Annotated in this window: 49 protein-coding genes (2 of these 49 cut by a window edge); 29 read left to right on the top strand and 20 right to left on the bottom strand. The window is 43.2% G+C overall.

Annotated features, from left to right (window positions below):
* From ABEB05_RS12660 to ABEB05_RS12630, 7 genes are all read left to right on the top strand, one after another.
* Positions 1-412 carry the end of a Gfo/Idh/MocA family protein gene (locus ABEB05_RS12660; protein ID WP_265790654.1) on the top strand. 749 nt of this gene lie to the left of the window's left edge, so only the last 412 of its 1,161 coding nucleotides appear in the window; the start codon falls outside the window, past its left edge; it ends in the stop codon at positions 410-412.
* 50 nt (positions 413-462) lie between these two features.
* Positions 463-1,854 carry a glycoside hydrolase family 88 protein gene (locus ABEB05_RS12655; protein ID WP_265790652.1) on the top strand — a complete coding sequence of 464 codons (1,392 nt, stop codon included), beginning with the start codon at positions 463-465 and terminating at the stop codon, positions 1,852-1,854.
* A 2-nt stretch (positions 1,855-1,856) separates the two neighbouring features.
* A complete protein-coding gene (locus ABEB05_RS12650; RefSeq protein ID WP_265790650.1) occupies positions 1,857-2,627 on the top strand; it encodes a 3-ketoacyl-ACP reductase in 771 nt (256 codons plus the stop codon).
* Between the two features lie 75 nt (positions 2,628-2,702).
* Positions 2,703-4,271, top strand: a complete 1,569-nt coding sequence (locus ABEB05_RS12645) for an SLC13 family permease (RefSeq protein WP_265790648.1) — start codon at positions 2,703-2,705, stop codon at positions 4,269-4,271.
* A 10-nt stretch (positions 4,272-4,281) separates the two neighbouring features.
* Positions 4,282-5,517 carry a DUF6807 domain-containing protein gene (locus ABEB05_RS12640; RefSeq protein WP_265790647.1) on the top strand — a complete coding sequence of 412 codons (1,236 nt, stop codon included), beginning with the start codon at positions 4,282-4,284 and terminating at the stop codon, positions 5,515-5,517.
* A gap of 221 nt (positions 5,518-5,738) precedes the next feature.
* Positions 5,739-8,483, top strand: coding sequence for a DUF6797 domain-containing protein (locus ABEB05_RS12635; protein WP_345694290.1), 2,745 nt, complete (start codon positions 5,739-5,741; stop codon positions 8,481-8,483).
* Between the two features lie 177 nt (positions 8,484-8,660).
* The gene (locus ABEB05_RS12630; protein ID WP_265790643.1) at positions 8,661-9,038 is read left to right on the top strand and encodes a hypothetical protein; all 378 of its coding nucleotides are present in this window, start codon (positions 8,661-8,663) and stop codon (positions 9,036-9,038) included.
* A 34-nt stretch (positions 9,039-9,072) separates the two neighbouring features.
* On the opposite strand, the gene queA is transcribed toward ABEB05_RS12630, so the two are convergent.
* Both queA and dinB read right to left on the bottom strand, forming a co-directional pair.
* Complete coding sequence (queA, locus tag ABEB05_RS12625; protein WP_265790641.1) at positions 9,073-10,086, bottom strand: tRNA preQ1(34) S-adenosylmethionine ribosyltransferase-isomerase QueA; 1,014 nt, start codon at positions 10,084-10,086, stop codon at positions 9,073-9,075.
* Positions 10,087-10,171: 85 nt separating this feature from the next.
* Entirely contained in the window at positions 10,172-11,281 is a 1,110-nt protein-coding gene (gene dinB / locus ABEB05_RS12620) for a DNA polymerase IV (protein WP_265790639.1), read from the bottom strand.
* Positions 11,282-11,374: 93 nt separating this feature from the next.
* Between dinB and ABEB05_RS12615 the strand changes: the two genes are divergently transcribed.
* From ABEB05_RS12615 to ABEB05_RS12565, 11 genes are all read left to right on the top strand, one after another.
* Positions 11,375-11,635, top strand: coding sequence for a hypothetical protein (locus ABEB05_RS12615; protein ID WP_265790637.1), 261 nt, complete (start codon positions 11,375-11,377; stop codon positions 11,633-11,635).
* Positions 11,636-11,957: 322 nt separating this feature from the next.
* On the top strand, positions 11,958-12,476 hold the full coding sequence (locus tag ABEB05_RS12610) for a 2'-5' RNA ligase family protein (protein WP_265790635.1): 519 nt from the start codon (positions 11,958-11,960) through the stop codon (positions 12,474-12,476).
* A gap of 92 nt (positions 12,477-12,568) precedes the next feature.
* The gene (locus ABEB05_RS12605; protein WP_265790633.1) at positions 12,569-13,972 is read left to right on the top strand and encodes a Glu/Leu/Phe/Val family dehydrogenase; all 1,404 of its coding nucleotides are present in this window, start codon (positions 12,569-12,571) and stop codon (positions 13,970-13,972) included.
* 219 nt (positions 13,973-14,191) lie between these two features.
* On the top strand, positions 14,192-16,054 hold the full coding sequence (glgB, locus tag ABEB05_RS12600) for a 1,4-alpha-glucan branching protein GlgB (RefSeq protein WP_265790631.1): 1,863 nt from the start codon (positions 14,192-14,194) through the stop codon (positions 16,052-16,054).
* Positions 16,055-16,148: 94 nt separating this feature from the next.
* A complete protein-coding gene (locus ABEB05_RS12595; protein ID WP_265790629.1) occupies positions 16,149-16,967 on the top strand; it encodes a phosphosulfolactate synthase in 819 nt (272 codons plus the stop codon).
* A 40-nt stretch (positions 16,968-17,007) separates the two neighbouring features.
* Entirely contained in the window at positions 17,008-17,826 is an 819-nt protein-coding gene (locus ABEB05_RS12590) for a glycogen/starch synthase (protein ID WP_265790627.1), read from the top strand.
* 20 nt (positions 17,827-17,846) lie between these two features.
* Entirely contained in the window at positions 17,847-19,055 is a 1,209-nt protein-coding gene (locus tag ABEB05_RS12585; protein WP_265790624.1) for a hypothetical protein, read from the top strand.
* A 2-nt stretch (positions 19,056-19,057) separates the two neighbouring features.
* The gene (locus ABEB05_RS12580) at positions 19,058-20,359 is read left to right on the top strand and encodes a hypothetical protein (RefSeq protein WP_265790622.1); all 1,302 of its coding nucleotides are present in this window, start codon (positions 19,058-19,060) and stop codon (positions 20,357-20,359) included.
* A 58-nt stretch (positions 20,360-20,417) separates the two neighbouring features.
* A complete protein-coding gene (locus ABEB05_RS12575; RefSeq protein WP_265790620.1) occupies positions 20,418-21,737 on the top strand; it encodes a tetratricopeptide repeat protein in 1,320 nt (439 codons plus the stop codon).
* Between the two features lie 183 nt (positions 21,738-21,920).
* Positions 21,921-23,117, top strand: a complete 1,197-nt coding sequence (rho, locus tag ABEB05_RS12570) for a transcription termination factor Rho (RefSeq protein WP_265790618.1) — start codon at positions 21,921-21,923, stop codon at positions 23,115-23,117.
* A gap of 4 nt (positions 23,118-23,121) precedes the next feature.
* Positions 23,122-23,922 carry a copper homeostasis protein CutC gene (locus ABEB05_RS12565; RefSeq protein ID WP_265790617.1) on the top strand — a complete coding sequence of 267 codons (801 nt, stop codon included), beginning with the start codon at positions 23,122-23,124 and terminating at the stop codon, positions 23,920-23,922.
* Between the two features lie 7 nt (positions 23,923-23,929).
* Here ABEB05_RS12565 and ABEB05_RS12560 read toward each other — a convergent pair whose 3' ends face one another.
* The 6 genes from ABEB05_RS12560 to miaA are packed head-to-tail and all read right to left on the bottom strand — an operon-like array spanning position 23,930 to position 27,374.
* Positions 23,930-24,262: a rhodanese-like domain-containing protein gene (locus ABEB05_RS12560; protein ID WP_265790615.1), complete on the bottom strand. Its 333-nt coding sequence runs from the start codon at positions 24,260-24,262 to the stop codon at positions 23,930-23,932.
* Positions 24,263-24,320: 58 nt separating this feature from the next.
* Positions 24,321-25,079: an LPS export ABC transporter ATP-binding protein gene (gene lptB / locus ABEB05_RS12555; RefSeq protein WP_265790613.1), complete on the bottom strand. Its 759-nt coding sequence runs from the start codon at positions 25,077-25,079 to the stop codon at positions 24,321-24,323.
* Between the two features lie 26 nt (positions 25,080-25,105).
* A complete protein-coding gene (gene purQ / locus ABEB05_RS12550) occupies positions 25,106-25,807 on the bottom strand; it encodes a phosphoribosylformylglycinamidine synthase subunit PurQ (RefSeq protein WP_265790611.1) in 702 nt (233 codons plus the stop codon).
* A gap of 4 nt (positions 25,808-25,811) precedes the next feature.
* Positions 25,812-26,183 (bottom strand): ATP-dependent Clp protease adaptor ClpS, encoded by a 372-nt coding sequence (locus ABEB05_RS12545; RefSeq protein WP_265790609.1) that lies wholly within the window; start codon positions 26,181-26,183, stop codon positions 25,812-25,814.
* Positions 26,158-26,406 carry a phosphoribosylformylglycinamidine synthase subunit PurS gene (gene purS, locus ABEB05_RS12540; protein WP_265790607.1) on the bottom strand — a complete coding sequence of 83 codons (249 nt, stop codon included), beginning with the start codon at positions 26,404-26,406 and terminating at the stop codon, positions 26,158-26,160. Before purS ends, ABEB05_RS12545 begins: the two co-directional genes overlap by 26 nt.
* Positions 26,407-26,444: 38 nt before the next feature.
* Entirely contained in the window at positions 26,445-27,374 is a 930-nt protein-coding gene (gene miaA, locus ABEB05_RS12535) for a tRNA (adenosine(37)-N6)-dimethylallyltransferase MiaA (RefSeq protein ID WP_265790605.1), read from the bottom strand.
* Between the two features lie 303 nt (positions 27,375-27,677).
* Between miaA and dnaN the strand changes: the two genes are divergently transcribed.
* The 3 genes from dnaN (at position 27,678) to ABEB05_RS12520 (ending at position 30,487) form a co-directional block, all read left to right on the top strand.
* Complete coding sequence (gene dnaN / locus ABEB05_RS12530; RefSeq protein ID WP_265790603.1) at positions 27,678-28,793, top strand: DNA polymerase III subunit beta; 1,116 nt, start codon at positions 27,678-27,680, stop codon at positions 28,791-28,793.
* Positions 28,786-29,574, top strand: coding sequence for an SAM hydrolase/SAM-dependent halogenase family protein (locus ABEB05_RS12525; RefSeq protein WP_265790601.1), 789 nt, complete (start codon positions 28,786-28,788; stop codon positions 29,572-29,574). The genes dnaN and ABEB05_RS12525 overlap by 8 nt, the downstream gene beginning before the upstream one ends.
* A 106-nt stretch (positions 29,575-29,680) precedes the next feature.
* The gene (locus ABEB05_RS12520) at positions 29,681-30,487 is read left to right on the top strand and encodes a class I SAM-dependent methyltransferase (protein ID WP_265790599.1); all 807 of its coding nucleotides are present in this window, start codon (positions 29,681-29,683) and stop codon (positions 30,485-30,487) included.
* 39 nt (positions 30,488-30,526) lie between these two features.
* On the opposite strand, the gene argS is transcribed toward ABEB05_RS12520, so the two are convergent.
* The 3 genes from argS to radC all read right to left on the bottom strand — a co-directional run bounded on the left by argS (position 30,527) and on the right by radC (position 33,343).
* A complete protein-coding gene (argS, locus tag ABEB05_RS12515; protein ID WP_265790597.1) occupies positions 30,527-32,161 on the bottom strand; it encodes an arginine--tRNA ligase in 1,635 nt (544 codons plus the stop codon).
* A gap of 65 nt (positions 32,162-32,226) precedes the next feature.
* A complete protein-coding gene (locus ABEB05_RS12510; protein WP_265790595.1) occupies positions 32,227-32,583 on the bottom strand; it encodes a four helix bundle protein in 357 nt (118 codons plus the stop codon).
* Positions 32,584-32,623: 40 nt separating this feature from the next.
* Positions 32,624-33,343 (bottom strand): RadC family protein, encoded by a 720-nt coding sequence (gene radC / locus ABEB05_RS12505; RefSeq protein WP_265790593.1) that lies wholly within the window; start codon positions 33,341-33,343, stop codon positions 32,624-32,626.
* A gap of 310 nt (positions 33,344-33,653) precedes the next feature.
* Here radC and ABEB05_RS12500 point away from each other — a divergent pair, with 310 nt between their 5' ends.
* Entirely contained in the window at positions 33,654-35,831 is a 2,178-nt protein-coding gene (locus ABEB05_RS12500) for a carbohydrate binding family 9 domain-containing protein (protein ID WP_265790591.1), read from the top strand.
* Positions 35,832-35,900: 69 nt separating this feature from the next.
* Here ABEB05_RS12500 and ABEB05_RS12495 read toward each other — a convergent pair whose 3' ends face one another.
* Entirely contained in the window at positions 35,901-37,088 is a 1,188-nt protein-coding gene (locus tag ABEB05_RS12495; RefSeq protein WP_265790589.1) for a phosphorylase family protein, read from the bottom strand.
* Between the two features lie 17 nt (positions 37,089-37,105).
* Here ABEB05_RS12495 and ABEB05_RS12490 point away from each other — a divergent pair, with 17 nt between their 5' ends.
* From ABEB05_RS12490 to ABEB05_RS12470, 5 genes are all read left to right on the top strand, one after another.
* Complete coding sequence (locus ABEB05_RS12490; RefSeq protein ID WP_265790588.1) at positions 37,106-37,684, top strand: NUDIX hydrolase; 579 nt, start codon at positions 37,106-37,108, stop codon at positions 37,682-37,684.
* Positions 37,685-37,896: 212 nt separating this feature from the next.
* Positions 37,897-38,370, top strand: coding sequence for a peroxiredoxin (locus tag ABEB05_RS12485; protein ID WP_265790586.1), 474 nt, complete (start codon positions 37,897-37,899; stop codon positions 38,368-38,370).
* A 9-nt stretch (positions 38,371-38,379) separates the two neighbouring features.
* The gene (gene topA, locus ABEB05_RS12480) at positions 38,380-40,926 is read left to right on the top strand and encodes a type I DNA topoisomerase (protein WP_265790584.1); all 2,547 of its coding nucleotides are present in this window, start codon (positions 38,380-38,382) and stop codon (positions 40,924-40,926) included.
* Between the two features lie 119 nt (positions 40,927-41,045).
* A complete protein-coding gene (locus ABEB05_RS12475; protein WP_265790582.1) occupies positions 41,046-41,615 on the top strand; it encodes a hypothetical protein in 570 nt (189 codons plus the stop codon).
* A 328-nt stretch (positions 41,616-41,943) separates the two neighbouring features.
* A complete protein-coding gene (locus tag ABEB05_RS12470; RefSeq protein ID WP_345694289.1) occupies positions 41,944-42,165 on the top strand; it encodes a GIY-YIG nuclease family protein in 222 nt (73 codons plus the stop codon).
* A 483-nt stretch (positions 42,166-42,648) separates the two neighbouring features.
* Here the strand turns inward: ABEB05_RS12470 and ABEB05_RS12465 are convergent, their stop codons facing one another.
* The 5 genes from ABEB05_RS12465 to ABEB05_RS12445 all read right to left on the bottom strand — a co-directional run bounded on the left by ABEB05_RS12465 (position 42,649) and on the right by ABEB05_RS12445 (position 48,727).
* Positions 42,649-44,529: a M1 family metallopeptidase gene (locus ABEB05_RS12465; RefSeq protein WP_265790580.1), complete on the bottom strand. Its 1,881-nt coding sequence runs from the start codon at positions 44,527-44,529 to the stop codon at positions 42,649-42,651.
* Positions 44,530-44,556: 27 nt separating this feature from the next.
* Positions 44,557-45,165 (bottom strand): recombination mediator RecR, encoded by a 609-nt coding sequence (recR, locus tag ABEB05_RS12460; RefSeq protein WP_265790578.1) that lies wholly within the window; start codon positions 45,163-45,165, stop codon positions 44,557-44,559.
* 76 nt (positions 45,166-45,241) lie between these two features.
* The gene (locus ABEB05_RS12455) at positions 45,242-45,586 is read right to left on the bottom strand and encodes a YbaB/EbfC family nucleoid-associated protein (RefSeq protein ID WP_265790576.1); all 345 of its coding nucleotides are present in this window, start codon (positions 45,584-45,586) and stop codon (positions 45,242-45,244) included.
* A 65-nt stretch (positions 45,587-45,651) separates the two neighbouring features.
* Positions 45,652-47,559 carry a DNA polymerase III subunit gamma/tau gene (gene dnaX / locus ABEB05_RS12450; protein ID WP_265790574.1) on the bottom strand — a complete coding sequence of 636 codons (1,908 nt, stop codon included), beginning with the start codon at positions 47,557-47,559 and terminating at the stop codon, positions 45,652-45,654.
* Positions 47,560-47,650: 91 nt separating this feature from the next.
* A complete protein-coding gene (locus ABEB05_RS12445) occupies positions 47,651-48,727 on the bottom strand; it encodes an MBL fold metallo-hydrolase (protein ID WP_265790572.1) in 1,077 nt (358 codons plus the stop codon).
* Between the two features lie 398 nt (positions 48,728-49,125).
* On the opposite strand from ABEB05_RS12445, the gene ABEB05_RS12440 reads away from it, so the two are divergent.
* Both ABEB05_RS12440 and ABEB05_RS12435 read left to right on the top strand, forming a co-directional pair.
* Positions 49,126-51,870 (top strand): TonB-dependent receptor, encoded by a 2,745-nt coding sequence (locus ABEB05_RS12440; RefSeq protein ID WP_265790570.1) that lies wholly within the window; start codon positions 49,126-49,128, stop codon positions 51,868-51,870.
* A 153-nt stretch (positions 51,871-52,023) separates the two neighbouring features.
* Complete coding sequence (locus ABEB05_RS12435) at positions 52,024-53,361, top strand: APC family permease (protein WP_265790569.1); 1,338 nt, start codon at positions 52,024-52,026, stop codon at positions 53,359-53,361.
* A 770-nt stretch (positions 53,362-54,131) separates the two neighbouring features.
* Here the strand turns inward: ABEB05_RS12435 and ABEB05_RS12430 are convergent.
* The 3 genes from ABEB05_RS12430 to ppgK all read right to left on the bottom strand — a co-directional run.
* Entirely contained in the window at positions 54,132-56,207 is a 2,076-nt protein-coding gene (locus tag ABEB05_RS12430) for a S9 family peptidase (protein WP_345694288.1), read from the bottom strand.
* A 95-nt stretch (positions 56,208-56,302) separates the two neighbouring features.
* Positions 56,303-57,010 carry a monofunctional biosynthetic peptidoglycan transglycosylase gene (mtgA, locus tag ABEB05_RS12425; RefSeq protein WP_265790566.1) on the bottom strand — a complete coding sequence of 236 codons (708 nt, stop codon included), beginning with the start codon at positions 57,008-57,010 and terminating at the stop codon, positions 56,303-56,305.
* A 45-nt stretch (positions 57,011-57,055) separates the two neighbouring features.
* Positions 57,056-57,671, bottom strand: the 3' portion of a protein-coding gene (gene ppgK / locus ABEB05_RS12420) for a polyphosphate--glucose phosphotransferase (protein ID WP_265790565.1). It continues 143 nt past the right edge of the window; the window shows 616 of its 759 coding nt (coding positions 144-759); the start codon falls outside the window, past its right edge — the gene reads right to left on this strand; the stop codon is at positions 57,056-57,058.

Here is a 57,671-nt window from a genome sequence, read left to right as displayed (position 1 = left end):
TTATGCGATTTTTGAATTGGAAAATAATGTGGTGGCTCAGTTTAATTCCTCATGGACCACCCGGGTCCGCCGCGATGATTTAGTTACATTCCAGGTAGACGGAACGGATGGATCGGCTGTTGCTGGGCTGCGGGAAGCGTGGATTCAACCGCATTCCGCTACACCCAAGCCAGTGTGGAATCCGGATGTGGATTCAGATCACAATTTTAATGAGGACTGGATTAAAATGCCGGATCAACAGGAATTTGATAATGCATTTAAAGTGCAGTGGGAGCTTTTCTTGCGCCACGTCGTCAAGGATGAGCCTTTCAGATGGGATCTGCTGGAAGCAGCCAAAGGAGTTCAGCTTGCTGAGATTGGATATAAAGCATCTCAACAGCGTGAGTGGATGGATATACCATCTTTAACGTAATTATAATCACCGCAAATATTTAGAACAAAGAAATAGAAGCAGGCACTATAATGAAAATAAAAGATGATCTTGTAGCTGAAGATCTTCAGGAATTACTCAATAGGTTTTGGAAACTTTCGGGTCAAAAAATACGATTGATTCGAGATGAATACGATACCGCTAAAGGGTCACCGGTTTTTACCAAAAGAGGAAAATACACTTCACGTGGATGGACCGAGTGGACGCAGGGATTTCAATTCGGATCAGAGATCTTACAGTACGATGTAACCGATGATACGGAGTTTCTGGATATGGCCCGGGAGGCTACCATTAATGAAATGGCTCCTCATATTACGCATATAGGAGTTCATGACCATGGATTCAATAACGTAAGTACATACGGCGCTCTCCGCCGACTTAGCCATGAAGGACGAATAGAAGCGGATAAATGGGAAAATGAGTTTTATGATTTAGCCCTGAAAAGCACCGGGGCGGTACAGGCTGCCCGTTGGACTACCACTGAAGATGGAGAAGGGTTTATTCACTCGTTTAATGGTCCGCACTCCCTGTTCGTTGATACCGTTCGAACCCTTAGGGCTCTGGCAATTAGCCATCAGCTTGGGCATACTTTGTATGGAGAGCACGATGAACCCATTTCCCTGCTGGAGCGTTTGATACAGCATGCTCGTAAGACGGCCCGCTATAATATCTATTATGGATCAACGGATGCCCCCTACGATATTCGGGGACGAACTGCTCATGAATCGGTGTTTAATGTTACAGACGGCCAGTATCGCTGCCCGAATTCCCAGCAGGGCTACTCCCCCTTTTCCACATGGACACGGGGATTGGCCTGGGCGATGTGTGGGTTTGCCGAACAGCTGGAATGGCTGGAAACAATTGATGATGAGGAACTTGAGCCTTTTGGAGGACGATCTGCTATTGAAAAGATGATGCTCGAGGCAGCTAAGGCTACATGTGATTTTTATATTGACCATACCTCTCTGGATGGCATTCCTTACTGGGATACCGGAGCTCCCCAACTGCATAAGCTCGGAGACTACACCCAGGTGCCGGCGGATCCGTATAACGATTTTGAGCCGGTAGACAGCTCAGCCGCAGCTATTGGCGCCCAGGGCTTGTTACGCCTTGGACATTATCTAAACACAAATAATGAACAGGAAGATGGAAGTCGTTATTGGCAGGCGGGCTTAACCGTTGGCCGTACTTTGCTGGATGAACCCTATCTGAGTACCGACGAATCCCATCAGGGACTATTACTTCATTCGGTGTATCACCGGCCGAACGGTTGGGATTATATACCGGAAGGACAAAGCATACCCTGCGGAGAGTCGAGTATGTGGGGGGATTATCACATGCGCGAACTGGCTCTCTATCTGACACGCATCTACAATGAGGCTCCTTATTACACTTTTTTTAATGGAATAAAGTCTGAGGTATAACTATGAAACCTGTTGCATTGGTAACCGGTGGATCACGGGGAATTGGATTGGGAATTGCCAAAAAACTTAGCCAAAACGGATATAATATTGCTTTTAACGGTGTCCGCGGGGAGGAAAAGGTACAGGATGTTATAGAGGAGCTGAGTTCGGAGGGAGCTGAGGTAATCTATTGCCAGGGAGATATAGGATTAGCTAAAGATCGCGAAGCTATTGTTAATAAGATCCGTTCGCATTTTGGGCGACTCAATGTTCTCGTTAACAATGCAGGTGTAGCTCCCAAAGAGCGTCAGGATCCGCTAAAAGCTAGCGAAGAAAGTTTTGAACGCCTAATGCGTATCAATCTTCAGGGTCCTTATTTTCTCACGCAGGCCGTGGCACGATGGTTGGCAGAGCAAAAAAAAGCTGATGATTCATTTAAGGGAAGCATTATAAATATCGGATCTATTTCGGCAACCATTGTATCGCCCAAACGAGGAGAGTATTGTATATCAAAGGCCGGGATAGCCATGCATAATAAGATTTGGGCTGCACGTATGGCCGAATACGATATCCCGGTTTATGAAGTCCGCCCGGGTATTATTAAAACTGATATGACCTCTGGTGTAGAAGAAAAATATGATAAATTGATTGCAGAAGGACTAACAATTCAGCCACGGTGGGGATATCCGGAAGATGTTGGCAAAGCAGTTCTCTCGCTTGTGAGCGGAGATTTTCCCTATTCAACAGGTGAGGTAATGATGGTTGACGGGGGACTCAGTTTACAACGACTATAGGACTAAAGACAATAGAAATAGAAGGGGATTAAATAATTTATTTTAAATTAATAATAATTTTGTGGGTAAAATATAATGGAAGAAACAGATTCACAGAAAAAGGCAGAACAATCAGGTGAGGAAGCACAATTTGGGATGGGAGAGGCCGAGGGAAAACCCATTCCGTTAACTAAATGGATTGGATTCTTTGGAGGACTATTAGTCTTTGTCCTCATGCTTTTTTCAAGTCCGCCGGAAAATTTAAGTCTTGCAGGCTGGCGAACAGCGGCGGTTGCACTGTTAATGGCTACTTGGTGGGTAACAGAAGTGATTCCGATTTTTGCTACCGCTCTTTTGCCGCTTGTTCTGTTTCCAATCTTTGGAATTACTGATATAGATACCGCGGCGGCTCCCTATGCCGATCCGATGATCTATCTGTTTCTGGGAGGATTTATTATTGCAATTGCAATGAAACGATGGGATCTGCATCGACGCATTGCTTTGGGAATTATCAGTTTTATTGGCGCAAAGCCCCGAAATATTATTGCTGGGTTTATTATTTCATCCGCTTTTATGAGTATGTGGGTTAGCAATACCGCCGCTACCATGATGATGTTACCTATTGGCCTTTCGGTTATTCAGCTGACTAAAACCGGAACCCAGGACCCAGAAAAGCTGCGGCAAAACAGGAACTTTGCTTTGGCCTTAATGCTAGGAATTGCCTATGCGGCCAATGTCGGTGGATTGGGGACCGTAATTGGTACGCCCACAAATGCCCTAATGATTGCCTTTGTGAGCGATGCTTACAATATGGAAATTACGTTTGCCCAATGGATGGGGTTGGGTGTTCCCGTGGTTATTTTAGGACTCCCCATTATTTTCTATTCTCTAACAAGTATCGTATTTCCTGTGCGACTAAAAACAATTCCAGGAGGACGGAAATATATTGATGAGGAGATGGAGCGGTTAGGTAATATTACTCGCCCAGAAATGATTGTGGGGTCAGTTTTTACTCTTGTCGCTACACTCTGGATGACCCGTCCGCTTTTGGAATCATACATACCTGGCCTTTCCGATGCTAGTATCGCTATATTCGGAGCACTTCTTTTATTCCTTATTCCTGTTAATATGGGCAAATCGGTATTTATTATGCGCTGGAAGGATGCAGAAGAAGTGCCTTGGGGAGTCTTGATCTTATTCGGTGGTGGCCTTTCACTAGCAGGAGCCATTCAGCGTACTGGTTTGGCCGAATGGGTCGGAGGGTATTTCTCAATTTTAGGGACCTGGCCTGTAATTTTAGCCATATTTGTTATTGCAATTATTATTATCATGTTTACTGAGCTGGCCAGTAATTCTGCCACTGCCGCCGCTTTCTTACCGGTTATCGCTTCGGTAGCTATTGGTATTGGTCAGGATCCATTGCTCTTTGCCATTCCGATAACGATGGTAGCGAGTTGTGCATTTATGCTTCCGGTGGCTACCCCGCCCAATGCTATTGTATATGGTAGTGGCGTTATGAACATACCACAAATGGTACGGGCCGGACTGGTTCTGAATTTATTCTTTGCAATGTTGATTACACTCCTCACTTATTTCCTCTTTACGCTGTTTCTGGGGATCGATATAGGAGTAGTGCCGGAAGGAATTAGTACACTTTTAAGTTAACCTCTTGACTATGTTTAGAAAATACAGCATTTCTTTTTTAGTTGGCTTTTTTGTGGCGTTCTTTGTTGGATGTGTTATTCCTTCGGAAGCAAAGGCTCAATATAATATTACAGTTTCGGCCGGTGGATTTGATCGTCTGAATACGGTAGTATCCGTTGCGCTTACAGATTCTGTAGGATCAGGCGTCTATAAATTGGAAAGTGAGTCGGAAGGGAGCACTCTTATTCAGGTTGATGCCCATAATACCGGGTGGTTTATAATAGAAAGCCTGGAGGCTAAGGCAACAAGAAAATACCGAATGGAGGAATCTCCGGTTCCGGCTTCATCTGTTGGAAAAGAGGTTACCTATACTTTTAATGAGAGAACGCTCTCCTTTGAAAAGGGAAATCAGTCGATCTTGTCTTTTTATTATAAAGAGAATATCCTGCCAGAAGGGTTAGATGAGCGATATAAACGCGGGGGCTATATCCATCCGGTCTATTCGCCCAATGGCGTACGCGTAACCGGCCATCTGGATACCGAACAACATCCGCACCATTACGGTATCTGGTCGGCGTGGACCAATACGGAATTTCAGGGACGAACTCCCGACTTTTGGAATGCACACAATAATACGGCACGAGTGGATCATGCCGATTCGGTAGAGACGGCCTGGCAGGGGCCTGTACACAGTGGTTTAAAGGCTAAAAATTATTATGTAGATCTGTCTTCGTCGGCTCCTGTCATTGCTCTCAACGAAGAGTGGAAATTGCGAACATATAATAATCCGGATGAAAGCCCATATCACATCTTTGATATCACAATGACCCATACGGCCAATACCGCCCAACCCTTGGTACTTCCGGAATACCATTATGGCGGAGCGGCATTCCGGGGACATGAGAACTGGAGCAACCCGGAGAATGTTAGCTTTTTGACTTCTAAAGGGCTTGATCGGGAAGATGCTAATGCCACCCGTGCTAAATGGAGCTATATGGGGGGAAGGGTCGAAGGTGAGAAAGCAGGAATTGCTATTTTAAGTCATCCCGACAATTATCGGTCCCCACAACCGGTGCGTATCCATCCGGATATTCCCTATTTTGTATATGCACCCATGCAGCTTGGTGATATGGTTATAGAACCAGGGTCTCCCTATGTAATGCGTTATCGATATATTACATTGGATGGCGAACCTGATCCCGAAGAACTTGATAGACTGTGGAATGATTATGCCTATCCACCAGGCGTTACGGTATCTTCAGAATAAATTAGAGTTTTTGGATACGGTAAAAATACTATACAAGTGGTTATTAAAAGAAGAAAGAGTCGTTCTTTTATTTTTTAATAAATATATAAAGCTAAAATTTGTGGATAGTACACTTTTAATTTGAAAGTCTAAATATTGTGTTTATGAGGGCTCGTTTTATATCAGAATCTAAACCATATTCCATCTTCATTATTTGTGCGTTCTTTTCTGCTGTAATACTATTGACTGGTTGCAGTAATGAGGAAGAGCAAGGAGATGTTATTACTTCTCAGGAACTTAACGCGGAAGACCTTGCTCCTTTTGTAGAGCCTGAATTCCCTTTTATTACTACCTCTCTGGATGCTCGTGAATTAGGCAATAGTTTTCCTGAAGAAAATGTTGCCCCGCGTTGCTTGGCAATTCAACTGGGATCGGAAGCCTATAGCTGCTTCGATACGGATATGTTGCGATGGTCGGCAGCCTGGACCGGAGATTTTATTGCCATGGTTAATATGGCCCAGATTTCATATCACGATTTTCATAATAAGGATAATGAAATCCCCACAATAGAGGGTGATCCAAAAATTGCAACGGGGTTATATCCCGGCTGGATGGCTGGGACCCATCAGTTTAGTGATCCTCGTTCCTCTTCTACTGATTCGGAAAATTCTGCCTGGGGTCCATTACCCAGTGAAATCGGAAGCTGGAATGGGGTTCATGTGGAAGGCGAGGATGTAGTTCTGGATTATACGATCGGTGGAACTGATATTCTTGAACTACCGGGCAGTGTTCAATCCAATGATGAAACGGCTTTTCTTAGAACCTTTGAAGTTGGCGCTTCCAATGAATCGCTTTCGCTGGCTGCCGCAGAGGTCACGAATGCTCAAAATAGTGAGGTAACCGATAGCACTGCCTGGATACATCAGGAAGAAAACATGGTAACAGCAGTTGGGATGGTTTCAGAAGCTCCGGGCATTTCCATTGAAGTGATTGATGATCGCTATGTAACTGTTCAGGTTTCTGCGGAGGCTGCATCTGAAAATACGACATTTAGCCTGATCCTTTGGAAGGGAGAACAAGCAGAAAGAGATATTTTTACGCAGCTGATGAACGAAGCACAATCTCAGTCGTTAGAAGTTCCAGAGATAAGCGATGGAGGATCGTCCTATTGGACGCAGACGGTACGTACAAAAGCCCAGCTCGCACCGGACACTGCAGCCTATGCTGTCGACCAGTTAACGCTGCCTCTGCCTAATCCCTGGGACCGAAATGTGCGCGTTGTAGATGTGGCTTTCTTTAGTGACGGGCGTGCAGCCGTTGTAACCTTTGAAGGGGACGTTTGGATCGTCGAGGGCATCGGTCAGGAAGAGGAAATTCTCGAGTGGAACCGATACGCCTCCGGCTTGTATGAGCCTCAAAGCATCGAGATTGTACAGGATACTATTTATACTTTTGGGAAGGAAGGAATTGTGCGATTTAACGATAAAAATAATGACGGGAACGCAGATTATTACGAAAATTTCTCCAGCCTGATGGAACAGTCCATGGAAACCAGGGAATGGGCAAGCGATATGGTTGTGTCTCCCGATGGATCCTTTTATGTGTCCAAATTTGGGGCGCTGGACATGGGACCTGAAACAGCAACTACCGTTCGACAGGAACTGGCAGGCTTTCGGGTGGGTTCGCAGTATGCAGGATCTATATCAAAAATATCTTCAGATGGGCAGGAGATTGATCATTATGCTACGGGTTTCCGGGGGCCGTACCTGGGTATGCATCCTGAGAAGGGTATTTTGTCTGCTTCCGACCAACAGGGACATTCGATGCCTTCAACCCCAATTATGCTGGTAGATGAAGGAGACTATTACGGAGTGCCAGCTACCGCCCATCGCGATCCTGTGCCGCAGGAGACAACGCCACCCCTTACCTGGATTCCCCATAGCGTAGATCGTTCGGGAGCCGGCCAGGTATGGATTGACAGTGATAAAATGGGATCATTAAATGAGCAGATGATCCATCTATCCTATGGTCGGCCTGGATTATTTAAAGTGCTTATTGATAGTATTGACGGGGAGGCTGCACAGGGAGCTGTTTCGGTTATACCGGGATATTATCCTGCTCCAACCCAGAAAGGAGATATAAATCCTGTAGATGGACAATTATATGTAGGGGGCTTTTCGCTTTGGGGATCTAACTCTGAAGAAATTAGTGCGCTTATCCGGCTTCGGGATACTGGTGAGAATAGCTTGCTGCCAGAAAGATTCGGAGTATATGAGAGTGGTATTCTTATTCGTTTTGGGGAAGAACTGGATGAGGAAACAGTTGCGAATATAGCAAATTACCAGGTTAAGCGGTGGAACTATCAGCGCACAGAAAAGTATGGGTCAGGACATTATAAACTGGATGGTTCTCCGGGCGAAGAGATGCTTCCTGTATTCTCAGCTCATCTATCTGGAGATCAACAAGGTGTATTTTTAGCAGTTCCTGATATGCAGGAAGTTATGCAGATGGAAGTTTCGTACAATTTTAAGACAGAAAATGATTCTACTATTGAGGACAAGCTTTGGTTTACGGTGAATCAGGTCCGTCCTGCAGATTTTTCTGCGGAAGGCTTTCCAGAGGTGAATACAGAAGAGTTACTCAGTGAAAAATATCGCCAGGTTGATGGACAACAGGAAGAAATACCGGTAACAGTTGAGCGCGGAAAAGAATTGTTCCAGGAGACGGGCTGTATTGCATGTCACTCTGTTGACGGCACAGCAGAGGGCAAAGTTGGCCCTACTGTACAAGGATTGTTTAATTCTGAGCGCATGCTAAAAGACAGCACAACCGTCGTAGCAGATGCAGACTATATCAAGGAATCTATTCTGGAGCCTAACGAAAAAGTTGCTGAGGGATACGAAGCCGAAATGCCTTCATTTTTGGGTGTTTTGTCTGATCAGGAGATCGAGGCAATTATTTTATATATCGAGTCATTATCTGATTAAACATTTATTAAAAGGCGATTTCAAGGTGAAAGAATGACTATGTCTTATAATCATAAAACATGATCAAAAAACCTTATACAGTGAATCTTTGGATAATTTGCCGTTTCCCAATATAAACGATATCCTATTGTACATTGTTAAACAATTGAAGAAAATGCTAAAAAACTAAATACTGACATGAAATTAGTTGACCCACAGGGCAATGAAGTAACCAGTAAAGAAAACCAAGATGCTAAAGAGCTGGAAAAGCAGATGTCGAAAAAGATTGAGGCATTGCTGGAGCCAGTCATGAATAAAGTGAAGCTTTCCGGCGCACAGGTTCCTCAGGAGCAGTTGATGCAGCTTAGCTCTGCAGCACAACAAATGCTCTTCAATCGCATGGTTTATAATCTGCTGCAAAAGGTTGGTATCGAAGATTTGAATGAAGTGCTGTCAGAAGATGATGTAGAAGAGCTTGCAACATCACTTAAAAACCAGGTGAAAATGGTTGACAGTAACGACATGCAGGAACAGATGAATCAAATGGAGCAGGAACAAAATCCAGATAAGCAATAAGTAGGATTCTGTTTCATTTTAATTATCGAATAGTTTACAGTATCAGCATGGCATCGCCAAAGGAGTAAAAACGATATTCTTCGTCGATGGCATGCTGATATATTTTTTTCATTTCATCATATCCGGTGAAGGCGGCAACCAGCATTAGTAAAGTGCTTTTAGGCAGATGGAAATTAGTGATCAACGCATCTGTAGCCTTGAAATGATAGCCGGGCCGGATAAATATGTCGGTATCCATTGTGGTAGAGGAAAATTGGCTGCTATCTTGCAGGCAGCTTTCCAATACCCTGACGCTGGTAGTACCTACGGCTGTAATATGATTTGAACGGTTGAGCTGCTGAGCTGTTTGTGCGGTAAGCTTAAACCACTCGGAATGCATCGTATGTTCCTCAATAGTTTCAGTTTTGACCGGAGCAAAGGTTCCCAGTCCAACGTGCAACGTTACCTCGGCTTGTTCTATACCGGATTCCTGGAGTTTTTCAAGCAGTCCATCGGTAAAATGGAGTCCGGCAGTAGGGGCCGCTTTACTCCCCCCTGATTTATGGCTGCGGGCATATACAGTTTGATATTCTTTAGAAAGAGATTCGTCTTGCTCTATATATGGAGGGAAGGGAGTATGCCGATGGGATTTATATACATTACTGTTAAGCGAAGGTTCTAACTGCAGAGTTCGGATGCCCTCTTCGTCAATATTTAATACCGTCGCTTTAATTTCGTCAGTTAGCTGAACGGTCTTCCCTTTTTTAAATTTTTTACCGGGACGCACCAGTGCCCGGACAGTAGTATCATTGACCGTATCCAGAATAAAAATTTCTTTTTTCCCCTCATCGAAAAGCAGACGGCATTTATCCACCTTGCTGTTATTAAGAACCAGGGTGGTGTACTCAGGTAGATATTCCTGGATGTTATAAAAAACATCGTCGGTTATTTTTTTTGTCTTCCGATCATAGATTAACAGGCGGGCATGGTCGCGTGGATTGGAGGGTTCCTGGGCTATTAATTTCTCAGGTAGGTCATATTCAAAATCAGAGAGTGTATAGGAAGACATTTCAGATATATATAAACCGCTTTTAGGATTCTCGGATAATTACTGATTACAAATTGGCCTCAAAAGATAAAAAAATATCCAGTGTTTATTTGTGTGGATCTGTCGTTGTATTATTAAAGGGAATTTCCAGCTGTTTATAGCGACCGGCCTGACCCAGATTTAGATTGGAAAGGGTAATGCCCAGCAGGCGTACTTTGCGATCTCCTACTTCGGTTTCCTCAAGTAGCTGAATAGCAGTTTTGCTAATATCTTCCGCTTCATTGATGTAATGACTGAAAGAGGTACTTCGGGAAATGGTTTCGAAATCAGCGTATCGGACTTTGAGCGTTACTGTTTTGCCGGCCACTTCTTTGTTTTTCATACTCTCGGATATTTCCTGTGCAAGTTCACTTAAAAAGTTGTTAACCCAGCCTAAATCGTTTATATCCTCAGTGAATGTTCGCTCTTTTCCAATAGACTTTCGAATGCGATGTGGTTTTACCTCCCGGTGATCAATACCGCGCACAATACGATAGTAATGTCGTCCTACTTTTCCGAACTCTTGAACCAGATCTACCTCAGACCACTGTAGCAGATCTTCTCCGGTATAAATATCGAGGGCGTTCATTTTGGCTTCTGTAGCTTCTCCCACACCGTGGAATTTTCCGATATTCAATTTTTTTAAAAAATCGTTAGCATCTGCAGGAAGGATGACACTCAGCCCGTCTGGCTTGTCAAGATCGGAAGCAATTTTAGCTAAGAACTTATTATGAGCTACGCCGGCAGAGGCAGTAAGATTAGTCTTTTCTTTTATTAGTTTCCGTATCTTTTGAGCAATGAGGGTAGCAGAAGGAAGATCGATATGATTTTCGGTTACATCCAGATAGGCCTCGTCGAGGGAAAGCGGTTCGACCAGGTCAGTGAATTGAAAGAATATTTCCCGAATTTGTTTTGAAACTTTTCGGTAAACTTTAAATCTTGGCTTTACAAAAATGGCATGGGGACAGAGCCGGATTGCTTTTGCCGCTGGCATGGCAGAATGAACTCCAAACTTGCGCACCTCATAACTGGCAGCAGCTACTACTCCCCGTCCATCGGGCGAACCGCCAACAATAACCGGCTTGTCCCGATATTTGGGAAAATCACGCTGCTCGACGGATGCATAAAATGCATCCATATCGATATGAATTATTTTTCGAACAGGTTGATCGGACATAGTTTAAATGAAAGAAAGATCATGATTCCAAAAATGATGAAAAAAAGTTATTTTATTAATCTGTAATTGTAACTATAAAACAACGAAAAACGAATGGAAGTTTTAGACGGGACAACAATTTTTTGGCTATTAGCTCTTGGGATGGTAGTAGGAGCTGTTGCTAAGCTGGCAATGTATAATACAACGATAGGATTAGTCCCCAATGTATTGTCGGGTATAATAGGATCAATCGTTGTGGGTAGCATTATGGTAGCGATGGATTTGCCTTTTGGATTAGTGTTTGCTTTTCTGGGAAGCCTGGGGGTTGTCTTTATTGTTAATGTTTTTCATGTAGAAGGTCAAAAGGCGCACTAATTTTAGCTCCTATAATTAATTATTACTTTTCTTGAAGACTTTCTGGCATCTTTTAACAATTTTTATAATGTTAGGGTCAGGGATTGTGATGAGCTGTACAAAAAGGGTTCCGGCTTTTGTCGGGGCCCTTTTATTTTTTTGCTAGGGTTCGGGCATAAAATTTCTATATGCTCTGTCATTTATAGTTGAAATCCGGTCCCAATATGTACTAGTTCCTAAAATTGTTTTAATTATTTATGTTTGATTAAAGGATATTAATATCCCTTTATTATAACTTTCATGGGTAATTCATAAACTAGTATTGGTATGGAGGCCTTGCCTTATGTCAGCATCACCGGTTTATACAATATGGTTGCAACCCAGCGGCGACATCGCTTATCAATTACAAGAACGTATCAATAAGTTAAGTAAAAAGTATGATACTCCTTCGTTTGAACCACATGTAACGCTCATTAGCGGATTGAAAAGATCGGAAACGGAGATGAAGGCTCTGCTCAATACACTGGCAGCATCGGTATCTCCGTTTGAGCTAACTTTGAGCAAGGCTGGTTATCGAGATACGTTTTATCAGTCTCTGTTTATTTATGTTCAGAAGAATAAAGTGTTGGATGAACTGCGGAAACGAAGTTGTCACCTCTTCGATTGTCCTGATACAAACAGTTACAGCCCTCACTTGAGTCTCTTGTATGGTGATCTTTCTCAAAACGAAAAGGAGCGCATCTTAAATACAATCGGGAGGGAGTTTTATATTTCGTTTTCCGTCAAGAGTTTGGTTCTAATGCGTACTGATGGAGAACCCCGGCACTGGAAAAAAAAGGAAGCTGCCGTTTTTAAAGGATAAGGCAGTATTAATTGCAGTTGATACTCTTCTATAATATTCCGATTCTCATTTATCAGCTAAGTGAGAGTTCAATATTTAATAACTATTAATTTATGTCTGACTATAAATTTTTTAAGCAGGTTAACCGGGCTTTTGATGCGGCAGCAAAGTATTCCCGGTATGACAGAGGGCTATTAGATCAAATAAAAATTTGTAACAACGTTTATCATATTACTTTTCCGTTGGAACGGGATGATGGAACCATAGAGGTTATTCAGGGCTGGCGAGTTGAGCATAGTCATCATAAATTACCTACTAAAGGGGGTATACGATTTAGTATGACCGTCAACGAAGACGAGACTATGGCTTTGGCAGCACTTATGACCTATAAATGCGCGGTCGTAGATGTCCCCTTCGGTGGCGCAAAAGGTGGAATTAAGATAGATCGCACTAATTTTTCGAAGGCTGAAATTGAGCGTATTACACGCCGATATACTTATGAGCTGATTAAAAAAGACTTCTTAGGTCCGGGTTCGGATGTGCCAGCGCCGGATTATGGAACAGGTGCTGAGGAGATGGCATGGATTTTAGATACCTATCGCCAGTTAAAGTCTGATATTAATGCTGAGGCTTGTGTTACGGGTAAGCCGATTCCCCAGGGAGGAGTGCGGGGACGAACAGAAGCTACGGGACGTGGTGTGTTTTTTGGTATTCGGGAAGCTTGCAATGATAAGCATAGTATGGAAGAGGTAGGTCTGGAGACCGGGCTTGCAGGTAAAACTTTTGTTATACAGGGCTTGGGGAATGTCGGATATCATACCGCAAAATACATGATAGAAGGAGGTGCTAAAATGGTGGGGGTTGCAGAGATAGAAGGTTCGATTTACGACCCCGATGGTATTGATCTGGAAGAACTGATGACCTTTCGTAAAGAAACGGGATCTATTCTGGATTTTAAAAATACTAAAAAAATGAAGGATAATACCGCTGTTTTAGAAGCGGAGTGTGATATCCTTATACCAGCAGCGCTTGAAAATCAAATTAATGAAAAGAATGCCGCAAATATAAAAGCGAAAATTATTGGTGAAGCAGCGAATGGCCCAACCACTGCAACAGCCCATAATATGCTAAAAGAAAAAGGAAAACTGATTCTTCCCGACAGTTATCTTAATGCAGGAGGCGTTACGGTGTCCTATTTCGAGTGGTTGAAGAATTTATCGCATGTCCGTTTTGGGCGAATGGAAAAACGGTTTGAAGAAGGGAGCTATCGTAAAATTCTGAATGTCATTGAAAATAGCTCTGACCGAACTTTTACCGAAGAAGAAATGAAGGAGCTAGCTAAGGGGGCCGATGAGTATGATTTGGTTGATTCCGGGCTTGAAGAAACCATGATTAATGCTTTTGAAGAACTGAATGAGCTCCGTAAAAAACATGATATTGATTTACGTACGGCCGCTTTTTTAAGTGCTATAGAAAAAGTTGGAGTAATGTATGAGCAAATGGGTATTTTCCCATAATTGAATTGATTAATATAAAAGCTTAGGGGATCGGTTGTTTTATAAAGGTTTATAATTTTCCGATACGAGTTTTTCAAATATTTTAAGAAAGAAGTTGCAGCTTAGATGTAAAACATATTGCTTACAGTAACCTCTGCTGAGCATTTTAAGATATCTTTCTATCTTGTCAGAGGAAAAGAAAATCCTTATATCTTGCATTCTAATTGAATAGGGCCGCCAATGGAAAAACCATTAAAGACAGAGCAGATACATCAGTGGAAAGAAGGAACGTTTCATCGTGCACACAAAACGCTGGGAGCACATCCCACAGATGAAGGCACGCATTTTGCAGTTTGGGCTCCCCATGCTCATTCGGTAAGCGTTGTTGGAGAATTTAATGATTGGGATGGACGCAAACATCCCATGGAAAGAGACGATGATACGGGAATATGGAGTATCTTTGTACCGGATGTTGGCCAGTGGGCGCTCTATAAGTTTGAGCTCAAAACAGCAGAAGATGCTCCTCCGTTTTTAAAATCTGATCCCTATGCTACGGTGAGAGAAGTGCGGCCCAAAACCGCTTCTCTGGTATATGATTTAAGTGAGTTTGAATGGGATGATGAAAGCTGGCTTAACAGCCGGGAAGATCATCAGTCATTTCGCGAACCCATATCTATTTATGAGGTTCACTTGGCTTCGTGGCGGCGAAAAGGTCCGGATAATAATGAATATTTGACCTACCGGGAACTGGCCCAGGAACTGGTACCCTATGTAAAAGAATCGGGATATACGCATGTAGAACTTATGCCTGTAGCAGAGCATCCTTATGATCCCTCCTGGGGTTACCAGATAACCGGCTACTTTGCTCCTACCAGTCGGTTTGGAGAACCCAAAGACTTCATGTACCTCGTTAACGAATTTCATAAGGCTGGGATTGGGGTAATTATGGATTGGGTGCCCGGTCATTTTCCCAAAGATGAGCAGGGATTGCAGATGTTTGACGGAGAACCGCTTTATGAGTACAACGATCCACGAAAGCGGGAGCAGAAAGAGTGGGGAACGTATATTTTTGATTACGGAAAGCCGGGGGTACGTAACTTCCTAATTTCTAATGCTTATTATTGGTGTCAAAAATTCCATATAGACGGACTCCGTGTTGACGCGGTGGCTTCTATGTTATATCTGGATTATGCCAAAGGTTCCGGCGACTGGGCTCCTAATAAATATGGAGGGAATGAACATCTGGAGGCCATTGATTTCCTAAAAAGTTTTAATACCATCATTCATCGCGAATTTCCGGGAATATTAACATTCGCCGAAGAATCCACTTCCTGGGAAGGGGTTACAACCCCTGTACATCACGGAGGGTTGGGATTTGATTATAAGTGGAATATGGGCTGGATGAATGATACTCTTAGTTATATAAAGAAAAGTCCGAATCAGCGCCGGGAGGATCCGGATAAAATTACTTTCCCGATGATGTATAATTATTCAGAGAATTTTTTACTGCCTTTCTCTCATGACGAGGTTGTCCACCTAAAAAATCCAATGGTTTGGAAAAGCTCTGGGGATGAAGCCCAGCAATTTGCGAATCTGCGTGTTCTTTATACCTACTTATATACACATCCTGGCAAAAAGCTGATGTTTATGGGCAATGAATTCGCGGAAACTAGTGAATGGGCTGAGGATCATGCCTTGCATTGGCACTTGCTAGACCACTCGCGCCATGAAGGAGTGCGAAGGCTGGTAGGCGATTTAAATCGCTTATATCGTGAGGAGCAATCCTTACACCAGATTGACAGAGAGAGTGAAGGATTTGAATGGATAGAACTGGGACGGGAAACAGGAGGATTATTTGCTTATCTGCGAAAAGCGAAAGATCCTGCCAACCATACACTCGCTGTATTAAATTTTAATGAGCATGAGATTGTAAATTATCACTTAGGACCCTTCGACGGCGTGCAGTACCAAGTTGTGTTTAACAGCGATTCGGAGTATTATGGAGGTGGAAACAGAGGGGGGCATTATGGTAAGATGGGCAAACAGTATATGTCTGTTCCCCCCTTTACAGGACTTATCTTAAAGCCGGCTTATCTGGATTAGGAATACGATCTAAAAGAAAGACCGGGTTTAATTTTATTAACAAGCTGCATTTTAGTATATTTGTTCGTTTAATTTGTCAAAATTATAATGCTCAATGGCTTTTAAGCTTAATCATCTCCCTAAACGAACTGAAAAACCCCGCGAAAAAGGAATGACGCTAATCCTTGATAAGGGATTAAGTGTTCGTCAGGTCGAAGATTTTTGTGAGTCCTGCTCTAACTATATTGATATTGTGAAGCTAGGATGGGGAACCAGTTATGTCACGCAAAATTTGGAGGATAAATTAGCAGTATATTCCAATGCTGATATCCCGGTTTATTTTGGCGGAACATTATTTGAAGCCTATGTACTCCGTGATCAGCTGGATGCTTATATGGAACTGCTGGATCGTTTTAATATTGGTCACGCTGAGGTCTCTAATGGAACTATTTGGCTGTCTGATCAGCGAAAAATTGAAATCATTCAGCTCATGAGTAAGCATTTTACTATTCTGTCAGAAATAGGCAGTAAAAATCCTAATGATATTATTCCTCCCTATAAATGGGTGAAAATGATAGAGAACGAGCTTGAGGCCGGTGCCTGGAAAGTTATTTGTGAGGCCCGTGAAAGCGGAACCGTGGGTGTATTTCGACCCAACGGTGAGGTTCGATCGGGACTTATTGACGAGATCGCTGACCAGGTTCCTGTTGAAAATCTGATTTTCGAGGCACCTAAAAAAGAACAGCAAGTGTGGTTTATCCGTAAATTCGGCAGTAATGTTAATTTGGGGAATGTAAAACCCTCAGAAGTTATTCCGGTTGAAACACTACGCTTAGGGCTTCGGGGAGATACGCTTTTTGATTTTTATTCTTTAGACGATGAGGATATGAATCAGTTATATGCGGACAAAGAAAATGGCAAATCTGAGGATTAATAATACAGTAAAACATCAACGAAGGTTTTAAACAAAATTTATGAAAGTTTTATACGCTGCAGCTGAGATTTCTCCCTTTGCTCGAATGACACACACCGCAGATATGCTACGCTTTTTGCCGGCATCTTTGCAGGATAAAGGATATGAAATACGTCTTCTTTTGCCTAAATATGGGACCATTAATGATCGAAGGAATCGATTACATGAAGTTATTCGTCTTTCGGGAATTGAAGTAGAGATTGGCGACAAAATAGAGAGTATGCGCATTAAGGTAGCTAGCATTCCCAATGCCAAGCTACAGGTCTATTTTCTGGATAATGATACTTATTTCAATCGTAAGGCGATGTTTATGAATCCGGATAGCGGAGAGCATTATGATGATAATGATGAGCGTATTGTGTTTTACAGCAAAGGCGTGCTCGAAACCGTTGCAAAGCTAGGCTGGGAGCCAGATATTATTCACTGTCACGACTGGCCTTCAGGGTTGATCCCGCTTTTGGTCAAAGAAAAATATAATAATGAAGGCTTGTTTAAGGATACTCAGATAATTTATAATATCCACCATCCCGAGAATAACGGGGTATTTGATAAAAAACTGCTTGATTTGGTTGGGCTTCCTGATTCTTTCGACAGGGGCAATCTTATAGAGGGTGGCAACGTTGACTTGCGTACCCTTGGTCTAAAATACAGCGATCATGTTGTAACCGGTAATCATCTGACCGATCAGTTGGATGACCTTTTTGAAGATCTTGGCATTTCGCCAAAGAAAATTCAGGGATCTCCGGAGACTGTTTCTGATAAGTTCGCTTCTTATTATGATGAGATTGCGGGAACGGAGGAAGAAGAGGAAGAATCGTAACCAAAAAAGTAAGTGGTATCTTGTTTCAAAGTAAAATTGGAAATTTTCTTGATTATACTGGTAGTTTAACCATTTTATTGGTATTAATCGCATTTGGAATTATTACCGGTTGTGAAAATCCTGGCTCCGTGGGAAGCAACCTTTCTGAGTCGGGAGCGGAGGTCGAAGTCGTGGATATACCAGTGGAGGGGGTTGAAACCATCTCTTTTAACTCATATTCAGGAAATTTCACCTACTTTTCTGCCGGAGCTTATAACGATCCCATTTTTGGCGAGATAGCGGCCACCGGATTGTTAAAGCCTTCTCTTCCGGTATCAAATGATGACAGCCTGCAAGAAAATGCGATAATGAAGATGCGGTTGTTGTTTGATTGGGAACATGTTTATGGAGATACTCTGGCCGAACAAACGTTTGATGTTTATCCTATACAGGAATTTTGGAGAGGAAATGCCTTTAAGTTAAAGGAGGAAATCCAGATTGATGAAAATACTAAAGTGGCTTCATTTACAGTTGAAGAAGAGGATTCGTTAGATGTTATTCTAAACAGTGATTGGGTTGATAATAACTATCGTCCATATATTGATGCAGAAAATGCTGACTCACTTTATGAGAATGAAGTCTTTGGCTTAGCTTTGGTACCCACTGGAGGTGGTAAAATTTTGCCATTAAATTCTTCTTCAACTCGTTTTGTAATTGAAAACCCGGAGTCAGATACTTTTGAAGTATCAAATAACCGATGGGCCTATCATTTAGATCGAAATAACGAGGGAGAAACTCCTGATGGTGTAGTTAAAGCATATAATATGCTCGAAAATACCCTAACCTTTGATTTGGATCTTTCAGGAATTGAGATTAGCGGACCCAATATTTCAAAGGCCGAGCTGGTATTTTATAGGGATGTGTCTATGCCCGATCCTGGTCCTCAGGTAAAAAGGCAGGATGTACAAAGAGCAAACCTGCACTTTGTTGATCCGAAAGATGCCCCCGATAATCTTGTACCAGGTAATCCGGTAGTAAATGGGACCTATTCAGAAAAAGATCAGGCCTATCATTTCGATGTGACCTCACTCCTTCAAAGTGGATTGATAGACGGACTACCTGAGGAACAACAATTTTATATTACATTGCCAATGAATGGTTCTGTAAAGACAGATCTAATATATAGTTCCACTTCGGATATAAATCCGCCCAAACTTGAAATTACATATTTAAAAAACAGCAGTAACTAACATTGAAAAAAGTCGTATTTATAGCACTTCTTTTCTGCGTCGGAAGCACCGTTGCAATGGCTCAATCGGAGGACAGGAAAGCTAAAAGCGGATCTGTCTATTCCAAGCTGGGCATTGGTTTTCCGGTAGATATAGCAAGCACCTCAGCCCGGTCCTTGGGACTTTCGGGTGTTTCCTATAATGAAATAAATGTTGCCAACCTGGCAAATCCGGCACATTGGGGGAATTTGGTATATGGCTTGGGAGCCGGAGGTGTAGGCCTTGAGTCCTTCGATGCAAGTCAGGGCGATAATACCGCGCAAAATACTCATTTTTCTATTGATCAATTTCAGCTGCAGTTTCCTGTTATTCGTGGAAAACTTGGGTTATCAGCATCCTTCAGTCCTGTCACACAATCAACTTTTCGCAATTACCAGGAAAATGTTCGTTATGTTGGAGAGGGAGCTGCACAGGATACTTTAGTATACGGAATTGAAAATCGTGGAAGTGGCGGTGCAAATCGTGCTGAAATAGGAGTTGGCTGGCAGATCTCTCCGCAGTTTTCAGTTGGATATGCCGCTTCAGCTGTATTTATTTCTCTGGATGATCAATTTACTGGTGCATTTGCCAATACGGGGTATCAATCGGTTACTTATAAGTTAGAAACCAGCGGTTATAGCTTTGGAAACCGTTTTGGAGCTTTTTTCCGTCAGTCTGAATTATTTAATGAAGATGACGAATTAGGAATAGGTGCCAGCGTAAGTTTACCTGTAACTATTGGTGCACAACGCGAACAGACATCAACACAGGGAGGTAGAACGATAGCTATATCTGATGGACCGCAATTAGGTAACGGTGATATAAGATTACCTTTAAATATTACAGCAGGAGTTAGCTATCAACCCGGTCAGTTAACGATGTTGGCAGCTGAGGGATCCTATGAAGGTTGGTCAGATTTTAAAAATGATTTTAAACCATCTGAAGAAGATCTTTTCACTGATCGCTATAAGATGGGTTTGGGATTTCAATATTTTCCTTACATTACAGGGTCGAACAAATTTTTGTCGCAGTTTAAGTACCGGTTAGGCGCCTCTTACGATACCGGTCATTTAGAAATGCAGGGGCAAAAAATAAATACGCTGAAATTTTCGTTTGGTTTGGGGATATTATCACCGGGCCCAAACTCAAATTCTTCCATGGATTTGAGTCTTGAATATGGATTGCGCGGAACAAATAGTGCCAATTTAGTTAAAGAACAAATATGGGGCGTACGATTATCGCTCAATTTGGCAGAAATTATGTTTTTCCGGCCAAAATTGCAGTAGGCAAAATAAAACGGCGCCGAAACAGTTTATAATTTGAACCATAGTTAAAAACAGAATTATGAAAAAGCTACTTCTTTTATCTGCTTTGCTGTTGGCTGGCAGTAGTTGGACCATGGCCCAATCGTCGCAAGAGCCACCAAGTGGCATGAGTGAGATACAGGCCTATTCTATATATTACGAAAACTACAAGAGTGAATCCTATGGAAGCGCCATTGATTTCGGTCGTTGGATTTGGAAAGGGATGCCTGAAACCATTGAAGGCTATTCCAAATTCGATTTGGAGAGAAATCTACAGCGTTTGATTACCGCTTACGGAGGTCTTGCCGGGCAAGCGGAAGATCCGGCGGTCGCAGAAGCGTATACCGATACGGCTCTAACGATTTTTGATAAAGTCTATAAACACTTTGGCGAAGATCTGGACCAATTTGAATGGGCGGTAAGAAAGGGACGCTTCTATCAACGTCATTCCGATTATATTGACGGTTCTACTGAAAAGGCTGCTGCCGAATATCAAAAAGCGTTTGAGATGAAGCCCGAAGAGTTTACGAAGATGAATGACGGTTATTACGTGCAGGTTTTACTCCGGCACCTCGTCTCGGAAGGCGAAAAAGATGAAGCGTTAGCAATGATTGAGAAGGTAGAGCCCTATGCACCGGATCAGCTTTCTGAATATATATCCAGTGCCCGCAATGAACTGTTTGATTCACCGGAAGAACGTATCACTTTTCTTGAGGGTGAATTAGAAGATGATCCTGAGAATGAAGAGTTACTTACTCAATTACAGGACCTGTATGAGCAGGCAGGGATGAATGATAAACTTAGTGAGATTAGTCAGAAGCTGTACGAGATTAATCCTAACTACGAAAATAGTCTTGCACTCGCTGAGGCAGCTATCGGTGATGCCAGGTATAATGAAGCAATTAAATACTTTAAAGAAGCGCTGAACAAAGCGGATGATTCGGATAAGAAGGCATCAATCGCTTTGAATATTGCAAATGCATACCTTAACAGTGACCGCTTGCAAAGTGCTCGTCAATTTGCACGGACAGCTTTAGAACATGATAGTGAATGGGGTAAACCCTATATCGTTATAGCCGATGCTTACGCTCAGGCCGTTAACCAGTGCTCAGAGGGAGAATTAGAGGTCGAGGATCGCGTTGTTTACTGGCTGGTGCTTGATTATTTGAACAGGGCTAAGAGCGTGGATAGCTCGGCAAGTAATGAAGCTAATAACAAGATTCAGTCTTATGCATCGTATACGCCTACTACGGAACAACAGTTTTTCAAAAACTGGGAAGATGGTCAGTCGCTTCAGGTTGATGGATCACTAAAATCCTGTTACAGCTGGATTGGCGAATCAACAACCGTTCGTCGATAGGTTTTAATTAATCGACAAACATTCTTATCTTTCTATCCAATTGATGAGCAGTGCAGCAGTGATAGCTGCACTGTTTATCTTTCCTTTCAATTGTAAATCAAAGTTCTAACATAACACGGTTCCTGTAGCTGTTATTAATTATCGCACAGGAATGTAAGTTTTCAAGAAACCGGGAATAACTAAATGGGACGTTCAAAAAACAACAGAAATCGCGGAGGTAATAAAAGCAATAATGTGTTTGTACCGCGATTTAATGCAAATTCAAATGTAGAGGTAGCAGGCGACTATAGTGGCGTTGTTGAAATTAATGCCAAAAAATATGGTTTCGCCCGTAAAAAAGACCACGAGTTCAGTTATGAACCCAGTGACCCTTTTCTTAAGCCAAATGAGGTTAAACATCACAATCTTAGACCAGGCTTAGAAATAGAAGGTGAGTATGAAGAGGATAATCAGGGGCATCGACATATTCATTCCATAGAAAAAATAAATGGTAAAGATCCGGTAGAATGGCAACGGGCTACTCGTTTTGAGCTGCAGACTCCGATTATGCCAATTGAGCAGATTGAACTGGGCCAGGATCCCAATAATATTGAGATGCGGGTAATGGACCTTGTAGCTCCCATTGGTAAGGGCCAGCGGGCACTCATTGTTGCACCGCCCCGTACCGGTAAAACGGTGTTGCTTAAGAAAATTGCTGAGTCGGTTACTGAAAATTATCCGGATATAACGACCGGTGTACTGCTGGTTGATGAACGTCCAGAGGAGGTGACTGACTTTCTGCGGACAACAGATGCCGAAGTTTTTGCCTCTTCCAACGATAAATCAACGGAAAGTCATATCCGTATTACGGAATTGGCTCTTGGCTATGTGAAACGAAAAGCCGAGATGGGAGAAGATGCCGTACTGTTGATTGATTCGATCACAAGACTGGGACGGGCCTATAATAATGCCCAGGAAAGCAGTGGGCGAACGCTCTCCGGTGGATTGGATATCCGGGCTCTTGAAATTCCCAAAAAGATTTTTGGCTCAGCGCGAAAAATTGAAGGGGGCGGTTCATTAACTATTATTGCTACCTGCCTGATTGAGACAAATTCCCGCATGGATGATCTTATTTTTGAGGAGTTTAAAGGCACGGGTAATATGGAGTTAGTGCTTGATCGTGAATTAGCGAATGACCGTATATATCCCGCTATTAATATTAGTGCTTCCGGTACGCGAAATGAGGATAAATTTATTACAGATTCTCTGGAAGAGCGTAATATGGTCCGTCGTTATCTGCTCAAGAAGTCTCCCAAAGAGTCTATGCAGAGCCTATTGAAGGTATTGACAAATACTGACAGCAATGATGAGCTGCTGAACCAGATTGCAGCGATGGCATAATTGGATGAATGGAGAGCCTGCATTGACAACGGAAGTTGTTGTATATAATATTGAATCGGCGCTAAATGCCCAAAAAGGCGGTGCTGACCGCATAGAGCTTTGTGATAATCCCGGAGGCGGGGGTACGACCCCTTCTTTGGGAACAATTGAGGTATTGCGCGAAGCACTGGATATTTCGCTATTTGTAATGATTCGTCCCCGGGAAGGGGATTTTTGCTACTCTGCTCTTGAGTTTAAAGCTATGAAACGCGACATAGCACACTGTAAAGAGCTTGGAGTGGATGGAGTGGTGTTTGGTATCCTTTCGCCGGATGGAACTCTCGACAGGAAGCGGTGTGGGGAATTGGTGGAATTAGCTCGTCCTTTGCAAGTAACCTGTCATCGTGCGTTTGATATGACAAAAGACCCTTTTGCTGCACTGGGGGATTGTGTCGAATCAGGATTTGATCGGATATTGACTTCAGGCCAAAAGGCCCGGGCTTTAGAAGGAGCGACTTTGATCGGTGAACTCGTAGAAAAATCCAGGGGACGTATTTCTATTATGGCAGGCTGTGGAGTGAATGAGGAAAGTGTGAAAGAGATAGTTGGTAGCACTGGTATTAATGAGATTCACTTGTCTGCTGAAACAACCCGTGAAAGTCTGATGGAGTATAAAAATCCCAAAATAAAAGGTATGGGATCGACTACCGGTAAAGAGTATGTGGTCAGTACGGTTAGTGCACAGAGGGTAAGAGAAATTTGTAAGAATGGACTAGATGCTCAAAAAAGTTCGCTACCAGGGATTGAGGAGAATTCTCAGCTTTGAAGATAATTTAATAGACTGGCAAGCTGTCATCGATACTGCGAGCCCATTCGTTAATACCTCCTTTTAGATTTTTAACATCTGAAAATCCCTTCTTTTCCAATAACTTGCACGCTTCGGCACTTCGAGACCCACTCCTGCACATACAAACAACTTCCTGGTCTTTTTGATCTTCAATCTCATCCACCCGGTCCGCTAATTCGCCTATAGGGATAAGCTGGCTATTCTTGTATTCTATCTTCGATTGATATTGTTCAAAGGGTTCGCGAACATCAAGTAGAAAAATACGATCATCGCCATTATCAATTTTTTGTTTGAGCTCTTGTACAGTTATTTCTTCCATAACATTACATTAATAATAGAAGAACACGCTATGTGTTCGGTTTATTCTTGAATTAAAATTATTCAGTATCATAACGATCCAGTCGAAACTGTTTCCCCAAATAAAGACGACGAGCTTCTTCATCCTTTGCCAGCTGGTCGGCTGATCCTTCCTTTAAGATTTTTCCCTCGAACATGAGATATGCTCGATCGGTGATAGCCAATGTTTCGTGCACATTATGGTCTGTAATAAAGATTCCAATATTACGATGACGAAGTTGAGCCACAATTTCCTGAATATCTTCCACCGCAATAGGATCTACGCCGGCAAAAGGTTCATCCAGAAGGATAAAATTGGGATCGGTTACTAAGGCCCGGGCTATTTCTGTTCGCCTGCGTTCACCGCCAGAAAGGCTGTATCCTTTGCTATCTACCACTCTTTGTAGTCCAAATTCCTCAATTAACTCATCTACACGCTCTTCAATCTTTGATTTTGAAAAGTTTTTAAACTGAAGAATAGATTCAAGGTTTTCCCGAACCGTCAGATTTCGAAATACACTTGCCTCCTGTGCCAAATAACCGATGCCAAGCCGAGCACGCTTATACATCGGCATGGTCGTTAATTTTCGATCGTCAAGGAATATTTGTCCCTCGTTGGGAGTAACAAGTCCCACAAACATATAAAAGGTAGTTGTTTTTCCTGCCCCATTGGGACCCAGTAAGCCAACTATTTCTCCCTGCGTTACTTCAATAGAAACATCCGAAACAACCGTACGACGCTTATAGCGTTTGTTCAGCCCTTTGCTATAAAGCGTTTTCTGGTTGGAGCGTTTCGTCATAATAAGAGCTATAAGAGCTGTTGGGTTTATGCCACAGTAAGTTCCTGTATGGCAGATTCAAAAATACGCTTTCCATCATTCGATCCCAGTAGGCTCTCGACAGCACGTTCGGGATGAGGCATCATGCCCAATACATTACGCTCTTTATTACAAATACCGGCTATATGATCAACTGATCCATTGATATTGGCTTCTTTTGTAGTTTCGCCCTTTTTGTTGCAGTAACGGAAAACGATTTGATCATTATCCTGAAGCTCTTTTAGTTGATCTGAGTCGGTAGTATAGTTTCCTTCTCCATGGGCAACAGGCAGCTGTAGTACTTCTCCCTCTTCGATAGTGCGGGTAAAAAGAGTATCTGAGGTTTCGCAACGCAAATATGTTTGTTTGCAGATAAAACGAAGCTGTTCGTTATGAAGCATAGCACCAGGCAAGAGTCCTGCTTCTAACAGGATCTGGAATCCATTACAAATACCCAGGACGGGACCTCCCTTATTGGCAAATTCAATTACGGATTGCATAATAGGGGAAAAGCGGGCAATAGCGCCTGAGCGGAGGTAGTCGCCATAGGAAAATCCTCCGGGGACAAGTAGAAAATCGATATTTGACAGATCGGTATCCTTATGCCATAGGAATTGGGCTTTAGCATTCATAACATGCGCCAAAGCGTGATAGGCGTCATGATCGCAGTTAGAACCGGGAAATACAATTACTCCAAAGTTAGCAGACACGGTATTATCCTTTTATTTCGGTGACAAGTTGAATTTCTTTGAGTACGCCGTTTACTTCGAAACAGTCTTCGAAACTTCCTTCGAAAACTTCAGCCTTACCTTCGTTATGAACTTTACGGGTCAGTTTCTCAGCGTGCGACTGTGAACAGCTTAATGCTTTTATAAGCTGATTGATAACTTCATCGAAGGTATGAATATCATCATCATAGAGAATAACCCGCCATGGGGTTTTCTCCTCATCTTCTTCCTCTTCTTTTTCTAAAACATCGACATCTGTACCAGGCGCTTGTTCTTGATCGGGCTTAGCTCCCCAAGTGTTAGCAAGCGGATCGTACATATCAATAAAGCATTTAATTTTCGTGGATCGTAATTTCAAAATCCTCCATGACCTCATTAGCCAGTAGTTTGGTGCAGGCTGTTTCAGCAATATCAAAGGCCGTATCTTTATCATCGGCATCAATATTAAGCTCAATCAGTTTGCCAATACGCACTTCTTCTATATTGGTAAGTCCTAAATCTTTTAGTGCGTGATGGGCGGCCTTGCCTTGTGGGTCTAAAATGGATTTTCGTAGTGTAACGTTGACAGTAGCCTTATACATTGGTATAAATATCAGTGCGATTTAATGTGAGGGTAAAGTTAATCTTTATTTAGCTTAGCTGCTACCTGTTGTGCGATAAAATTATGAGCCTCTGTATCGGGGGTATTATCCAAATTAATCCAGCGTATGAACTCCCATCGGCGGAACCAGGAAAGCTGCCGTTTGGCATACCTGCGTGTTTTGGTTTTTATATCCTTGATCATCTTTTCACGACTCATATTTCCATTAATAAATTGTATGGCTTGCTTGTAACCTACCGTATTCAGACCAGGATCTTCAAGACTATATCCGCGCTGCAGTATTTCTCTAACTTCATTCAGAAAGCCTTGCTCAAACATTTTGTCAACGCGAAGGTTAATGCGATCGTATAACTTTTGTCGGTCTCTTTTGAGGCCGAATACCAGCATGTCATCCGGTACGCTTATGCTATTATTGTCGGAATGATAAGAACTAAACGGGCGCCCTGTTTGCATCCATACATCAAGTGCACGAACAATACGCTGGGTATTCATACCGTCCATTTTTTGTGCGTAATCCGGATCAATGGATTGAAGCTTTTGATAAAGCGGTTCAATTCCATCGGATTCGATTTGTGCTTCAAGTTTATTAATGTTCTCTTCGTTTGCTTCGGGCACATCATCCAGCGGCTGAATGGTGCACTGCACATGTAGGGTACTCCCTCCTACATAAAGAATATTTTTACCCCGCTCCTCAATTTCTTGTCGCCACTGTTCGGCTCGTTCGGCATAATTTGCAGCACTATCTTTAACAGCGGGGTCGATAATCGAGAGGTTATAGTGTGGAATGCCTCCACGTTCTTGTTTCGTGGGGGTGGCTGTTCCTATATTCAAGTATTTATAACATTGACGGGAATCAACGGATATGATTTCCGCACTAAGTTTTTTTGCCAGACTAACGGAAAGTGCTGTTTTACCAACTGCAGTGGGACCTAAGAGCAGAATACGCACAAATAAATCAATTATGGTTAAGATTTTTCAAGCCTTTAAACATAAGAAAATATGTACTCTGGTGGAGAATGATATTTCTTGGGACGTTGCTATCTCACTGAGTAAGTATTAGTTGCTGATAAAAGAAAAAGAAGGTTTTTCGTGCTAAAATCAGAAAATGAAGAATCTGTAAAATCGCCATGAAAATTTCCGTATAAAGAACGGTTAATGTGGTTGCTAAGAGAGTGAGGATTTATTAGTATATGGTACTTATTATGCGGGCTTTTTTTAAGCCTGATAAATACTCAGCAAAAAAAATTTCTTATGAGATTTAATGTATCAAGTAGTGAACTAGTTAAAGCTCTGTCGGCTGTTTCGGGTGCTGTACCAAATAAGGCTACCCTGCCTATCCTGGAAACTATTTTGTTTAAAAGTGAGGATGGAAGTTTACGGCTGACTGCCACCGATCTTGAAATATCTATTATTGAATATATGGATGCGGATATTGATGAAGATGGTGCAGTAGCCATACCGGCACGACGTCTTACGGAAACACTCCGCCAACTACCCGATATCCCTGTTTCCTTTGAAGTGGATGAAAAATTTAATGTCAAATTTAGAACGGATAAAGGGACCTATAAGCTGGTAGGAGAAGATCCTGATGAATTTCCCGAAGTCCCCAATCTGGATGAGGGCCATCAGTTAGAGACCACAAAAAAGGATATGATCAAAGCTATTGATAAGACGCTCTTCGCAGTATCCAATGATGATCTGCGTCCTGCAATGATGGGGGTGTATTTTGATATTGGTCCCGAAGAAAGCAAGTTTGTAGCTACAGACGGTCACCGGTTGGTTCGCTATATCAAGAAGGATTTAACCAGCGATGAGGAAATGAACTTTATCGTGCCCGAAAAAGCGTTAAACCTGGTGCAGAAGGCACTTCATGCAGATGAGTGTGTACTTACCATTACAGAGGATCACGCCCGGTTTAAGAGTGGGAATACCATTGTTATTACGCGACTGATTAATGAACAGTATCCTAATTATGATTCTGTAATTCCCCGGGAAAATGATAAAACACTCATTATTGATAAGGAACAGATGTTAGCTACGGTAAAAAGAGTGGCTATATTTTCAAGCTCAACTACCCGGCAAATCCGTCTTCAAATGCATCCGGATAAGCTGACCATTCGGGCCGAAGATATTGATATGAGCAGTGAAGCCAAAGAAACAATTGGATGCGAATACGATAACGAAGAGATGGAAATTGGTTTTAACGCTAAGTATCTGGCTGATGTATTGGGTAATGTGGATGACGAGGAAGTCTACTTCGAATTTTCTACGCCAAACAGGGCAGGTATTGTTAAACCATCAGGAGAAGAGGAAAATGAGCAAATGCTCATGCTGGTGATGCCGGTGATGCTGAACACTTATGCGTAATGTAATTACTCTTACGACAGACTTCGGTCTGCAGGATTATTACGTAAGTGCGATGAAGGCTGTAATGCTGGGTATCGCTCCCGAAGCACGCTTGGTGGATGTCTCCCACGATATTCCATCCCAGGATATTATGGCTGGGTCATGGGTGCTTAAAAATTCGGCGATGCTTTTTCCCTCCGGCACAGTGCATACCGTCGTTATTGATCCAGGGGTGGGAACCGATCGCAATGCTGTAGCTTTGAAGATCGAGGATCAGTATTTTGTGGGCCCGGATAACGGTATTTTTTCGCTATTGACAACCGATCGATCCTATAGCGCAGTTAAACTCAATAAGAAAGAGTATTTACGTGAAAGCCGGTCTAATACCTTTCACGGGCGCGATGTTTTTGCTCCGGCTGCCGCGCATTTAAGCCGGGGTGTGACTCTGGAAGAGCTGGGGGAGCCGCTGGATGAACTAATCAGCTATCGTTGGATGCAGCCTATTGCCGATAAGGACGGTTTGGAGGGAACCATCATCCATATTGATAAGTTCGGTAATCTGGTTACAAATATTTCGGCTGACCTTATTGATGAAGTTCTTGCTGGTAAAGACGTTAAGATATATGTTGGTAATGTTATTTTGAATGAAATTAACACCACTTTTGGCGCTGTAACCGAAGGAGAACCTGTGGCGTACATAGGAAGTGCCGGCATGCTGGAAGTGGGAATCAATAAGGGGGATGCTCAAAAAATGCTGGGTGTCCAGAAGGGGGCTCAAATTTCGATTATTCTTCAAAAATAGCTTTGCCTCTCTGTAACACTTTCCGACTGGGAAACGTATTAGGTATAAAATGTATTTAACCTATATCATTCCTAACAATATTCAGGATCGATTAATCCCCTAGCTTATGGCTCTTGAAATCAGGTCTCCCAAATATGAACGGGCAGCTATTACTATTCCCACAGAAGTAGCACAGCTGCAGAAGTCCTTCAACGGAACCGTATGCTCTAATAAAGGAGATGAATATCCTATTCGGGATAATATCACAGATTTACTGGATGAGGAAACGATAGAAATGTCGTGGGCCCAAAGTTCTAACCACTGGAGATTAACAGCCACGCTGTATGAGGAAATCTGGAGAAAGCGCTCTCTTTCAATATTGACCGGAGATGAGTTTCCAATTCAAAAGGAACAGCAGTTACTTTCCGACTGGTTGAATCCGGAACGTGGCAAGCTATATCTGGATATTGGCTGCTCAACGGCCCTCTATGGACGGTTGCTGAAGAAGGAAGAGCCAAATTGTGAAGTGGTATCTCTTGATTTTTCTCATCAGATGTTGGCTGAAGCCCGTATAAAGTCAGAAGCGGAGCAGGCAGACCAGTACTTGTTGCGAGCGGATGCCCGACATTTGCCGTTTTTTGGGGCAACTTTTGACGGTATTACCATGGGAGGGACACTTAACGAGCTGACGGATCCCACAAAAGTTTTGTATGAAGCGCGACGTGTTATAAAGAAAGATGGCGTTTTTTTTATGATGCACCTTGTAAAGGCGGATGCCTGGTATGCACGTCTGTTGCAGGATTCAGCCGGCTTTGGCGGCCTTACCTTTTGGACCGTCGATGAAAGTAATAAGATGTTCAGTCAAACGGGATTTGAAGTAGCCGAGCAGTTTAGTAAGGGCATTGTGTGTTTTACCAAGCTTATACCAGCTTAGGAAATTGAAGCTGGAAAGAATCTGAATTGTAAGCTCCAACTACATCTGTTCAGGAGCGCTGATACCTAAAATGCCTAATCCATTGGCCAGCACTTGTGCCGTGGCCCTGGCTAGTGCCGTGCGGGCCTGTACGAGCTCTTCCTTCTCTCCCAGAATACGGCAGTCGTGGTAAAAGGAAGTAAAGTGAGAGGCCAGGTCATTGAGATAGTTAATCAAGCGATGGGGTTCTCGGCTTTCGGCCGCGCTTTCAATCATTTCGGGAAAGCGCAGGAGACTTTTCATCAGGCTAATCTCCGACTCATGAGTCAGTAATGTAAGGTCTGCCTTTTCTTCAAAGTTATATTTTTCTTCTACCTTGTTCAGGATGCTGTGAATACGTGCATGGGCGTATTGCAGGTAAAAAACCGGATTTTTTTCCCCGGCTTCCTTGGCTCGTCCCACATCGAATTCGAGATGGGTATTGGGAGCGCGCATCTCAAAGAAAAATCGGGTAACATCTGCACCCACTTCATCCATCAGTTCATCGAGTGTTACAAAGTTAGCTTTGCGCGTGCTCATTTTAAACGGTTTGCCATCCTTGACAAGGGTAACAAACTGATATACTACCACATCGACTTTCTGAGAATCATAGCCCAGCGCTTCTATACCGGAGAGTACATCAGGATAGGTATCAATATGATCTGCTCCAAAAACATCGATGCACTGGTCATAGCCGCGATCAAGCTTATTGGTATGATAGGCAATATCGGGCAGCCGATAGGTCGGTTCGCCACTGCTCTTAATGAGTACCGTATCCTGATCTTTTCCAAATTCAGTAGTTCGGAACCAGGTAGCACCATCCTTATCATATGCTAAATCCTTTTCGCGGAATTTTTTAATAACATCATCAATGGTACCGTCCTCATAAACCTCCTTTTCATTGAAGAAGGAGTCCATTTTGATGTTCATCCGGTTAAGGGTCTGCTGTATGTCGTTAAAAATCAACTGCTCCGCTTTTTCTTTGAAGGGTGTAATATCGTCGGTATTCACAAGGGCGTCTTCGTGCTCTTCTATTAACGTCCGGGCAATATTTTTTATATATGCACCCTTATAACCGTCTTCGGGAAGGTCCGCATCGTGACCAAGTTCCTGTAGGTATCTTGCTCGAACGCTTTGTCCTAATATGCGCATTTGCCGGCCTGCATTGTTGAAGTAATACTCCCGACTAACTTCTGCACCGGTCCATTCCAACAGATTGGCAATGGTATCGCCTAAGACGGCATTACGTCCATGACCTACGGTAAGTGGTCCTGTAGGATTGGCGCTTACGAATTCAACGAGTATTCGTTTGCCTGCTTGGCCAGTTGTTGTTCCAAATTTTGTTCCCTGCGATAGGATGGTTTCTAATTCATTGAAGAGATAATTGTCGGCATAACGAAAATTGATGAATCCGGGTCCTGCTATTTCAACTGCTTTAATCTTTTTGGGGTTGTACTCCAGTCCCTCTACAATCTGCGTAGCTATTTCGCGAGGATTAGTTTTTAGAACACTGGCTAAATTGAGAGCGATATTGGCTGCCGCATCGCCGTGATCGGGCTGATTGGGTTTTTCAATCTGGATTTCGGGTATTTCTTCTTCGCTGATATCAAATTGTTGCAGCGAATTTTTAATAATAGATCGCAGGTAGTCCTTCATGGAGTAATTATTTACCGAATTCTAAATTAGCCGTAAATATAAGCAGTTGAATTAGGAATTGAGAATTAGGAATGAGAATTTTTTAGAGTTTTTATTATTGAGCCAATTATCTTCAGCAACTCCTCACAATCATTAATCAGTGATTGTGAAAGTTGGTCTTCGATGATTTTAGAGTCCGAAGTATTCGAAGTTAGTAATGGGTTCCCCGGTTTTTTATAGGAAATTGAGAGTTTAGCTTTGAAGTCTTTTCTGCTTTGGGCTCCTATAGCTTCTTCAATATTGGCACCAATTGAAGTACCACTTTTTAGTACTTGTTTAGCCAGTATATATTCTTTTGAACCCTCGATGATTAATTGATATAAATGGATGATACGCAGTGCAAAGTCATAGCTTTTTTTCTGTACTATATTTTCCCGTTTCATTATCCTCAATCTTAAATTTTCAATTTTTAATTCCTAATTCTTAATTGAGAAGCCCTTTAGCCCTAAAACTAGTATAGCCATCGCCGGCGATGATGATGTGATCATCCACCGGAATGCCCAGCAGTTTGCCCGACTTGGCAATTCGCTTGGTGAGCTGTATATCGGCTTTGGATTCTTTATTCTGCCCGCTGGGATGATTGTGGAGCAGTAAAATGCTGTTTGCCTCATTCATGACGGCCTGACGCATAACTTCAGCTGGATCGACTATGGTAGCGGTGGAGCCGCCGGAGCTTATTTTCTTATAGCCCATCACTATTTTGGCGTTATTCAGAAAGGCGACGATGAATACCTCTTTGGTCAGATCGCGTAATTTGGGACCAAAATAGGAAACGGCATCTTCCGGAGAGGTGATTTGTACTTGCTCGCCGAGGCTAGCCATCTGAATGCGTCGGGAAAGTTCAAATACTGCTTCAAGGGTGAGTGATTTTACTTTACCCATCCCGGGAATTACTTTAAGATCCTGCCAGCTTTTGCGGGCCAGATAGCGTAGGCCATCAAAATGATCGAGCAGGGCCTGGGCCATTTGGATAACATTCATCTTTTGACTGCCGGTACGCAGCAGAATAGCCAGGAGTTCAGCATCTGAAAGGCTTTCTCCTCCATAGTTCATGAGCTTCTCCCGTGGTTGTTCATCAGGACTCATCTCTTTTACAGTTCGCTTTAAAAAATTTTCGGCCTCGAATTGTTCTTGGTCAGGCATGATAGGGTCTCTTTGAAAGTTGATATTTATAGTAAGACCGTTTTGTCGATGAATCCTTACAAAAAAAAATAATTTATTCTGCCAAAGAGGATCGGTTGTATCAATATTTAGTTCAATGGATATCCAGTTTTTCAGGCGTAACAATTTGAGATTTTTTCGTAAGATTTAATTAGCAATGTTAAAGAAACAATATCTAAAAAAGACAGAGCTGATTTATTTTATGCATCAAACAGGTTGGAACGAGAAAATATTATTTGCAGTCATTTTTTTAATGATTATTCCTTTATCTGGGCTTTGGGCTCAATCGCAAATGGATACTACGATGCAAGTTCGTCCGCTTCAAATTGAAAATGATTTTAATATAACTGCAGGATTGGAAAACCAGGCATGGGACAAAGCCCCGTCGGTATTTATTGAGCATCAGGTACAACCCAATGATAACGCCCCCGCTCCGGTAGAAACTGAAGTTAAAGTATTATACAGTCAGCATAATTTGTATATCGGTTTTATTTGTAAGGACCCCAATCCCAGGGGCATAAGAGCTAATATCACTGACAGGGACAATAGTTTCCAGGATGATTTCATAGGTGTTTTTATAGATCCCTTTAATAATAATCAGCAGGCGTATGAACTCTTTGTAAATCCACTGGGAATACAGATGGATGGCATGCGAACCGGAAACAGTGAGGATATGAATTTTGATATGCTGTGGAGTTCGGAGGCTCATATAACGGATTTTGGATATACGGCCGTAATGAAAATCCCATTCAAAAGTCTCAATTTTCCCAAGCGTGAAGTTCAGGATTGGTCTGTACAGTTTCTTCGCAACTATCCGAGAAGTAATCGCTACCAGTTAACATGGAGTGATGTTAAGCTCAGTAATTCATGCCTATTGTGCCAGAACGGGCTTTTGACAGGCATGGAAGGAATAGAAAACAGTAATACCGTTGAGTTGCTTCCCTATGGAATGAGTTACCAAAGCAGTGAACTCAATACTCCCGATGATCCTTCTTCTGGTCTGGATCATGGTCCGCTTGAAGGCCGTATTGGCGGGAGCGTAATGTACTCACCAACCTCAACTACCTCATTGAATGCCGTTCTAAATCCTGATTTTAGTCAGGTAGAAACGGATGCTGCACAGATTGGAGCCAATGAAACATTTGCGCTGTACTATCCCGAAAAACGGCCCTTTTTTATGAAGGGAAGTGATCTGTTTAGTACCTCGGAAGATCTTTTTTATTCCCGAATGATTAACCATCCTATCGCAGCTGGTAAGGTTACCCATCAGTCGAGTAGTTACAGTGTGGCTTTTTTAACAGCCTATGATCGTGATACTCCCTTTATAGTACCGGGTCGCTATGGAAGTTCGCTCATTCGTTCAGAAAAAGACTCCTACAGTAATGTACTGCGGGGAAAATACAGTTTTGGGTCAGAATCATATGTTGGTGGTTTATTAACGACCCGAAACCAACAAGACGGTGAAAATTATGTAGGCAGTATCGACTGGAACTTTCGGCTGACTGATCAGTATTATTTTAGCGGTCAGGCGGCTTATTCTGATACGAAGGAGCTAAGTGATACCACCCTGTTCGATGAGACAAGAAACTTTGGACAGAGTTCTCATGACGCTGCTTTTAACGGTGAGCAGTTCGGCGGTTCATTGATCAGTACGGAGTTTTCGCGAGAAGCAAAGTATTATGACTTTTCACTGGAATACTCCGCCTATTCACCGACATTTCAAACTCAGGCCGGCTTCATTAATCAGACAGACCGCAGGGAGTTTGAAGCAAGTCAGAGTCTCTCTTATTATCCGAATACAAGACTCTTATCGCAGGGAAGATTGAGTGTGAGCGGAACATGGCGTTATGATTTTGACGGGCAGTTCCAGGAGCGATATATTTTTACTCGGCTTAGTAACAGCTTCGGCGGTCAGACCAATTTAGCGATCAGTTTTTTGCCTCTTAATGATGAACGATTTCGAGGAAGGCTTTTTACAAAAATGAATCGTGTAATGATTAATGCACGAACAAATCCGCTTGATGCACTCTCTTTTCAGGGTCATGTTGGTTTCGGAAAAGATATTTATCGATCGCGCAATCCTGAAATGGGGAAAGGCTATAATATTTCAGCTAGTTCTACAATTAAGCCTACCAGTCGGTTGGAATTAAACTTAAGCTATGATTATTCAACGCTCTCTTCGTATGACGATGACCAGAGCTTCTACAGTGGTGATATTTTTCGCATGACTGGTCGATATAATTTTACTGAGAAGCTTTTTGCAAGATTAATTACTCAATACAATTCTTTTGACGAACAGATCCAGGTATATCCGTTGGTTTATTATAAAGCCAATCCGTTTACCAAGTTCTATATAGGGATGACGGATTATATGAATCATTTTGACCAGCCCGGACCCAATGGATTTAACGGGTATAAAGAAACGGACCGTCAGTTTTTCGTTAAGTTTCAGTATTTGATTCGGAGTTAATGGCAGTCAAGGGGAAACGGGGAGAATACTGCGGTTGATATTTTCTGGGTCTCTTTTCCCTAACCTACTTTATTCTTCATCCGGGCCACCCATCAGGGGTTCGTTCATAGCCCGGATGCTGGCATTGGGGAGACCTTCGGGATAGTTTTCTTTGCAGATGTTAAGCGCTTCAAGTACAACTTCCAGATGGAGTTGCTTGGAATCCTCGTAAAATTCCTGCGCCTCGTCACTGAGCTTTGGCTTACCGTGCAGCGGTTTATCGCTTACACAAAGGAGGGTAGCATTGGGGATGCGATAGCGATAGCCGTTGGTAGCAACAGTGGCTGATTCCATATCTACGGCAATGCTACGGCTCATATGAATCTGTTCGACGGTACGGCGTTTGATGAATTCCCAATTGCGGTTAGCCGTTGTAAATATGGTGCCCATCCGGTGATTGCGATCATATTTGTCGAGTACTTCTTTCAGGTACACATTTAACAGGTAATTGGGGGTAATGGGAATATTAAGCGGAAGGATATCATCCAGTACTCCGTCATTGCGCATAAATCCGGTTGCAAGAACAAAGTCCCCGATTTCCTGATGATTACGCAGGCCACCGCAGTGACCAACCATTAGCATAGCATCCGGACGTAGTACAGCAATATGATCGGTGATGGTTTTTGCATTAGAGGGACCCACGCCAATATTGACAAGAGACACGCCTTTGTTGTCGTCCAGTTTATGGTGGTAAGCGGGCATTTGTACCCCCTCCCTAGACGGTTTCACGCAGTCAGGGAATTTGTCGAGAAAAACCTCAATATGCATGTCATAATTGGTGAAGAGAATATATCGCTGGAAGTCTTTTGGATCGGTGCCAGTGTAGTGCTGAAGGCGATTGAGAGAGATCTCGATGCGTTCGGGACTAAAAAGGAAAAGTTTCTTTTGCGTAATATCCCAATCGTCCTCGTCGGTGTTATCCAGAAGTTCGGGATCATTCAGGGGCAGTCGTTCACGAGAAGGTAAAACTTTAATAACAGCACCTTTTCTACCCAGCTTTTTTAGTTCACGAAGCAGATACCAGCGATAGGCTTCGGGCTTCGCCATTTCTCCGGTGATAATAGGATTATGTTTTGACCACGATCGTTTAACAAATACTTGGGGATAGTCACCATTTTTGTAAATTGCTTCCATCGCGTTGCAAGCCTCCACCATACGATCGTGGAGTTCTTCTTTTGAGGTAACTTCTTTTGTTTCAAATTCAAACTGATTTGCCATAAAATATTCTGCTACTTATGAGTGATAAATCATTTCGCTTTACTATCGAACCGTGGTCAGTAGTCCGTGAAAATAAGGAATATAAAACACCAATTTTTAATCTTTTGCATAGAAAGATGCGACTGGAGTCGGAGTCAGAATATAACGAAGGATATTTTTATGTGCTTGAAGCTCCTGAATGGGTAAATGTGTTGCCTATAACGGAGGATAAAAAAGTAGTATTGGTTGAGCAATTCCGTTATGGAATTGAACAGCCTACGCTTGAAATTCCGGGAGGTATGGTAGACTCGGGAGAAACGCCTTTGGAGGCTATCCAGCGTGAATTGGCAGAAGAAACGGGTTATAAATCAGAACAATGGGAGAACTTGGGAAAGGTAAGTGCAAATCCGGCTATAATGACCAATTACACGCACTTATATTTAGCACAAAATTGTGAGTTTTCGGGGTTCCGGGAAACGGAAAGTGATATCCATGAACGCATTAAAGTGCATGCTCTACTACTTGAAGATTTTTTATCGATGGTGGAAGAGGGGACTATCCATCATAGTATTATGGTGGCCGCAGTAGCCCGGTATTTATTAAGGGAGCGGATGTAGGTGCTGCAGACCCGATTTTATCCTTTGTCCTTCATCTAATCTTCAATTAGAAACGATACTTTCCGCAATCGATAAATGAATTATTGCAGTATCTGAATGATCACGTTATTATAAAAGTTCAATTCCTATCGGTATAGCGCACAATAGCCGCGATTGTTTTGAGTTTGTAGTAATGGGATTAATAGCTAATAACAATATTATTATTTTATCAAATGATTGAAGAAGGCAGCAAGATAAATACTGATTTTACTCTTGATATCCTACAAGATGGCGAAGAAAAAACCGTACCCTTTAGTGATTTACTAGATCGTCCGACTATTGTTTCGGTCTATATGCGCAATAATACGTCTGGATGTGATAAGCAAAATAAAAGTCTGGCAGATGAATCAGACTGGTTTGATCAGAAGGGGTACAATCTAGTTGCAATTAGCAAAGATAGCTGTGGATCGCATAAAAACTATGCTGAAAAGTTAGACATAAATTATATATTGGCCTCCGATCCGGATTATAAGTTTGCAGAAGCGACTGATTCCATTGTTGAAAAGAATATGTTCGGCAATAAATATGAGGCCCCTACTCGTTCTGCTTATGTCATTGATACCGATGGGACCGTACAAGCAATTATTGAAAAAGTAAATACTAAAGATCATGCTTCTGAGTTAAAAGAGCTGATCAGTAATTTGTAAAAGAACTATATGAAGTCTCTTGTAATTGTAGAGTCACCTACAAAAATAAAAACGTTAAAGAAATATCTTCCTGCCGAATATGTAATAGATTCGTCAATGGGACATATACGGGATCTTCCGGCTAACGCTAAGGAGGTACCCAAAAAGTTTAAGGGTGAAGAATGGGCAAATCTGGGCGTGAATACAGAAAAAGATTTTGAGCCTATTTATGTAATCCCCCGGGGTAAGAAAAAAGTGATAAAGCGTCTTAAAAAGGAATTAAAGAATTCGGATGAGCTGATCCTTGCTACGGATGAAGACCGCGAGGGAGAAGCTATATCCTGGCATTTAACGGAGCTTCTGAAGCCTGATGTGCCGGTTAAGCGAATGGTCTTTCGTGAGATAACAGAAGAAGCTATTAAAGAGGCACTCAACCATTTCCGGGATATCGATATGAATCTGGTAAACGCCCAGGAAGCCCGTCGCATCATAGATCGGCTTGCGGGTTATACCATCTCCCCGCTGTTATGGAAAAAGATTGCTCCCGGCTTGTCGGCGGGACGTGTACAGTCGGTAGCGGTACGGTTCATGGTTGAGCGCGAGCGTGAGCGGATGAAGTTCCGTTCGGCCCGGTACTGGGATTTGAAAGCCCAGCTTCACAAAGAAAATGACGAATATATTTTTGATGCGGATCTGACGCATTTGGATGGAAAGCGTCTGGCTTCCGGCAAAGATTTTGATGAACATACCGGAAAGCTCAAGAAGCCCAAAAAGGTTGTTTTACTTGATGACAAATCAGCCTCTGAGCTGCGCGATAATCTGGATAAGGCTGAATGGAAGGTTTCTGAGGTTAAGAAAAATCGTAAGAAGCGCAATCCTTCCCCGGCTTTTATTACTTCGACGCTTCAACAGGAGGCCAACCGTAAGCTGAATTTCTCGGCTAAGCGAACCATGGGTGTAGCTCAAAAGCTTTACGAAAATGGTTATATAACGTACATGCGTACCGATTCCGCCCGGTTATCGGGACAGGCCATTAATGCGGCGCGCAATGCGGTTAAGGATGAGTACGGAGAAGAATATCTGTTTGATCGACCGCGTAATTATGGCGGACAAAAAGCAGCACAGGAAGCCCACGAAGCAATTCGTCCGGCCGGTAGCTATTTCAGGAAGCCCGAAGAAGCGGGACTTCGCGGAGATCAATTTAAGCTTTACGATTTGATCTGGAAGCGAACGATTGCAACCCAGATGGCTAAGGCTGAGCTTGAATTTACCAATGTTACCATTGAAGCAAAAGCAAACGGTAAGGTAGCTGAGTTTAGAACTAGTGGTAAGAGAATCGTTTTCCCGGGCTTCTTCCGAGCTTATGTGGAAGGGAGTGATGATCCTGATGCGGCTCTGGAGAACCAAGAGAAGTTTCTGCCCGAACTTAAAGAAGGAGAGGAAGTCGTTGAGGAGGGAATTGAGCCGATATCTCATGAAACGAAGCCACCAGCCCGTTATACGGAGGCTACGCTTGTTAAAGAGCTTGAAAAGCGTGGGGTGGGACGTCCAAGTACTTATGCGTCAATTATAAGTACGGTCCAGAACCGGGGCTATGTAGAAGCCGAGGGCAAAACACTTGTTCCTACCTTTACAGCCTTTGCGGTTACTGAGTTGCTGGAGAAAAACCTGCATGATTTGGTAGATAGTGATTTTACGTCTGAGATGGAGGCAAAGTTAGATAAAATCGCAAGGGGTGAACTCAATACCAATGATTATCTAAGTGAATACTATAAGGGAGAAAAAGGATTAAAAGCAAAGGTTGATGAGCAGGAAGATGAAATAGATCCCAAAGAAGCCCGCCATCTTGATCTCCCTTTAGAAAACTTGAATGGCATTAAAGTATTTGTTGGTCGTTATGGACCTTATATCAAAAAAGAGATGAATGGCGAGGAGCTAAGTACTTCTATTCCTGACAGCTGGAAGCCAAGCGATATTACCGTTGAAAAGCTCGAGGAATTAATTAAGGCTGAACAAGAAGGTCCAAAATCCATTGGGGAACACCCGGAAACGGGAGACCCTATTTTTGTGCTTAATGGCCGCTATGGACCCTATGTACAGTTGGGTGAAGTTACCGAGGATAATAAAAAGCCCGAACGTGCGTCGCTTCTGAAAGGGATGAAACCCGGAGAAGTCGATGTTGATCTTGCTCTTCGTTTGTTGGAGTTACCGCGTCCACTTGGAAAACATCCTGAAACGGATAAGGTAGTGAGGGCTGGCGTGGGGCGATATGGTCCCTTTGTAGTACATGACGGTACGTTTGCTTCGCTTAAAAAAAGTGATAGTGTACTGGATGTGGAACTGGATCGGGCGCTGGAACTTTTGGAGCAGAAGAAAAACAAATCTTCCCGTAAAAGTAATGTTATTAAAGAGTTGGGAGATCATCCGGAAGAAGGGAAAAAGGTGCGCGTTATGACTGGCCGGTACGGACCTTATATAAAGTTTGGAAAGACAAATATAAGCTTGCCCGATGATTTTGATCCCGAAGATGTAACTATGGATATTGCGATGCAGCTGATCGCTGAAAAGGCCAAGTGATATTGACCATGCGTAAGGTGAGGGGAGAATAAGGCAATCTTATTTACCCTTCTATCTTTCTGCTAAAATTCCCAAATTATAGATGACAATGATCTGTTAGTTTTCTAATTTGGTGTGTCATGGAAAAAACTTCAAAACATCATTTTGAATATCCCCCGAATCTCCATGAGATCGATCTGGCAACATTGGTCTCCATGTACCGGGATCGGGGAATTCCTAAGAAAGCTAAACCCGGCGAATACTTTTCGTGTGCGGTAACTAAAAAGCTCATTAAAGAGGGGAAATGGTGGTTCGGACAGTATTATGAGCAACAGGCTTGGGATCGTACGCTAACTAAGAGTTGTGAAGGATATCCCCTAACGGAAGTGGAGATGAATATTTTGGGATTGGCTTATTCGGCAGATGACGAAGCTCCACAGCGGGATTTTGTTGAGCAGCATTCGGGTACGGTCAATAAACTTTCCTATATGATTGTAAATGATCTAAAAGAGTTCGGTTTCCTTTCAACGGATGACCACAAACGCCTGTTTATAACTCCACGCGGTGAAAAAGCTCTCCATGGGATAGCGCAGAGGATATACGGGAAAAAGTTCAATGCGGATATGTTGAAGGTGAACCGAAGCGATGTTTCTCGTCCTACTCTAAAGCAGGCTCAAAAAGAAGATCACGAACAAACCAGTCTTTTTTAGAATTTTTGCTTTTCTTTCTTTTGTTTGGGCAAAGTTGGTAAACCTCTCGCTATAAAGGATAAAGTGGGCTGAAGCTTTTCCTATTTTTCCTCATTCCAAAAGATCCTGGCAGTAGTCGAGCAAAGTGAAATTTTTATCTCCATTTGTTTTGGGCTTTAAAACAAAGACCTCTCCCTGGCGGTCGAGATGACAAATAGGATTGTGATTTTCTGTTTTAGGACCCATTTCGATTTCGAAATATTCTTTTTCGCCGATAAATTTGTAAGGATTTAGCTTTTTTTGGGTCTTACTAATTAATAAAGATCTAAACTTTGAAAGCTAAGCTAGAATGCCATATTACGTTTACATTAAGACCAATCCCCATAGAACAACGCTATATATTGGAATGACGAATGATCTTGGTAAACGTCTCAATGATCATTATAGACATAGAGGTGATTGGCAAACTTTTGCTGGTCGTTACTATTGCTACAAACTTATTTACTATGAAGCCTATAGAACAGCTTATGAGGTGATAAAACGGGAAAAAATTAAAAAAGTGGCGTCGTGAGAAAAAAGAAGCACTAATTAATAAGGTGAACTCTGATTGGGAGTTTCTTAATTATAAAGATGATTTCCGAGTTGGTCGCATCTAATTTTAAATATCATTTTGGCCATAATTAATAAAGAGAGGAATCATTTGGATTATGGAGGGTAAAGAAAGATCTTTTCCTGACGGTCGAGATGATAAATTAACTGCGGTTAATAGAACTTGGTCATTTTTTATTAAGGCTTATCCGTCATTTCGAATGTAGCGAAGCGAAATGAGAAATCCTTGTTTTTATTACTGTTATTTTCAATACAATAAAACAATAAAGAAGGATTTCTAACTCGTGTTCGAGAGAAAGTTTCGTATTTATTTGCCAGCAAATACGATTGCTATTTCAGATATGAAAGGGCTGCCCCTTCCCACTATCCTTGGATTACATACAAAGTAAAAAGCCCCGGTTTTAATGCCAGGGCTTTTGGTTTTCTCTAAGTTACTTTGGTACTGTTAATCTTCTTCCTCTGTCAGATTAATAGTATTGTTGCTACGATCAATATCGGCCATGCGCTCGGAGGGTTCTATCTCTATATGCTCTATATCACTGCCTGCATTATCAATGGTTAGCGTATAAGTAGGATTAACCCAGGGCCAGTCTTCTACAATGGTGCGGCTAACATCGGTCTCCCCTTGGGGCTTAACATTGTGCATTATTCGTAATGGGATATAAAACAGTTCCTGGCTCCCATCTTTATATGTTACCATAAGATCGATAGGCATGGGCATAAGATTATGCCTTTCAAGTGTTATTCGGGTTTGTCCTTCATCCGCAATTACAGAAGTAATTCCATAATCGATGGTTTTGGTTGTTTCGATGAAATACTGGTAGTACCAGTCAAGGATCATATTTGATTCTTCTTCTGCGATACGGAGAAAATCACGTCCGTCGGGATGTTTGAATTTCCATTCCTGAAAAAAACGATTCATGGTACGGTCGAGCGCTTTCTTCCCAATAATATATTCCAGCTGATGAAGGAAAATTGCTCCTTTGGAATAAGAGGCTACCCCATACCCTCGATTGGTTTCAAAATGATCCGCATGGATATCCAGTGCTTCTTCCATGCCGGCATCTACGATATTAAAATAGGAACGATAGGACCCTCTGTGTGGATTATCGCTCTCTCCATTATTAAAAAGCTGATTCATTGTTTTTGCCGATACGTAAGAGGTAAAACCTTCATCAATCCAAGGATACCGGCTTTCATTATTTGCAAGTACCCCTTGGTACCAGGCGTGAATAAGCTCATGGACACTGACTCCCACGAGGCTGCGCAGCGAGCGATTGCCGGTAATCAGGGTTGCCATGGGATATTCCATTCCTCCATCGCCTCCCTGGATAAAGGAGTATTTATCATAGGGATACTTGCCGTAATTTTTGCTTACAAACTGAAAGGCTTGGGCGGCATATTCGGGCAACTGTTTCCAGTTTTCGAGTAGCTGTCTCTGCTGGCGGCTATTTGCATTTTCGGCAACGGGATCAGTTTGGTACAAAAAGTGGAGGGTCGGTCCGTCGGGAATCTGTTTGGTCGTATGCGTAAAGTCGGGATCGGCACCCCAAACGAAATCATGGACCTTATCGGCCTGCCAGTGCCAGATTATTTTTTCGGAATCCGGTCGTTCATAGGTATCGGTGTAACCATGGCCAATTTCTTTCGGATTCTGCAAGTGACCGGTGGCGCCCATCACATAAGAACTATCAATATGGATTTTTACATCAAAACTGCCCCAGACACCATGGAATTCACGTGCTACATAGGGATTGGGATGCCAGCCATCTTCATCATATTCTGAAATTTTAGGATACCACTGGCTCATAGAAAATTCTACGCCTTCTTTGTTCATCCAGCCCGAACGGCGAATTTGCCGGGGAACCTGGCTGTCAAAATCCATGCTGAACACGGTTGATTCGCCGGGTAAAATAGGCTCATTAAGGTTAACTTCGAGGATGGTCCCATCAACGGTATACTCTACATCGCTGCCATCTTGTTGCAGACTGTTGATGTGATGGTAGCCTATTTCATCTTCCGGGAGCTGTTGGATACGGTCGCGAACACGGCTATCAGGATCTTCAATGGTCCGGGAACGCACATCCATCATGCTATTAGGCTGAAAGGCATTAAAGTATAGGTGGTAAAATACCCTCTGAAGGGTATCCGGTGAGTTGTTATGATAGGTTAAGGTCTGGCTGCCGGTAAATTGATGGTTTTCGGCATCTACATCAATCTCCATTTGATACTCAACCTCTTGCTGCCAGTAATTTTTATCTTGGCCATATAGAGCAAGAGAACTGAAAAACAGAACGAATGTTAATGACAGTACTTTTATCTTCATAGCGAGATACGTATGTGATTAATAGTTTTAAAAAGTGTTGCGGCTGGCAAATGCACGCCCAAGAGTGGCTTCATCAATAAATTCGAGCTCGGTACCCATCGGTATCCCATAGGCAATACGAGTAACCTTTATCTTTTCGTAAGGCTTTAATAATTTATTGATATAGTAAGAGGTAGCTTCGCCTTCCGAATCAGGATTGAGCGCCAGGATTACTTCCTCTAACTGTTCATTCTCGTCATTGACGCGCTGCATTAGCTGATTGATACGCACATCATCGGGACCGATGTTATCTAGTGGGGAGATGACGCCGCCGAGTACGTGATAACGTCCTCGGAATTCGTTGGTTTTTTCAATCAGAAAAACATCCTGTGATTCTTCAACAACGCATATTTGCCCAGTATGGCGCTTTGCATTTTCGCAAATTGAACAGGGGTCGCCATCACTAATAACACCACAGGTAGAACAGCGGGTTATTGATTTTTTGAGGCTGATTAAAGCGTTGGCCAGCTTCATAACATCGTCCTCATTCTGTTTCAGCAGGTAAAGGGCAATGCGTCGCGCTGATTTACGCCCCGTGCCCGGGAGTTTGGCAAGCTGCTCTATAGCCTGTTCAAGTATTTCCGAAGTTCCGTCCATATAAAATTGTTAAAAGTTGAAAGTTGCCGGTTGAAAGTTAACCTTGGACATATAACATCCAACCTTCAACAAAATATTACATTCCCAGCTTACTCAGGTCCATACCTGGAAGTCCGCCGCCCGGCATCATATCTTTATAGGTGTTCTGCATTTTTTCCTGGGCCGCTTCTTCGGCTTTGTCGAGAGCTTTATTAACACCGGCTACTACCAGGTCTTCGAGCATTTCGGCATCTTCCGGATCGATGACATCTTTATCCAGTTCAATACCCAGAATTTTGCGCTGACCGTTTGCTCTTACCTTTACCATGCCACCGCCAGCTTCGGCTTCTACCTCGAGTTTTGCTAGTTCCTGTTTCGCTTCTTCTACTTTGGATTGCAGCTCGGAAAACTTTCCGAACATGTCGGCCATATTGCTATTCATAATCTTATACGTTTTGAGTTAATATTCGTTTATAAATAACGGTTAACAACGTCCGTTCATTCTATCTATTGGTTTAGGTTGTAATCGAGTTCGGCGCCAAAAAGTTCAACAAGCGTTTTAATGGTCGGGTCTCGTTCCTGGAGCTTCTTGAATCGTTCATAGGGACTCATAGACTCTTCCTCAGTCGTTTCTCTTTTCTTAACTTTGCATTTTATGTTTAAAAATGCATTGAGTTGTTTCCCTAGAATTTGACCCAGCTGGCGACTGTTCTCTTCCACCACCTGCTTGGCAAAGTCATCATTGCAATGGAGTAGAAGGTCCCCATTTTCAAGTTTCGCTGGCTTCAGTCGCTGCATTTGAAAATAAAGCATTTGAGGGACCTCTTTGCGCAGATCGTCAATAAAGGGATCCCAGCAGTCTAATACCTCATCAAAAGAAATATCTTTTGGTGCGCGTTTGGGTGAAGATTCGGTTTTTTGCTCTTCTCTTGCAGGCGTACCAGATCCGTTGGATGCATTAGATACTTCTTTATTTAGCGAGGATCTTCCAAACAGCTGGTCGAAGTCATCGTCATTTGGGGTTGCTTCGGTTTCTTCCCCGGCAATCTCGGTGGCTATAACTGTTTCTGTTTCGGATTCTATTTCTGCTTCAGGAGAATCCGCGTTATTGGTTTCTTCAGATCTATTTTCCGTTTCTTCCCGAATAACAGGTTCCGGTGGTTGAGGCGGCCGTTCTGAGCCAGAAACATTTGAATCGGGCTTTATTTCCTTTTTTTCGGTACTGCTATCCTGCTGTAAATCTGAGGATGCTGTTTGGGTGTCGGCATCCGTATCCGTGGTTACCGCTGGTTGGTTACTGAGCTTTTTTTTTAACTGCTGCAGCTCAGAAACAAGGGTATCTAGATTCTTGCGCCGCTCCATGTGAATTAATTTCAGAAGCGTAATTTCAAATTGAATTTTTGGTTGCTGGGCTTCCTTTATTTTGTACTGTGCTTCACTGACCATGTGGAGCATACGGATGAGATCATCCTCGGAAAAGGATTTGGCGGCCTGTTTATATCTTTTTTTTGTATCAGGAGAGGCCTCGACTAAATGCATTTTAGCCGAACTTTTGGCTACATATAGATTACGGATATGCTCTGCGAGTCCCACCAAGTACTCCTGGATATCATATCCCTCCTGCAGTAGGTCGTTAATGAGCTCCAGCCCCTTGCTGGCATCCTGTTGCTCCACCGTATTCATAAAGTCAAACATACGCTCTGTACTCACTACATTGAGAGCGCGGAGCAACTCTTCATGCTGGATGTCGTTTCCACAGAATGAGATCGCCTGGTCCAATAGTCCTAAGGCATCGCGCAACGCTCCGTCTGCTTTTTTAGCAATAACATGAAGAGATTCATCATCAATTTGGATGCCTTCATTTTTGGCAACGGAACGCAGCCGGTCCACGATTTCATCAATGCTAATCCGCTTAAAGTCAAAGCGCTGGACGCGAGAGAGAATTGTTGGCAGTACCTTGTGCGGTTCGGTGGTGGCGAAGATGAAAATAATGTGATCTGGAGGCTCTTCCAGTGTTTTCAGCAAGGCGTTAAAAGCCGATTTGCTGAGCATATGGACCTCGTCAATAATATAGACTTTGTACCGTCCATTTTGTGGAGGGATGCGTACACGTTCACGCAGGTCCCTGATATCGTCTACCTTATTGTTCGAGGCGGCATCAATTTCAACAACATTCAGCGTCTGATTGAGCGATTCCCCGTCGATCTGTTGATCTATTTCATTTACCGTACGGGCTAAAACACGGGCCATAGTTGTTTTACCAACCCCGCGCGGGCCGCAGAACATGTATGCATGGGCCAGTCGGTTTTGTTTAATGGCATTTTTAAGCGTATTGCTGACGTGTTTCTGTGATACAATATCGTCGAATGATGTAGGACGATATGTACGGGTTAATGCGCGATAGTTATCAGACATTGGCGCTCGTATTGAGCTGAAGGTTATTTATATAAGCAAGGCTTAAATCTACAAAAAATGAAGGGCAATTTCGTCCTAAAATTAGGGTTTGTCAGGAAAAATATTTGGCTGTTTTTTCGGGGGTAAGAATTTGTCGTTTTCCTTCAATAGGAATACGAAATTTTTGTTTTAGGATAGGTTTTCCCCGAAGTTCTTTTTTAAGCTCATTTGTGGCCTCAAACATGCCATCGTCTGCCAGGGGGAACGTACCGAAGTGCATGGCAAAGCTTTGTTCGGACTGGAGATCCTGATGCACCTGTATCGCTTCTTTAGGTGAAAGATGGATAGATTCCATAAACCACCGGGGTTTATAAGCACCAATCGGAATTAGAGAGGTAAATATCGAACCATACCGGCGCCTGATTTCTTTAAAGAATTCTCCATATCCGGTATCGCCGGCAAAGTAGATATTCCCGGGCTTGGCGTGGATAATGTATCCACACCAAAGCGTTTTGTTGCGATCAAACAAACCTCGTGCAGAAAAGTGCCGTGCCGGAACCGCTGAAATAGACAACTCTTCTCCTAGTTGTTGACGGTCCCACCAGTCCATATGGATAGTGTCTTGGATTTTATGCTCATGCAATAGTTGATCGACACCAAGCGGAACCACAAATGTAGGTTTATGAGCCTCATTAAGATCTAAAACGGTCTGTATATCCAGGTGGTCGTAATGGTTATGGCTGATAAGCACTGTGTCTATTGGGGGCAAATCCTCGAAATTAAGTCCCGGTGGACGCATTCGTTTGGGGCCAATCCATTGAAAGGGGCTGGCCCGGCGGCTCCAAATGGGATCTGTAAGAATATTTTGTCCGTTAACTTGGATTAGAAAAGAAGCGTGATTTATAAAGGTAATATGAACTTCTTCATCGTCTACTGTTGGAGCGGGCTTGGGGCCGGGCGGTACATCCTTTTTGCTCAGCTTGTGCCAGGTTCCTTTATCATTACCTGAAAACCACCATTTTAGCACATCAAAATAGCTGTGTTCATTTAATCCTTCGGGATTAATAAATTTTTTCCCGTCAAAATGATCAGATTTATTTTCAATATAGGGAGGAGCAGCAATAATAGTTTCAACAATAAATAAAGCCAGACCGAGCGTGCCAATTATTGCTATAGGAAACCAGAACATCTAAAATTAAATAGGTTAATGGTTACTTTGGAATTATAGAATAGAGAAGGACAGGTGAAATGATATCAAATGTTTATATACATGAATGAAGTAAATATAAAAAAATACCGTTCAGATAGAAACAATCAGGTTGGATAATTGTGGTGAAAATGGTTACAATTAGGTCGCAATTAATTTTTGAACGCAAAAGGATATATATGCTGTTACATCAATCTCAGGTAATTTCTTGTCATTGTTGCTGTTGTTACTGCCGATGTTGATTGATAGCGTTTGAAAATCAGGGAACGCCCTAAGCCGCTATCAGTCTTGGTAAGCGGCTTTTTTGTGAAGGATTAGCCTTTCTTACCCAATGTCTTTTGTTCGAGATAAATTCATAAAACTTACAAGCAAAAATACTTATGTACACCGTGAATAACGTTTTTAAATATCTGTTTTTAATTGCTGTGTTTCCTCTATTTACCTCTGCGGTAAGTTGGGGCCAACAGACTGCTACCGTTGAAGGAAAAGTTATCAATGAAGCAACCGGAGAACATTTACCGGGTGTAAATATCCGTCTTATTGATTCTTCTCGTGGTACGGTAACCGACCGAGACGGAGATTATTCGCTGACAGTTCCAGCGGGGGATGCAGAGCTGCAATTTTCCTATATAGGCTTTGAAAGCACAACGGAATCACTAACAGGTCTTTCTGCCGGTGAAGTTGTAACACTGAATGTGTCCCTCACTTCTTCATATATCTCAGGAAGCGAGGTCGTAGTAACCGGAACCCGCAGCGGTGGTCGCAGCAACCTGGAGTCTGCGGTGCCTATAGATGTGATTTCGGTAGAAGATCTTGATATCCAGGCGCCACAGGTGGATGTAAATCAATTGTTGACATATGTTGCTCCTTCATTTCAATCAAATCGACAGTCCGCCGCGGATGAATCCGAGCATAATGCGCCTGCTTCTCTTCGGGGAATGGGGCCTGACCAGCTGTTAGTGTTGATAAACGGAAAGCGGCGTCATACCAGCTCGGTTATTAACCTGCTTGGTGGCAAGCGGGGGACTGTAGGAACAGATATGTCCGTAATACCTACTGCTTCAATCGACCGGATTGAGATATTACGAGACGGAGCTGCTGCTCAATATGGTTCTGATGCTATCGCTGGCGTGATCAATATTATTTTGAAGGAAGGTACCGGCTTATTGACGGCAAGTGCCACCGCCGGCGGTTATAAAGCCGGAGATGGTGAAACGGCAAAGGTAAATGCAAACTATGGCTTTGAGTTGGGAGAAGAGGGGTATGTGAATGTGACCGGTTCTTTTACCAACCGGGAGCCTACGAATCGAACCGGTGATCACGATTTACATGTGTATATACCCGGTTTTGCCTACCCATTTGACGACAACCCGGAAGAAGTTCGAGCTGAAGATAATTCAGAAATCCAGGAAAGGGGAAAAACACGAGATGACTTTAAGTTTCATATTGGCGACGCTGGCATGCAGATCGCTTCGACTTTTGTGAATGGAGCAGTGCCCGTGGGTAATCAGGGCACAGAAGTGTATTTCTTTGGTGGATTAAGCAACAAGCAGGGAACCGGTTTCCCTTTTCGGCGCCTGCCCGTAGACGGTGGGAATGTTCCGGAAATATATCCGCACGGATTTCAGCCGCTGACTAAATCTTCCATTACAGATAAATCCCTGACGGCCGGTATCCGTGGAGAATTCCGGGGATGGGAAATCGATTTTAGCAATAGTTTTGGTAGCAATGCATTTGACTTTCGGGTGACCAATAGCGTGAACGCCACTCTCGGCGCATCCTCCCCGACTGCTTTTGATGTGGGCGGGTTTTCGTTCAGTCAAAATGTAACCGGACTTACCTTTGCGAAATACTTTGATCAGGCCCTATCGGGCATAAATGTAGCCCTGGGCTCTGAATTCAGGGTTGATAATTATGGCATTAATGCAGGTGACGAGCCCTCCTATCGTAATTACGGAATTGTGGATAGCGTAGCAAGTAATGGTCTTGTAGTAGGACAGACAGATACATTAGGTAGAACTGGCGGATCACAGGGTTATCCGGGATTTCGACCCTCAGATGAAATAAGTGCTACCCGTACTAATATTGCCGCTTTTGCAGATGTAGAAGTAAACCTGACCCAAGACTTTTTGGTTGCGGGAGCGACCCGTTTTGAGCGGTACAGCGATTTTGGGAATACCCTCAATGGAAAATTATCCGCACGGTACCTCTTTGGAGAATACTTAACCCTCCGGGGCGCCATTAATACAGGGTTCCGCGCTCCATCGCTCCACCAGGTGTACTACAATAAGGTATCCAGCGATTTTAATGATAATAACCGATTGGTGCAGATAGGTACCTTCAATAATAACAGCCGTCCGGCCGACCTGTTGGGTATTCCGGATCTAAAAGAGGAAACATCCATTAATTACAGTGCAGGGTTTGCGCTTCGTCCGTTTAAAAACCTGAGCTTGACCACAGATTTCTACCAGATCGATGTGGAAGACCGTATCATACTGACGAGTGAATTTAACGTAAATGAACTGCCAGCGGATATTGCAGCTGAGCTTCGAGACTACGGAGTATCAGCGGCAAACTTCTTCACCAATGCTATTGATACCCGAACGCGCGGAGTCGATATTGTAGCCACTTACAATCATCCTTTTTCAAATGATCATCAGCTGAATTTCTCACTGGGAGCCAACTTCAATGAGGTAAAGGTGCAGGGAGCCGTGGAAACATCTCCACAGCTTGAAGAACAAGCTGATTTATATCTGCAGTCGTGGGATAGGCTGCGACTCGAAGAAGGCGATCCCCAATCTAAGATTTCGGCCACCCTGCAATATGATATCGGTCCACTATCTGCGATGGTCCGGGGAGTCAGGTTCGGAGAAGTAAGTCTGAATACCGGCGGTGCTTTCGGAGAAGCACAGACGTACAGCGCAAAATTTGTAACCGACCTGAGCCTGACCTATGGAGTGACCGATGAATTGGATTTCACGGTTGGCGGTAATAATATATTTGACATATATCCCGATGAACATGTTTATGCCAATAGTTATTTCAATGTGTTTAAGTATCCGCCCTCCCAGCATGGGTTTAATGGAGCATACTACTTTACAAAATTAACGCTGAATATTAATTAAGCTTCTTAAAACCTCTGCTTTAGGTAGGTTTAGCAATTCCAGAAACAGGCTTTGGGATTGCAAGTTGAATTCAAAGTTAAAGGTTGTTGGGGCTTAATCGTTGTCAAGATCTATTACTTTCAGCAGCCTTTAACCTTTCACCACTAACGTTATATGGCTGAATCGTCTTCGGGTACAAAGAAAACAGTGGGATTGATTACGGCAATATCTATTGCTGTAGCAAACATGATAGGAACCGGGGTCTTTACCAGTCTCGGTTACCAGGTTGTGGATATACAATCTGCTTTTGCCTTGGTTATGCTTTGGGTTGTAGGAGGGGTTGTTGCCCTGTGTGGAGCGCTTTCTTATGGAGAGTTAGGAGCAGCCCTGCCGCGGTCCGGGGGCGAATACCACCTGCTTTCGGAAATATATCATCCATCGCTGGGATTTCTTTCCGGATGGATATCCCTTACCGCCGGATTTGCTGCGCCCACTGCCATTGCCGCTATTGCACTGGGAGAATATACCCATGCCGTTTTTCCTGCTGTCCCGGTGACCCATGTTGGAGCCATTTCGGTTGTACTGATAACGCTGGTCCACAGCACCAGCATTCGATGGGGGAACTACCTGCAAAATATATCGACCGCGGTAAAAGTTGGCGTTGTGGTACTTTTCATCGTTTTAGGCTTTATGGCATCCAATCATCAGCCTATCAGCCTTGTGCCTAAGAGTTCCGACTGGGGGATATTAGTAAGCCCTTTTTTTGCTGTAGCCCTGGTATATGTTTCTTACGCCTATACGGGATGGAATGCAGCCGTTTATATTGTAGGAGAGATCCAAAAGCCGCAAAAGAATTTGCCCAAAGCACTATTTATAGCCACGGTGATGGTTACGGTTCTGTATGCGCTGCTCAATTACGTATTTCTTTTATTGGTTCCCATCCCTGAGCTGGCGGGCAAGGTGGAAGTCGGTTTTCTGGCAGCTGAACAGATGCTGGGCCCGGCGGCAGCCGATGTGCTATCTATTCTTATTTCGGTACTTATGATTTCTACTATCAGCGCCATGGTGTTCATAGGGGGACGTATTGCGCAGGTTATAGGAGAAGATTATGGCGTTTTTAAGATGCTGGGCAAGAGAAATGAAAAGCAAATTCCGGTTAACGCCCTGATTTTTCAGGCAATTGTTACCTTGCTTTTTCTGTACACTTCTACTTTTGAGCAGGTGATGGTATATGCCACCTTTTTACTGATTGGAATGAGCAGTCTGACGGTGGCTGGTGTATATGTGCTGCGGTGGCGGCGGCCGGAAATGGATCGCCCCTACAAAACATGGGGGTATCCGGTGACTCCCGCTGTATTTCTGCTGGTGAATACCTTTATTATGGTTTATGTAATTCTGGAGCGCCCCCTGGAATCGCTCGTGGGACTGGGAATCATGATTGTAGGAATCATTTTATATATGCTAAATAGAAAGTGGGGCTCCTTTGGTGAAGATACTGTGTATGAAGAGTAGACTGGTATGCTTCCCGAATCTTGATATCTTTCTTCTGATGTTTCGGGAGTTCAGGATCTCTTGTCATAAGTTCTATTTACATCTAAGATTGGCTTAACAGCTAACCCACTTTGCCCCGCCTAACGCCTTCCTCCCCTAACTGAGACAATCATACCGTTATTGGTATAATTATAGATAGAGTTATTAGCATAACAGTGAGGAAATTATACTAATAACTTTTAGGATGTCATTTCCATGGCAGTGAGCGTTCATAGTAAGAATACTCCAAGTCACCGCGACCTGTACGAAGTCTGATCAGGAGTATTACAGGTAGAACGACTGGCAAGCCGGCTTCAGCATTCGTGTTCGTTCATCAACGCCTCTTTCTTTTATTACGTTTTCCCCATTTATTTCCTTTTATACTCATCTGCTAAGGCCAGCCCTGTGTATGGTATGCCCCGCTTTAGAGGATTCCATGGAGCCAGCGACGTTTTTGGGTTCTGTTTTTGCGTCGTTTCAAAAATGGAACAAGAAAAAGTATAAGAATGTCTCCTTACTAAAAGGCAAAGCCCTAATCATATTTTTATAGTGTTCCTTTTGTCTTGATACAAAAGAAACGAAAAGATCAAGGACCATTTAACTCCTCAGGGTGGACACTAGTCGGAAACACTGATTACTGTTCCAGGCCACCCTTCGTTATACAGAAATGGTCCGGATTGGTTTTGTCACTATCAAGATAGCCTATCCGGCCTTGAAAAACTGATTGCTTCTAAATTTAACCAGCTTTCTTTTTATTTCAGGTGTTCCTCGAAAAATTCAAAGATCCGGCTGTATTCATCATACCAGGCATCGGGATCTTCAAAGCTATGCCGCTCGGAAGGGTACATCATCATCTCAAATTCTTTATCGCCGGCCTGTACCAGTTTTTCGATATACTGGGCGGCATCCTGAAAGCCCACATTGTTATCCGTCAGGCCATGAAGAATAAGTACCGGATCTTCCAGCTGGTCCACATAGCCGATGGGAGAGCTCCGATCGTAGTGGATGGAATCCTGGGACGGCTTGCCGAGACGCGGGAGGGTGTACCAGGGATTGGTATTGTAATAGTTCTCCCAGTTGGTGACGGCGCGCAGGGCTGCCGCCGCATCAAAATATTCGGGCGCTACGCTAGTGGCATACAGGGCCATAAATCCACCATAACTGCCCCCGTAAATGCCGGTGCTACTGGTATCGGCCTGTGGGTAGTGTTTCGCCAAATAGTTAATCCCATCAATAATATCCCGGGTTTCGTACTTGCCCATCCAGTTGGTTACGTCTTCACGGAACTCGCGTCCATAGCCGGTACTGTGGCGGTAATCTACTTCCATCACATAGTACCCGTGGGCCGTTAGATACTGGTGGAACATATATTCACGGGGATAGCTATTGGACCAGCCTTTATAGACATTCTGGAGCGATCCGGCCCCGTGAACAAATACAACAACCGGATAATCCCGTTCGGGCTGTATATCGAGCGGTTCCAGGACAGACATTGATAACTCGGTCTCTCTATCCCGGCTGGTAAAACGGATATAGTCTTCCCTTTGCCAGTCAATGTTTTTAAAGCGATCGGGGATGGTATGGGTAAGACGGACCTCCTTGGGATTCTCCAGATCCAAAGCGTAAAGTTCGAAAGGCTCATTGAAATAGGTATATTTGTAAACCAGGTAGCGGTGATCACGGCTAAGCTTAAAATCCTGCCGGTAGCCTGCCCTGGACGTTAGTTTTTGGATCTCATTGGTTTGGGTATTCAGGGTATATAGGTGTCGCTCTCCCGGGCCCGTTTCGCTGGAGGCAAAGACGATACGATGGTTACTGATCCATTCTGCCCAGCTAACTTCAAATTCGCCCTCCGTATGTTTTTGGAGGTTGCTGCCATCGGGATCAACGCTGTAGATATGGTTCCATCCATCCTGCTCGGAAAAGAACATTAGCTTATTTCCTTCGGGGGAAAAATTCAGATCGGTTCCGTAAAACCAACCCTGGGTGGAATCTTCAAAGACGGCGGTTTCCTTTGGCTCTTCGAGGTCGAAAACAATGATTTCTCTTTTCTTCATGGGAGCATCTAGCACGTCAATTGCAAGATATGGTCCCGATGCACTGATATCGGTATCCAGGTAGCCTTTCTGTTTGTGCATAACCTCAACCTTGGACGAGTCCAGGTAGGCCACAGAAATAAGCTGTGTGGGGATGCCCCTTCGGGTAGCACCTGTTTGAACCTTTTCCCCGACATATTCGGGGAAATAGTACTCTTCATAATCGGAGGTGTCCCACTGCGAAAGAACCAGTTTATTACTGCCCGCCCAGTCAAGAATAGAAAAGTCCGGTTCCTCTTCCTTCTTGTTGGTGACTTGTCTGAGTTCTGAGGTCTGGGTGTTTAATATCCATGCGTTGCCTTCCTGGATGTAGGCTATGCGCTGGCTTTCAGGTCCCCACGTAGGGTCGTATTCCGATAGCTCGGAGCTTACCAGCCGGGTCTTGTTGGTAAAGTTGGTATCGGCAATCCAGATATCCCCTTCGTCGCTGTAGGTTAGTTTTGATCCGTCAGGCGAAACACGAAATACAGATTTAAAGCGGGCAGAAGTGGTGTCTTTGTTTTGCCCGTTCAGATCTACCGTATAATACTTTTCCTCCGTTTTGGCCGAATCATTGGCCTGGTAGTAAATGCGGGACAAGTCAGGCGAAAAGGCGGTAAAGTCAGGTCGGTTGCCTGCCAGCAGCGGCTCATAGAAGATGGATTCGAGGCTTAACGTATCCAGTTCGCTTTGTGCCTGGCTTACCAGTGGAAGTAATAAAAGTAGGATTACGCTCCTAAAAAAGTATTTCATGGCTATCTGTGTCATTAGAGAATAGTGCTTGAATTAAAGAAAGGATTGCGGAAAGGGCAAGCAAGGGCTGGTATAATCTTGCGATGAACTGAACATTAATCCAACTTTTCCAGGTAATAAGAGCCGCCTAAAAGGTCCATATACTGCATCACCCAATCACGACGACTAAGCATATAGCCCGAGGGACTGGCCAGGTTATACCGTTTGGGAGCGGGTAATGCTGTAACCATCAGGGCGCTTTGAGATTTGGATAGTCGGGCGGCGGTTGTAAAAAAGTATCGGTCAGCCGCCGATTGAACTCCGTAAACGCCATCCCCAAATTCGGCAATATTCAGATATACTTCTAAAATCCGTTTTTTCGGCCAAAATAGCTCTAGTAACAAAGAAAAATAGGCTTCAATGCCTTTTCGTACATAGGATTGATTGGGCCAAAGAAAGAGATTCTTAGCGGTTTGCTGGGTAATGGTGCTGGCCCCGCGAAGACCTTGTCCCTGCTCATATTCTTCCAGTGCTTCTTGGACCGAGGCAAAATCAATGCCCCAGTGATTTGCAAAGTTTTGGTCTTCTGAAGCAATGGCCGCCATCTTGATGTGGGAAGACATGTCATCCCAGTTGGTCCACTCGTAATGGAGCTCAAAGTGGTCTTCCCCATTCCACCATGCAGAAACAGAGCGTTGCATCATAAATGAGCTTGTGGGCAGGTTAACCCATCGAAATAGCAATACGATCAGGCTTGAGATAATGATAAAGCCTGCGATAAATTGAATAATCCAGCGCCCCAGTCTGATAAAAGCCGATTTCATCTTTCCCCCAAAATTTTAAAAGCAGTTTCTTAAAGAAATACTTTTTTAGCGATAAAAAACATCATTTTTTTGATGGGCTGCTATCATAGCGGCCCCTACTATGCTTGAATCATTCTGGAAGCTTGCGGCCTTGAAAGTGGTGTTTATCTTGATAAAGGGGAATGTTTTGTCCGCTTTTTTGCTCAGCTGTCCACCAAGAATAAAAAGATCCGGATGGAATACTTTTTCCAGGTGTTCAAGTACCAGTTGCAGTCGGTTTGCCCATGATTTTTTAGGAATGCCTTCTTCTTCGCGTGCTTTGTTAGAAGCGCGTTCTTCCACCGTAATGCCGCGAATTTCCAAAAGGCCCAGTTCGGTATTGGGTACCAGCTGACCATTCATGAAAAGAGAAGAACCAATTCCGGTGCCCAGTGTAAGCACAACAACAAGTCCCTGTTTCATCTGTCCGGACCCAAAGTGCATTTCTGCAAGACCAGTGGCATCCGTATCATTGATAACGGAAACCGGGTTATCAGTAATTTCTGAAAAGAGCTGCTCGGCATTGGCGTCAACCCAGGAATCATGTATACGTTTAGCGGATAATACAATGCCATTCCGTACCGGTGCCGGGAAAGCGCATCCTATGGGGCCTTCCCAGTCAAATTCTTTCCGCACGATCCGG

Source organism: Fodinibius salicampi, assembly GCF_039545095.1.
Lineage (GTDB): Bacteria > Bacteroidota > Rhodothermia > Balneolales > Balneolaceae > Fodinibius > Fodinibius salicampi.
The sequence above is the reverse complement of the archived record's forward strand: the minus strand, read 5'-3'. Positions and strand labels throughout refer to the sequence as shown.

Coding starts and splice junctions, on each gene's coding strand:
- topA (WP_265790584.1), top strand. CDS start 38,380: ATGAAGTCTCTTGTAATTGTAGAGTCACCTACAAAAATAAAAACGTTA.
- ABEB05_RS12610 (WP_265790635.1), top strand. CDS start 11,958: ATGTCAGCATCACCGGTTTATACAATATGGTTGCAACCCAGCGGCGAC.
- ABEB05_RS12645 (WP_265790648.1), top strand. CDS start 2,703: ATGGAAGAAACAGATTCACAGAAAAAGGCAGAACAATCAGGTGAGGAA.
- dnaX (WP_265790574.1), bottom strand. CDS start 47,559: ATGTCTGATAACTATCGCGCATTAACCCGTACATATCGTCCTACATCA.
- ABEB05_RS12495 (WP_265790589.1), bottom strand. CDS start 37,088: ATGGCAAATCAGTTTGAATTTGAAACAAAAGAAGTTACCTCAAAAGAA.
- ABEB05_RS12490 (WP_265790588.1), top strand. CDS start 37,106: ATGAGTGATAAATCATTTCGCTTTACTATCGAACCGTGGTCAGTAGTC.
- ABEB05_RS12510 (WP_265790595.1), bottom strand. CDS start 32,583: ATGAAACGGGAAAATATAGTACAGAAAAAAAGCTATGACTTTGCACTG.
- ABEB05_RS12485 (WP_265790586.1), top strand. CDS start 37,897: ATGATTGAAGAAGGCAGCAAGATAAATACTGATTTTACTCTTGATATC.
- ABEB05_RS12475 (WP_265790582.1), top strand. CDS start 41,046: ATGGAAAAAACTTCAAAACATCATTTTGAATATCCCCCGAATCTCCAT.
- ABEB05_RS12630 (WP_265790643.1), top strand. CDS start 8,661: ATGAAATTAGTTGACCCACAGGGCAATGAAGTAACCAGTAAAGAAAAC.
- ABEB05_RS12595 (WP_265790629.1), top strand. CDS start 16,149: ATGGCTTTTAAGCTTAATCATCTCCCTAAACGAACTGAAAAACCCCGC.
- ABEB05_RS12445 (WP_265790572.1), bottom strand. CDS start 48,727: ATGTTCTGGTTTCCTATAGCAATAATTGGCACGCTCGGTCTGGCTTTA.
- dinB (WP_265790639.1), bottom strand. CDS start 11,281: ATGTCCGATCAACCTGTTCGAAAAATAATTCATATCGATATGGATGCA.
- radC (WP_265790593.1), bottom strand. CDS start 33,343: ATGCCTGACCAAGAACAATTCGAGGCCGAAAATTTTTTAAAGCGAACT.
- ABEB05_RS12565 (WP_265790617.1), top strand. CDS start 23,122: ATGAATGGAGAGCCTGCATTGACAACGGAAGTTGTTGTATATAATATT.
- argS (WP_265790597.1), bottom strand. CDS start 32,161: ATGAAGGACTACCTGCGATCTATTATTAAAAATTCGCTGCAACAATTT.
- ABEB05_RS12615 (WP_265790637.1), top strand. CDS start 11,375: ATGGAAGTTTTAGACGGGACAACAATTTTTTGGCTATTAGCTCTTGGG.
- lptB (WP_265790613.1), bottom strand. CDS start 25,079: ATGACGAAACGCTCCAACCAGAAAACGCTTTATAGCAAAGGGCTGAAC.
- ABEB05_RS12605 (WP_265790633.1), top strand. CDS start 12,569: ATGTCTGACTATAAATTTTTTAAGCAGGTTAACCGGGCTTTTGATGCG.
- ABEB05_RS12500 (WP_265790591.1), top strand. CDS start 33,654: ATGGATACTACGATGCAAGTTCGTCCGCTTCAAATTGAAAATGATTTT.
- ABEB05_RS12520 (WP_265790599.1), top strand. CDS start 29,681: ATGGCTCTTGAAATCAGGTCTCCCAAATATGAACGGGCAGCTATTACT.
- ABEB05_RS12560 (WP_265790615.1), bottom strand. CDS start 24,262: ATGGAAGAAATAACTGTACAAGAGCTCAAACAAAAAATTGATAATGGC.
- ABEB05_RS12430 (WP_345694288.1), bottom strand. CDS start 56,207: ATGAAATACTTTTTTAGGAGCGTAATCCTACTTTTATTACTTCCACTG.
- mtgA (WP_265790566.1), bottom strand. CDS start 57,010: ATGAAATCGGCTTTTATCAGACTGGGGCGCTGGATTATTCAATTTATC.
- purS (WP_265790607.1), bottom strand. CDS start 26,406: ATGTATAAGGCTACTGTCAACGTTACACTACGAAAATCCATTTTAGAC.
- ABEB05_RS12455 (WP_265790576.1), bottom strand. CDS start 45,586: ATGAATAGCAATATGGCCGACATGTTCGGAAAGTTTTCCGAGCTGCAA.
- ABEB05_RS12650 (WP_265790650.1), top strand. CDS start 1,857: ATGAAACCTGTTGCATTGGTAACCGGTGGATCACGGGGAATTGGATTG.
- ABEB05_RS12575 (WP_265790620.1), top strand. CDS start 20,418: ATGAAAAAGCTACTTCTTTTATCTGCTTTGCTGTTGGCTGGCAGTAGT.
- dnaN (WP_265790603.1), top strand. CDS start 27,678: ATGAGATTTAATGTATCAAGTAGTGAACTAGTTAAAGCTCTGTCGGCT.
- ABEB05_RS12525 (WP_265790601.1), top strand. CDS start 28,786: ATGCGTAATGTAATTACTCTTACGACAGACTTCGGTCTGCAGGATTAT.
- ABEB05_RS12435 (WP_265790569.1), top strand. CDS start 52,024: ATGGCTGAATCGTCTTCGGGTACAAAGAAAACAGTGGGATTGATTACG.
- ABEB05_RS12640 (WP_265790647.1), top strand. CDS start 4,282: ATGTTTAGAAAATACAGCATTTCTTTTTTAGTTGGCTTTTTTGTGGCG.
- ABEB05_RS12590 (WP_265790627.1), top strand. CDS start 17,008: ATGAAAGTTTTATACGCTGCAGCTGAGATTTCTCCCTTTGCTCGAATG.
- glgB (WP_265790631.1), top strand. CDS start 14,192: ATGGAAAAACCATTAAAGACAGAGCAGATACATCAGTGGAAAGAAGGA.
- ABEB05_RS12470 (WP_345694289.1), top strand. CDS start 41,944: ATGCCATATTACGTTTACATTAAGACCAATCCCCATAGAACAACGCTA.
- ABEB05_RS12655 (WP_265790652.1), top strand. CDS start 463: ATGAAAATAAAAGATGATCTTGTAGCTGAAGATCTTCAGGAATTACTC.
- ABEB05_RS12440 (WP_265790570.1), top strand. CDS start 49,126: ATGTACACCGTGAATAACGTTTTTAAATATCTGTTTTTAATTGCTGTG.
- queA (WP_265790641.1), bottom strand. CDS start 10,086: ATGTCTTCCTATACACTCTCTGATTTTGAATATGACCTACCTGAGAAA.
- rho (WP_265790618.1), top strand. CDS start 21,921: ATGGGACGTTCAAAAAACAACAGAAATCGCGGAGGTAATAAAAGCAAT.
- recR (WP_265790578.1), bottom strand. CDS start 45,165: ATGGACGGAACTTCGGAAATACTTGAACAGGCTATAGAGCAGCTTGCC.
- ABEB05_RS12465 (WP_265790580.1), bottom strand. CDS start 44,529: ATGAAGATAAAAGTACTGTCATTAACATTCGTTCTGTTTTTCAGTTCT.